Origin of the sequence: Bartonella capreoli (genome assembly GCF_902813205.1) — a bacterium.
Taxonomy (GTDB): domain Bacteria; phylum Pseudomonadota; class Alphaproteobacteria; order Rhizobiales; family Rhizobiaceae; genus Bartonella; species Bartonella schoenbuchensis.
In genome coordinates this window covers 115343-159261 of the sequence record NZ_CADDZX010000004.1, presented here as the reverse complement: position 1 = coordinate 159261, position 43919 = coordinate 115343, and the positions used below count along the sequence as shown (strand labels likewise).

At 35.5% G+C, this 43919-nt stretch carries 36 protein-coding genes, 3 tRNA genes and 3 pseudogenes (1 of these 42 cut by a window edge); 25 read left to right on the top strand and 17 right to left on the bottom strand.

What is annotated here, in order from left to right:
• Positions 1–167: 167 nt before the first annotated feature.
• Positions 168–242: transfer RNA gene (locus tag J7R05_RS05090), tRNA-Val, on the bottom strand.
• 107 nt (positions 243–349) lie between these two features.
• On the bottom strand, positions 350–712 hold the full coding sequence (gene cpdR, locus J7R05_RS05085) for a cell cycle two-component system response regulator CpdR (RefSeq protein ID WP_208431661.1): 363 nt from the start codon (positions 710–712) through the stop codon (positions 350–352).
• 783 nt (positions 713–1495) lie between these two features.
• Here cpdR and J7R05_RS05080 point away from each other — a divergent pair.
• Positions 1496–1996, top strand: a complete 501-nt coding sequence (locus tag J7R05_RS05080; protein ID WP_208541444.1) for an Hsp20 family protein — start codon at positions 1496–1498, stop codon at positions 1994–1996.
• 409 nt (positions 1997–2405) lie between these two features.
• On the opposite strand, the gene J7R05_RS05075 is transcribed toward J7R05_RS05080, so the two are convergent.
• Positions 2406–2482: transfer RNA gene (locus tag J7R05_RS05075), tRNA-Pro, on the bottom strand.
• A gap of 293 nt (positions 2483–2775) precedes the next feature.
• Between J7R05_RS05075 and J7R05_RS05070 the strand changes: the two genes are divergently transcribed.
• Entirely contained in the window at positions 2776–3150 is a 375-nt protein-coding gene (locus J7R05_RS05070) for an iron-sulfur cluster assembly accessory protein (RefSeq protein WP_010703675.1), read from the top strand.
• A gap of 37 nt (positions 3151–3187) precedes the next feature.
• On the opposite strand, the gene mazG is transcribed toward J7R05_RS05070, so the two are convergent.
• From mazG to J7R05_RS05030, 8 genes are all read right to left on the bottom strand, one after another.
• Positions 3188–4009 carry a nucleoside triphosphate pyrophosphohydrolase gene (mazG, locus tag J7R05_RS05065; RefSeq protein WP_208541443.1) on the bottom strand — a complete coding sequence of 274 codons (822 nt, stop codon included), beginning with the start codon at positions 4007–4009 and terminating at the stop codon, positions 3188–3190.
• A gap of 33 nt (positions 4010–4042) precedes the next feature.
• Positions 4043–4975 (bottom strand): lipid A biosynthesis lauroyl acyltransferase, encoded by a 933-nt coding sequence (locus J7R05_RS05060; protein WP_425490159.1) that lies wholly within the window; start codon positions 4973–4975, stop codon positions 4043–4045.
• Between the two features lie 3 nt (positions 4976–4978).
• Complete coding sequence (locus tag J7R05_RS05055; protein ID WP_208541451.1) at positions 4979–6007, bottom strand: zinc-binding dehydrogenase; 1029 nt, start codon at positions 6005–6007, stop codon at positions 4979–4981.
• Positions 6008–6074: 67 nt separating this feature from the next.
• Positions 6075–7352: a beta-ketoacyl-ACP synthase gene (locus J7R05_RS05050; protein ID WP_208541442.1), complete on the bottom strand. Its 1278-nt coding sequence runs from the start codon at positions 7350–7352 to the stop codon at positions 6075–6077.
• A gap of 11 nt (positions 7353–7363) precedes the next feature.
• Positions 7364–8539, bottom strand: a complete 1176-nt coding sequence (locus J7R05_RS05045; protein WP_208541441.1) for a beta-ketoacyl-ACP synthase — start codon at positions 8537–8539, stop codon at positions 7364–7366.
• An 11-nt stretch (positions 8540–8550) separates the two neighbouring features.
• The gene (locus J7R05_RS05040; protein WP_078689681.1) at positions 8551–8835 is read right to left on the bottom strand and encodes an acyl carrier protein; all 285 of its coding nucleotides are present in this window, start codon (positions 8833–8835) and stop codon (positions 8551–8553) included.
• 202 nt (positions 8836–9037) lie between these two features.
• Positions 9038–11371: an NADP-dependent malic enzyme gene (locus J7R05_RS05035; RefSeq protein ID WP_208541440.1), complete on the bottom strand. Its 2334-nt coding sequence runs from the start codon at positions 11369–11371 to the stop codon at positions 9038–9040.
• Between the two features lie 1051 nt (positions 11372–12422).
• Positions 12423–17117 carry a hypothetical protein gene (locus J7R05_RS05030; protein WP_208541439.1) on the bottom strand — a complete coding sequence of 1565 codons (4695 nt, stop codon included), beginning with the start codon at positions 17115–17117 and terminating at the stop codon, positions 12423–12425.
• A 1131-nt stretch (positions 17118–18248) separates the two neighbouring features.
• On the opposite strand from J7R05_RS05030, the gene hfq reads away from it, so the two are divergent.
• From hfq to J7R05_RS05010, 4 genes are all read left to right on the top strand, one after another.
• Positions 18249–18488 (top strand): RNA chaperone Hfq, encoded by a 240-nt coding sequence (gene hfq / locus J7R05_RS05025; RefSeq protein ID WP_007477688.1) that lies wholly within the window; start codon positions 18249–18251, stop codon positions 18486–18488.
• 55 nt (positions 18489–18543) lie between these two features.
• Positions 18544–19905, top strand: coding sequence for a GTPase HflX (gene hflX, locus J7R05_RS05020; RefSeq protein ID WP_208541438.1), 1362 nt, complete (start codon positions 18544–18546; stop codon positions 19903–19905).
• A gap of 136 nt (positions 19906–20041) precedes the next feature.
• Complete coding sequence (locus tag J7R05_RS05015) at positions 20042–21805, top strand: GumC domain-containing protein (protein ID WP_208541437.1); 1764 nt, start codon at positions 20042–20044, stop codon at positions 21803–21805.
• Between the two features lie 149 nt (positions 21806–21954).
• Positions 21955–23031, top strand: coding sequence for a COX15/CtaA family protein (locus J7R05_RS05010; protein ID WP_208541436.1), 1077 nt, complete (start codon positions 21955–21957; stop codon positions 23029–23031).
• A gap of 18 nt (positions 23032–23049) precedes the next feature.
• On the opposite strand, the gene argC is transcribed toward J7R05_RS05010, so the two are convergent.
• Positions 23050–23985 (bottom strand): N-acetyl-gamma-glutamyl-phosphate reductase, encoded by a 936-nt coding sequence (gene argC / locus J7R05_RS05005; RefSeq protein ID WP_208541435.1) that lies wholly within the window; start codon positions 23983–23985, stop codon positions 23050–23052.
• A gap of 318 nt (positions 23986–24303) precedes the next feature.
• Between argC and glyA the strand changes: the two genes are divergently transcribed.
• The 6 genes from glyA (at position 24304) to nusB (ending at position 28845) form a co-directional block, all read left to right on the top strand.
• Positions 24304–25617: a serine hydroxymethyltransferase gene (gene glyA / locus J7R05_RS05000; RefSeq protein WP_208541434.1), complete on the top strand. Its 1314-nt coding sequence runs from the start codon at positions 24304–24306 to the stop codon at positions 25615–25617.
• A gap of 12 nt (positions 25618–25629) precedes the next feature.
• On the top strand, positions 25630–26112 hold the full coding sequence (gene nrdR, locus J7R05_RS04995; protein WP_010703690.1) for a transcriptional regulator NrdR: 483 nt from the start codon (positions 25630–25632) through the stop codon (positions 26110–26112).
• Positions 26105–27229 carry a bifunctional diaminohydroxyphosphoribosylaminopyrimidine deaminase/5-amino-6-(5-phosphoribosylamino)uracil reductase RibD gene (gene ribD, locus J7R05_RS04990; protein WP_208541433.1) on the top strand — a complete coding sequence of 375 codons (1125 nt, stop codon included), beginning with the start codon at positions 26105–26107 and terminating at the stop codon, positions 27227–27229. Before nrdR ends, ribD begins: the two co-directional genes overlap by 8 nt.
• Positions 27211–27828, top strand: coding sequence for a riboflavin synthase (locus tag J7R05_RS04985; RefSeq protein ID WP_208541432.1), 618 nt, complete (start codon positions 27211–27213; stop codon positions 27826–27828). Before ribD ends, J7R05_RS04985 begins: the two co-directional genes overlap by 19 nt.
• An 85-nt stretch (positions 27829–27913) precedes the next feature.
• Positions 27914–28372 (top strand): 6,7-dimethyl-8-ribityllumazine synthase, encoded by a 459-nt coding sequence (locus tag J7R05_RS04980; RefSeq protein WP_078690303.1) that lies wholly within the window; start codon positions 27914–27916, stop codon positions 28370–28372.
• A gap of 2 nt (positions 28373–28374) precedes the next feature.
• On the top strand, positions 28375–28845 hold the full coding sequence (gene nusB / locus J7R05_RS04975) for a transcription antitermination factor NusB (protein ID WP_208541431.1): 471 nt from the start codon (positions 28375–28377) through the stop codon (positions 28843–28845).
• Between the two features lie 77 nt (positions 28846–28922).
• Here the strand turns inward: nusB and J7R05_RS04970 are convergent, their stop codons facing one another.
• A complete protein-coding gene (locus J7R05_RS04970) occupies positions 28923–29396 on the bottom strand; it encodes an outer membrane protein assembly factor BamE (RefSeq protein ID WP_208541430.1) in 474 nt (157 codons plus the stop codon).
• 215 nt (positions 29397–29611) lie between these two features.
• On the opposite strand from J7R05_RS04970, the gene J7R05_RS04965 reads away from it, so the two are divergent.
• The 5 genes from J7R05_RS04965 to J7R05_RS04945 all read left to right on the top strand — a co-directional run bounded on the left by J7R05_RS04965 (position 29612) and on the right by J7R05_RS04945 (position 33515).
• Complete coding sequence (locus tag J7R05_RS04965; RefSeq protein ID WP_208541429.1) at positions 29612–30169, top strand: YceD family protein; 558 nt, start codon at positions 29612–29614, stop codon at positions 30167–30169.
• Positions 30170–30304: 135 nt separating this feature from the next.
• On the top strand, positions 30305–31333 hold the full coding sequence (gene plsX, locus J7R05_RS04960) for a phosphate acyltransferase PlsX (protein ID WP_208541428.1): 1029 nt from the start codon (positions 30305–30307) through the stop codon (positions 31331–31333).
• A gap of 93 nt (positions 31334–31426) precedes the next feature.
• Positions 31427–32401, top strand: a complete 975-nt coding sequence (locus J7R05_RS04955; RefSeq protein WP_208541427.1) for a beta-ketoacyl-ACP synthase III — start codon at positions 31427–31429, stop codon at positions 32399–32401.
• 75 nt (positions 32402–32476) lie between these two features.
• The gene (locus J7R05_RS04950) at positions 32477–32788 is read left to right on the top strand and encodes an integration host factor subunit alpha (RefSeq protein ID WP_078689692.1); all 312 of its coding nucleotides are present in this window, start codon (positions 32477–32479) and stop codon (positions 32786–32788) included.
• Positions 32789–32996: 208 nt separating this feature from the next.
• Positions 32997–33515 carry a MerR family transcriptional regulator gene (locus J7R05_RS04945; protein WP_208541426.1) on the top strand — a complete coding sequence of 173 codons (519 nt, stop codon included), beginning with the start codon at positions 32997–32999 and terminating at the stop codon, positions 33513–33515.
• Positions 33516–33555: 40 nt separating this feature from the next.
• On the opposite strand, the gene thrS is transcribed toward J7R05_RS04945, so the two are convergent.
• From thrS to J7R05_RS04930, 3 genes are all read right to left on the bottom strand, one after another.
• On the bottom strand, positions 33556–35535 hold the full coding sequence (thrS, locus tag J7R05_RS04940) for a threonine--tRNA ligase (RefSeq protein ID WP_208541425.1): 1980 nt from the start codon (positions 35533–35535) through the stop codon (positions 33556–33558).
• A gap of 120 nt (positions 35536–35655) precedes the next feature.
• Positions 35656–36000 carry a membrane protein insertion efficiency factor YidD gene (yidD, locus tag J7R05_RS04935; protein ID WP_208541424.1) on the bottom strand — a complete coding sequence of 115 codons (345 nt, stop codon included), beginning with the start codon at positions 35998–36000 and terminating at the stop codon, positions 35656–35658.
• Entirely contained in the window at positions 35993–36430 is a 438-nt protein-coding gene (locus J7R05_RS04930; protein ID WP_208541423.1) for an iron-sulfur cluster assembly scaffold protein, read from the bottom strand. The genes yidD and J7R05_RS04930 overlap by 8 nt, the downstream gene beginning before the upstream one ends.
• Before the next feature lie 125 nt (positions 36431–36555).
• Between J7R05_RS04930 and folE the strand changes: the two genes are divergently transcribed.
• The 5 genes and pseudogenes from folE to J7R05_RS04905 all read left to right on the top strand — a co-directional run bounded on the left by folE (position 36556) and on the right by J7R05_RS04905 (position 40124).
• Positions 36556–37176: a GTP cyclohydrolase I FolE gene (gene folE, locus J7R05_RS04925; protein ID WP_208541422.1), complete on the top strand. Its 621-nt coding sequence runs from the start codon at positions 36556–36558 to the stop codon at positions 37174–37176.
• Between the two features lie 145 nt (positions 37177–37321).
• Positions 37322–37406 (top strand) — tRNA-Leu (locus tag J7R05_RS04920).
• 1000 nt (positions 37407–38406) lie between these two features.
• A pseudogene (locus tag J7R05_RS04915) lies at positions 38407–38719 on the top strand (hypothetical protein); the annotation flags it as partial.
• A 274-nt stretch (positions 38720–38993) separates the two neighbouring features.
• Positions 38994–39866, top strand: a pseudogene (locus J7R05_RS04910) (terminase gpA endonuclease subunit); the annotation flags it as partial.
• Positions 39867–39947: 81 nt separating this feature from the next.
• The gene (locus J7R05_RS04905) at positions 39948–40124 is read left to right on the top strand and encodes a hypothetical protein (protein ID WP_246468228.1); all 177 of its coding nucleotides are present in this window, start codon (positions 39948–39950) and stop codon (positions 40122–40124) included.
• 329 nt (positions 40125–40453) lie between these two features.
• Here J7R05_RS04905 and J7R05_RS04900 read toward each other — a convergent pair.
• Positions 40454–40651 (bottom strand): annotated as a pseudogene (locus J7R05_RS04900) (Arm DNA-binding domain-containing protein); the annotation flags it as partial.
• A gap of 374 nt (positions 40652–41025) precedes the next feature.
• Here J7R05_RS04900 and J7R05_RS04895 point away from each other — a divergent pair.
• The 3 genes from J7R05_RS04895 to J7R05_RS04885 form a co-directional block, all read left to right on the top strand.
• Positions 41026–42204: an alpha/beta hydrolase gene (locus J7R05_RS04895; protein ID WP_208541419.1), complete on the top strand. Its 1179-nt coding sequence runs from the start codon at positions 41026–41028 to the stop codon at positions 42202–42204.
• 148 nt (positions 42205–42352) lie between these two features.
• A complete protein-coding gene (locus J7R05_RS04890; protein WP_208541418.1) occupies positions 42353–42841 on the top strand; it encodes a hypothetical protein in 489 nt (162 codons plus the stop codon).
• A 212-nt stretch (positions 42842–43053) separates the two neighbouring features.
• On the top strand, positions 43054–43919 hold the 5' portion of the coding sequence (locus J7R05_RS04885; RefSeq protein ID WP_208541417.1) for a multidrug effflux MFS transporter. 334 nt of this gene lie beyond the right edge of the window; only the first 866 of its 1200 coding nucleotides appear in the window; the start codon lies at positions 43054–43056; its stop codon lies beyond the right edge, outside the window.

Here is a 43919-nt window from a genome sequence, read left to right as displayed (position 1 = left end):
GAACGGAAAACGTTCTTGTGGGTGGAGACCTATTAACAATAAATCAGCATGATCTTAATGCAGTTTGGAAAGACAAATTGCAAAATCCTATTCCCTAACCTGATTTTTTCATCCCCAACCTTAAAAATAGCAATAAAATCAATAGGTTACATGGACAAAAAAAGAACTGGTGGGCGTGACAGGGATTGAACCTGTGACCCCTACGATGTCAACGTAGTGCTCTCCCGCTGAGCTACACGCCCATTCAATAATGGTGTATACGCGCATACTGCATATAGAATTATAAACGTCAATGTCTGATTTAATTTTTTATTTGGTTAAATGCAGATAATTTACAGAAAATGTTCTGTTAAGCAGCTATAAGTATTTTTTCAACTTCGCTAACTAATTCACGTAAATGAAACGGTTTAGAGAGCACTTTAGCATCGGGAATGGTATCACTATTTGAATTTAAAGCAACTGCTGCAAAACCTGTAATGAACATAACTCGTAAATCAGGATCAATTTCAGTGGCACGTCGTGCTAACTCAATTCCATCCATTTCTGGCATCACAATATCAGTGAGTAGAAGAGAAAATGGCTCTTCTTGTAGACGTTTATATGCACTAGCACCATTATCAAAGTCGATGACTTCATAACCTGCACGTTCTAGTGCTTTTACTAGAAAGCGACGCATATCATTATCATCTTCCGCGAGCAAGATTCGTTTCATGATTATGTCCAATTGCTCCATTTATCAGTTTTTCGCTATACTGGTGTATACGATATAAAGTATTTATAAAAAAGCGGTAAAATGTTTTATAATTAGAATGAATAGCAAAATGGTTAACTCTTTCATATTTGTCAAGGATACATAATGTTGTTCTTAGTTAAAATATATATGACATTGGAAGAAGATCAGGCATTTTGTATATTTTGAGTTTTCTTAGTTGCGTGTTTTGTTTTTAAATTTTTCTCATTTTGGGCATATTTAGTTTTAAAGTTTTACAGATATATTGGTTTTAGAGATCGTTAATACTAATAAATCAGAGAGTTAGTATATTAATTTTCTACTTTAAAACGTCATATATAAAAACAATATTTGAGCTGTCAGTATTACCTGTTTTTAGTAATGTGAATTGTAAGATATGTAAGTTTAATCCCAATTTTTCCTCACCGAATTTTAATTATTCAAAGAGAAAAAAATAGGAGAAGATAGGTAAAAACTTTTTTACTGAAATTCTTAAATCAATGCAAAAAGCTATATTTTCCTTATCACATAGCGTTAAAACCAAGAAAGAACTTAATATTAAATTGTGATAGTGAGGAAGAAATAAGAAACAGTTATCCTTATTTTTGCTCTCTTTTATGAATTAAAATACAAAAGAGTTGAAATGGAAAAGATTGATTACCAAATAAATATTACAATCGCCATGATGGGATTGTTGGTTTGTAAGAATGTCTGCCATTTGGAGACTTTATAAATTAATTATAGTCGCTCTAAAGGAGGGCAATTATGCGTCAAGTAGATTTTTCACCATTCTATCGTTCAACAGTAGGTTTTGATCATCTTTTAAACTGGTTTGATTCCAGAACACAACCGGATGATGTTTCTTCTTATCCACCATATAATATTGAGCGTTTAAGTGAGGACTCTTATCGGATTTCTATGGCTGTTGCTGGTTTTTCTTTAAATGAAATCGATATTGAAACGCATTGCAACCAGTTAACTATTAAAGGTGAGAAAATACCTGAAAATAATAATGAAGGGCGAGAATTCCTTTATCGAGGAATTGCTTCGCGTGCTTTTGAAAGGCGTTTTCATTTAGCTGATCATGTTAAGGTCATAGGAGCAGAATTAAGAGATGGTCTTCTTCATATCCAGCTTAAAAGAGAGATGCCGGCTGAATTAAAACCCAAGAAGATAGTTGTACAACAAGCGTCGCCATCTGTTGCTAAAAGTAGCAATGGTCATAATATACATAAAGCGAGTTTAGAAATTGAAACAACGGAATAGATTATAATTTTTAAAGATACTCAAAAACGCGAGGCAAAAGTTTCGCGTTTTTTATTTTCTGCTGGTAAAAAAGTTATTTAATTAAAAGTGTTTGTTGCGTAAATAATGATTGTGAATAATAGCATTATTTACAATAATACAAGATAATAGAGATGGATTAAATGTAGCTAAAGGCAGGATGATTTCTGTAGATCAATTAGTAACTGTGATAAATATTATAACTTACTTCCTAATAGCTATTTATATGAGCAACGATTTTTTGATAGTTCAATAGAATGTTTGATAAGGCAGCAAGATATTAGATTAGAGTAAGCGCGTTTATTATATATACTAAAGTAGGTATCAAAACGATTATTCTGATTTGAAAAAATGTATATTTCTTACTTTTTATAAGTAGAGCAATAAAAAATGGTCGGAGCGGCGGGATTCGAACCCACGACCCCTTGACCCCCAGTCAAGTGCGCTACCAGGCTGCGCTACGCTCCGAACTGTCCAAAACGACTAAACGACTGTCTCTTTAAAGGCAAGAGAAAAAATAAACAGAGTAAAATCTAATGAAACGCCTTTTTTCTGCTTTGAGAAAAAGCTTAAAAAAGTAAAAATGAGATTTTGGTACTTCATCTCGGAGTAGATTTGAAATAAGAAAACAAAGCTCAAGTTTACAGAAATGGTTAAACGTTCCAATTTGTGTCTTGTTATTTTGTTTTAATGTATCAAAAAATGAAATTATTGTAGATAAAGTCATTGAAAATACTTGTTTGGTAAGGGAAAAGTGAACGATGGGTCGTTCGGTAATAAGTTTAACAGAAGCTGCAATAGATCGCATTAAAGATATTATGAAAACAAAAAATGCATGTGGTATTCTTATTGGCATCAAAAAAGGTGGCTGTGCGGGAATGGAATATACAATTACTCTCGCAAAAGAAGAAATGCACGATGCAGATGTTGTTGAAATTGATGGTGCTCGCGTTTTTATTGCGCGCGATGCAATATTGTTTTTATTAGGAACACAGGTAGATTATGAAGTAACCACACTTCGTTCTGGTTTTATATTCAACAATCCCAATCAAATTTCAGCATGTGGGTGCGGTGAATCAGTAGAGATTCGTCCTGCTTCACAAAATAAATTGAATGAAATATATGAAACTCATTGAGTTTTTAGTAAAGTAGGGGGGCCGTTAATTTATTTTCTTATTGTGTATTTTTAGCTTCATTCCAAAGAGCTTCCATTTCTTTTAAAGATACATCAATCAATTTTTTTGACTGATTTGATAGACTTTCTTCAATATAGGTGAAGCGATTTCTAAATTTTATATTTGTTTTTTTTAATGCCTTTTGGGGATCAATATTCAAATGGCGTGCAAGATTAAGTATGGCAAAATAAAGATCACCAAATTCAGCTTCTATTTCTAAAGCTTTATCAGCGTTAATTGCTTCTTTAAGTTCATTGATTTCTTCTTTTATTTTTTTGAAGACTTTATCTTTCTCATACCAATCAAAGCCTACTTTAGCAGCCGTATTTTGTAAAGCGAGTGCTTCTCGATCTGCTGGTTGAGTTTGCTTTACTTGTGCAAGATAGCCTGTTGGTGTATCGTCTGGTAAACCTGCCTCTTTGAGCCGTTGTTTCCGTTCAGCTTTTTCTATTTTTTTAATATGTTCCCATGTATCCTCTGGGAAATCTAAGTTTCTTTGTTCTGCATTTCCAAAAACATGAGGATGGCGGCGAATTATTTTTGCAGTAATAGCATAAACAACATCACCAAAAGAAAAGCTACCTTCCTCCTTAGCAATCGCAGCATAATAGACTATCTGTAAGAGAAGATCGCCCAATTCATCACAAAGATCTATTCGGTTACCTCGCTCAATGGCATCAATAACTTCATAAACTTCTTCGATCGTATAAGGTATGATAGATTCAAAAGTTTGTTTTATATCCCAAGCACAACCACTATCACGATTTCGTAACATCGTAATAATTGTAATAAGGTCATTAATATCTTTTGATGCTAACACTGCTGTCTCTTTTGTGAGGATGATATGGGCACATTATTCACCCCAGCGTCTATGAAACCACATCCATTGTCCGGGATATTCACGCACCCAAGTTTCAACAATATCATTTAATTTTTGCACAGAGGCATTTATGTCAATTTCATTTTTGTCATCAAGTGGAAGTTCCATACGCTCATATAACTCCAAACGATAACGGCCTCCAGCTAATCGGATACAACGTGCTGGATAAATATCACAATTGTATTGCCGGGCAAGTTTTATAATTAAGGGATTAGTTTTAAGTGGCCGATTAAAAAATGTACTAGGAATGCCTCGGCGAAATTTTTGATCAACAAGCATACCAACATTTTCATTTTTTGCTAATTTTTCTGCTAATGCCCAAGTTACATGTGCTGCAGATGGTAAAAGATGCCCCATAGAATTTTGTCGAGCTTTCAAAACTCGATCTGCAATGTAAGGGTTGTTGGGTGGTCTAAATAACACTGTAACATTAAGATCAAAGCTTTGTGCACATATAGGAAGAAGCTCAAAGTTTCCGGTATGCGCTGTGAAAAAAATATGAGGCTTTTTTTCATTTTTTAATCGTTGAAATATTTCAGCGCCACTAACTTCAATTAAACCAGGTTGGATAGCATTGGGATCAAAATCAAAAATTTTATCAAGAAAGATATATTCGACAAGAAGTCGCCCCATATTTTCCCACATCTCTAGTGCAATTGCATGTAATTCTTGTTCCGTTTTTTCTGGATATGCAGCTCTAAGATTTGCAAGTGCAATTTGATGGCGAGATACAAGAGGACCAAATGTCTTTGCTAACCAGGAAATAAAAGAAAATCCAATGTTAATAGGGAGATGTCGTAAAATAGCTAGAAAAGCAATAAGCAAATGTGCCCACAGCCAATTTACAGAATTTTTAATAATGATTTTAATGCGATACATTAAAATTTTTATAAAATACTTTATCATGATTTAGTCAATTTTTAGGATAATTTTACCAAAAACATCACGGCTTTCCATTCGTTTTAAAGCTGTGTCTATCTTATCAAAGTCGACAATCGTATCAATAATAGGGGACACAATCCCTTGTGCCATTTTCTGCATAGCATTTGCCATATTTTCCATACGACAGCCAAATGAACCGAATATTTTAAGTTGTTGCTGAAATAGTTGCATTAAATTCATAGGTGCTGAAACACCAGAAGTTGAACCACAAGTTACTAAACGAGCTCCCCGTTTCATACATAGTATAGAGCCTGTCCATGTATCGGCACCCACGTGTTCAAAAACAACATCAACGCCTTTTTTTTGAGTTAATTTGCGGACCACACCTTCAAAACGATCTTTACGATAATTGATCACATAATCCGCTCCAAGGGATTGTGCTTTTGCAATTTTATTGTCTGAACCAACAGTGGTAATGACCGTGCACCCCATAGCTTTTGCAATCTGGATAGCTGCTGAACCAATACCAGAACCACCAGCTTGTATTAAAATTGTTTCTCCAGCTTGTAGTTTCGCGTTATCAAAAAGCATATGCTCTACAGTACCAAAGGTAATCGGAGCAACAGCTGCTTTTATTGCGTCACACTCTAGTGGAGCTGGCACCAATAAACGTGCTGGTAGATTAACAAGTTCACAAGCAAAGCCATCAAGATGAAAACCATAAACACCTTTTACATCACTGCAAAGATTATCACGTCCTTCACGGCAGGGTTTACACACGCCACAGGTTTGTGCACCATAAATTGAAACAATTTGCCCAAGTTGTAGATTTTCAACACCATCTCCCAGTTGAACAACCTCACCAGAAGCTTCTGCGCCTATAATGAGCGGCATTTTTCTTTTAGCAAAGGCCATACCACGCCATCCCCATACATCAATATGATTAAGGGCAACGGCCTTTATACGGACTGTTACTTCATCGGGGCTAGGCGGTGGTGGTGGGGCAATATTAGTGATCTCAAGTTGACGCTCATTGAGTAGTTGCAGTGCACGCATCATTATTCTCTGTTAATATTAATATATTGCTTAAGATTGGTGTTTTCGAAATTTAATCATTAAAGGATTACCCTTTATATGCCGTAATAACAAGACTAGTATTTTGACCGCCAAAGCCAAATGAATTAGATAAAACTGCATTGACGCAAGCTTTACGGCTATAATTAGGAACGACATCCAAAGGGATAGTAGGATCTGGATCATCATAATTGATTGTAGGGGGGAGTATTCCCGATTGGATAGTTAAAAGTGAAAAGACAGCTTCTATAGTGCCAGCAGCAGTTAAAGTGTGTCCAATCATTGATTTATTGGAAGAAACAGGAATATGTTCTAAAATATCTCCAAATACTGTTGATAATGCTAGATATTCCATCTTTTCATTTTCAGGTGTGGAAGTTCCATGTGCATTGATATAATCAATTTCGTTAATTGTTATTTGTGCATCAGCTAAGGCTTTACGGACTGCTTCAGTTGCTGGGGATGCATCGGGTTTTGAACGAGTACGGTGAAAATCATCTGCTGTTTCTCCACAACCTGCTAAAATCCCTAGAACTTTTGCTTTACGATTTAAAGCACTCTCAAGAGATTCAAGAATAAGAGCACCCGATCCTTCTGCCATGACAAAGCCGTTTCGGTCACGGCTAAATGGTTTTGATGCCTTTTCTGCAGGATCATTATGGGTTGAAAGAGCAGATAATAAAGAAAAACGAATAAGTGATTCCGCTGAAACTGAACCATCTGTAGCGATAATGAGTGCGCGATCTGTTTCTCCTCGTCGAATAGATTCCACACCTAGTTGAATTGCTGTTGCACCAGATGCACAAGCGGTTGAAAGTGTAACAGGAAGTCCTTTTGTTCCAAATGTTTTTTGAAGTTTTTCTGCAATTGCTCCAAATTGCGTTGTCTCAAAAAGTGCATACTGGGGTTTACGGCTACAGACTTCAAGAAGATGCGCATAAGAAGGTTCATCATTAGATGTCTCTTCTTGATCAAGAGCAAAACGAGCTTTCCACTCAAGTTCAACAGGGGGAGCTGCTAAGAATAATGGTCCATTAAAATTTGTTTTATCAAGATTGGCTTGCTCTAAAGCTTCTTCTGCTGCAAGATGTGCTAGTTTTTCAGAAAGAGCTGAAGCTCCAATTGTACTTTCTTCAAGAAAATCGACAGTTCCCGCAATAACTGTATTTAACCCTTCAACGGGAAAGCGCGTTATTTTATGAATACCACTAACGCCATTGATTAATTTTTGCCAGTTTTCTTGTTTGCCTTGCCCCAGTGATGTTACAACTCCTGCTCCAGTTATTGCTATAAGTGGACGTCCGAAATGATCGTTATATTCCGTCATAGAAATTCCTTTTAAACAGCAGCTAAGTGCACTATACCTTCAGCTCTTTTTATACCAACTGTAGTGGCTAATGCTTCACGTACTTCTCCAGAAAATGGTTTTTCATGAGCACTCAGTGTTGGAAAGCTAAGTTTTTTCTCAACAGCAATTGCAGCTAATGCGAGCGCTAAAGGAAACTGTGCTTCTCGTAAGTAGCCAAATAATGTTGTCATACCGCGGTAAGGTATATTAGCAGAATCAAGTACACTTTGTTCCGCTTTTGTTGCTTCATGAGAACCTGAAGCACCTGAAATTGTAAAAGCAGATTTAGCCTTTATTGTTTTTAACATTGTAGCAATTGTGTCTTTAAGTGGAATTTTTGTCCTATTTGTTTGATCTGTGATGATTTGGCTGATTTCAGCATAAACACGGGCATTTCGTTTTTTTGCTTGTTCGCCGTTTTCAAGCACTAGAAAAATACCTGCAGAACCGGTTATTATTTCACTACCAAGGGAGTTTTTACGCTCCCAAACTGGGGACCACCCATCGCGTGCTAAAAGGCCTCCAAGTTCATGAGTTAACAACATATCATAGCTTTGAGCATTATAGGAGCTGCCTACTAAAACATGTGTGCTCTGTCCTGCTCGAATTCGGGCAACAGCTACTTGCACAGCAGAAAGCCCACTACCTTCTTCCCCCATAAATGTACGAGAAGAACCCGTTACTTTATGAACAATTGAAATATTACCGGCTAAAAGATTGGATAGTTGTGCTAAAAATAAAGTTGGGCGAAGTTCAGTTGAAAGGACAGAATTAAGCATAGAAGCGTGATTATCTGTTGTGCGTGCTTTAGCGAGAATTTGTGTATCAACAGCAATATCACGTTCGCCTCCACTGGCTGCAACAATCATATCCATTGTTGATGTTAACTGTTCATTGTTTTTTATTCCCGCATCCTCAAGAGCAAGGCCAGCTGCATAGGTACCAAGACGCTGCCATGTTTCCATTTGTCGTTGGTCACTACGTTTTGGAATTTGTAAATTCCAATCGACTTCAGTTAATTTATGGACAGTGTAGGGTGAAAAACTCGTACAATCTAGATTTGGCGTAACTGTAGGGTCGTTCAATTTTTTCCAATGGCAATCAACCCCTTCACCTAAGGAGCTTATCAGTCCTATACCAGTAATGAATACAGATTGATTCTGCATGATACAAGAAATCAATTAGCCTGTTTTAAGGCAATGAGTTCATCAATTTTTGCACAAAGGTTTTTAAGAACAAAATATTCTTCGGTTGCAACTGAACCTTCATTAATTTCTTGAGTCCACTGTTCTAATGGAATTTTAATTCCAAAAGCTTTATCAAGAGCAAAAACGATATCAAGAAAATCCAGACTGTCGATTCCTAAATCATCAATTGTATGACTTTCAGGCGTAATCATGCTGCGATCGATTTCGCTGATTTCCGCAATAACATCAGCAACTTTATCAAAAGTAGAGGGCAATGTGTAATTCCTTATTATAGATTGATAGCTTCATAAAATATTTAAATATAATTCTATCTAGCTTTTTTTACCTAAAAAAAAAAGACTTAATCCAAAATGCAACTGTCTTTTCAATATGAAAAGTGAATTTGCAATGGATTAAGCCCTTACTTTTTGATTGTTTATAAGAAGAAACACTAAATTTTATCGTAAAACACGAGGATTATTTATTTTTATTTGCCTTACTATGAGATTTTTTTCTATTTGCGGCAAGCACTGCCAGTGCTGTCATATTGACAACTCCTCGTGAAGTTACTGAAGGTGTGAGAATATGTACAGGACGTGCGGCCCCAATTAAAATAGGGCCCACATGGAGTGAATCTGTTAGGTTTTTTACAATATTAAGTGTGATATTGGCCGCATCAAGTGTTGGAAAAACAAGCAAATTAGCTTCACCCTTAAGACGTGAATCAGGAAACACACGATCACGAAAAATTTGAGAAAGTGCTGAATCACCATGCATTTCCCCATCTGATTCCAAATCTGGGTATAACTGTGCCAAGATTTCAGCTGCACGGCGCATTTTACGTGCACTTTCTGTATTTTTGGAACCAAAATTTGAATGCGATAATAACGCTACTTTTGGTGTTATACCAAAAGCTTCAACTTCTTGTGCTGCTAAAACTGTCATTTCCACTATCTCTTCAGCAGAGGGATTTTCATTAACGTAAGTATCCGTTAGGAAAAGAGTACTATGTGGAGAGATAAGTAAACTGACAGAAGAAAAACGACTAACATTAGAATCAAGTCCAATAATTTGCTCGATTAATTGAAGATTACGTTCAAAACGCCCTTCTAAACCGCAAATCATTGCATCAGCTTCTTCACGCATAACTGCAAGGGCAGCAATAGCTGTTGTTGATGTTCTTACAATTGTTTTTGCAACTTCAGGTGATACACCACATCTACCTGTATAACGAAGCAATAAATTAACATAATCACGAAAACGTGGGTCATCTTCTGGATTTGTGAGTTCAAAGTCTACACCGGGACGAATTCTTAAGCCAAAGCGTTCTAATCTAGATTCCACTACATGTGGACGGCCAATGAGAAGAGGAATTGCAGTTTGTTCTTCGAGAACAATTTGTGCTGCACGAAGTACACGTTCATCTTCACCATTGGCATAAATTACACGTTTGCGTTTTGCTGTTTTTACAGTAGCAAAAACAGGTTTCATTGTTAAACCAGAGCGGTACACAAAGCGATTAAGGCTGTCGTGATAAGCAGCAATATCTTCAATTGGTCGAATTGCTACACCGGTTTCCATTGCTGCTTTAGCAACAGCAGGTGCAATACGCAGTATTAAGCGTGGATCAAAAGGGAAGGGGATAAGATAATCTGGACCAAAATTAGATGTTTCTTTTGAATAAGCACGTGCTGCAATATCTGAAGATTCTTCACGGGCAAGGGCAGCAATAGCGTGAACTGCTGCTACTTTCATTTCTTCATTAATTGCAGTGGCACCAACATCTAATGCACCACGGAAAATATAAGGAAAACAAAGGACGTTATTAACTTGATTAGGATAATCAGAACGCCCTGTGCAGATCATGGCGTCTGGTCGCACGGCACGTGCTTCTTCTGGCATGATTTCCGGTGTTGGATTAGCGAGTGCTAAAATTAAAGGCTTTGGGGCCATTTTTTTGAGATATTCGGGTTTTAAAACACCACCTGCTGAAACACCTAAAAAAATGTCTGCATTATCAATAATCTCGGATAAAGTTCGTGCATCAGTTTTTTGCGCATAATTGATTTTCCAACGATCCATAAGTGTTTTGCGGCCTTCATAAACAACGCCGTCTAAATCACTAAGCCAAATATTTTCAACTTTTGCTCCAAGATGCACTAAAAGATTAAGACAAGCTAAAGCGGCAGCACCTGCACCTGAGGTAACTATTTTTACGTCTTCAATTTTTTTACCAGCAAGATGTAATCCATTTAATACGGCAGCAGAAACAATAATGGCAGTTCCGTGTTGGTCATCATGGAAGACTGGAATATTCATTTTAGCACGAAGTTGCTCTTCGATTTCAAAGCATTCAGGAGCTTTGATATCTTCAAGATTGATACCACTAAACGTCGGTTCCAATGCAGATACGATTTCTACCATTTGTGCAATATCAGGTGCATCAAGTTCGATATCAAAAACATCAATATTTGCAAACTTTTTGAATAAAACAGCTTTTCCTTCCATGACAGGTTTAGAAGCAAGCGGGCCAATGTTTCCTAATCCTAAAACAGCTGTTCCATTTGATATAACAGCCACTAAATTGGAACGAGAAGTATATTGAGCTGCTAGGTTTGGATCTTTATGAATTGCAAGACATGGTGCAGCAACACCCGGGGAATAGGCAAGCGCTAAATCACGTTGATTACCAAGCGGTTTTGTTGCTTGTATTTTTAGTTTTCCAGGCTTTGGATATTGGTGGTAAAAAAGCGCTGCACTATCAAGTTCAGTTTGATGTGAACTGACATTGTTATTTGATTTTGTAGACATTTTTGTGATATCCAAGTAATATATGTTTATAGGGACATTGCTATTTATAATAAGATTAATGCCCGCTAAAAGATTTTGATATTTTCTAAATATAAAAAGGCATAAATGTGCGCAAATTCTTCTGAATTTTCAAACTAATACACCAGATTAATTTATTTGCATTAATTAATAATTTCATTGACATTAGCATTATTATTTTTGCCTCCTTAACAAATTTTACAGCAATTGATCAGTTTGAAAAGGTCCTAATAAGATAGCGTTAGTGGTTACATTACAGGTAGTTATATTTTTGTAATACTTACAAGAAATGATGCAAGCCTAATGTGATACTGGAAAAAAGATCTAAATTTATGATTGATGTATAGAGGGATGCGAAGATAATACGAATACGCTTAACTATTTGTAATATAACATAATTTAGCATTACTTTTATAATTCTTATGAGAACAATTGCATTTTGGATGAGGTTTGTCATAAGTTTTTCATATTTTAAATTTTCCAATTCGTAATATGCGGGATTGTCATTATTAACTAACAAGGATTCAAAGTAAATGTATTTGGAGTGGATATGCTTTGTTTGTCTTTGTCTATATGTTTGCAATAGTATGCGTCATTTCTAATTAAATTGGCAATAGTTTATGTTGTTATTTTAAGGTATGTTGTGGCGTTCATTTATAACCAATGTACTTTCTTATTCCAGTGCATGTACACATACTTTTTTTGTTTCCTACTTAAGCATAAACGATGGTTCGTGATTTCTTTAATCCTAATCCCGTGAAGTTGAAGTATATTTCTTTTATAAGCGAGTAACGAGATTTTGAATCAACCTTTATACTTTTTACTTACTCAGTATGCTTTAAAAAGAGTATTGGCAAGTTGAATGATGAAAGAACTTCTAGCTTATAATTGACGCAATGCAAAAGTTAGATACCTTTTTTACGGTTAAAACTTATTAATATTACTCATAATATTGTAATAAATTCGTCATGATGATTAATTAATGCAACTAAAAAAAGGGAAAAAATTTACTCTTTTTCCCTTTTTTATTATTTTATTGAATTCGTCCGCTTGCATGGGCAAGTATAGTATAAACTTTTCCGGTATCTGAAATTAAATATTGTCGTGCTGTACGGGTGTTTCCAGAACTACGGGATACATCACGTAATAGTTTTTCAAAATCTGCAATGTATTGATTGACTGAGTCTTTAAAATTAATATCACTTATATATTTTTGCTTAATCATTTCAAATATCATTCTCCCATTCGAAGTATAAAGCTGCTCAGTTATGATATTTTTTTGTCCACGCCGATAATGATTCCATAACTCGACAATGGCATTGTGATTAATAGCTTTTAAAATACTCGTTGCTAATGAATTAAGAGATCCATTCGCAGAATGAGATTTTGTTTGTACCGATGAGGAAATTGGACTGTTATTGGTACTTTCAGGCTGTGTTTTTTCACACGAAGCTCCTGCCAACAGATCTGATACCCATCTGTTTTGATTTGGTTTGCTTTGTTCTTGCGACCAAATAGGCTTTGGTGGCACTATCTTCTTTGTAGTTTCAGAAGAAGTACTATTGACCCTACTTGATGTTAATGATGTAGGTGCGGCTAACATCATTTGCTCTTTTTCGCTATTTTTGTCGTCGTTTTGTATAACATTTGCCAAGTCTTTTAACGCTGTAATTTGTTCATTCAGAGTGTAACGGACTGTTTGTATTGTTTCTTTTGTTTGCGCTGGCAGTTTTTGAATATTCTCATTAATATCATTATTAACTTTTAAAAGCTCTAAACGAATTTCATCAGCTGATTTGCGTATGTCTTCTGCAGCTCCTGAAAAACGCACTGAAACTTCATTAGTAAGTTGATTGAATGTCTGTTCCAGTAATTGTGTAGAATTACGTGCATTTTCATCAGTGCGTTTAAATGCTAAACTGAGAACATCTTCATAATGTCTGATAAGTTGATTAATCTCATTAGACTTTGAAACAAGAGTATTGCTCAATGTAGATAGCGCATTTCGCTTTTCTTCCAGTGTCACACCCAGTGTGTTTTCTGATTGTTCAAGCATATGAATGGCGTCAGAAAGTGTTTGAGCGTGTTCACCGAAATTTGTTGTTATATGACTAATTTTATCAAATGTATTTTGCATAAACCCTTGCAGAGCTTCCATATTATTATTGAGTGCTTGACCTGAAGTCGATAAATGCTCTACTGCTTGGTTAGTGTTTTGGAAGAAATTATTTGTTGTTTCATTAAACTGAGTATCAATATTTTGAACTGTTGAGATCAAAATGTTACTATTTTCGTGGATACTATAAATTGATTGATTTAATTGCTCAAGGATTGCCGAGACATTATTGATAAGGTCTTCCTTCATAGTAGCTATGGTTTGAATAGTTTCAGAATTTGTCTGTACAAAAGTATTCATCCATGCTTCATTTTGTGCATAAATTCTTTGTTCAGCATCTTGCGTTGAAAGAGCAAGTTGTTCACTGATATGCTGTGTTAAATTACCAAATGATTCAGTTGTATTTTGTGCAGTTTGATTTAAATAATCTGTTAATTCTGTTAAGTGTTCAACATATCCTGAAACTTGAGAAGTTGTTTGATTATTTACTTCTTCTAAACGATTACCTACATCAGACAACCGATATCCTAAATTATTTTCGAGCTCCTGCATGGATTGATAAAGAACGTTGGAGCGCTCATTAAGTAATTGTTCAATGGCTGTTGTTGAAGAATGAATTGCTTCATTAAACAATGTTTGTGCATTATTACTTGCTATTGTAAAGGCTTCTGCAGTATAAGCTGTCTGCTCTTCTAAAACAGAGAGAATTTTTTCACTGGTATTGTGAATTGTTTGTTCAACGTTTGAGACAATACGATTACCAGATTCAAAAATAATATTTTCCGCTTTTGCAGTAACATCACTAACAGATGAAACAAGTTGGTTACCAGCAGAAAGAATAGAGTTTTCTGATTTTTCTACTTGATCAGCCATTATTAATGCCGCTTGCTGAGAAGCGTTGAAAAGCTTTTCTTGTGCTTTATTTGTTTCATTATCTAATGATGAAAACATTTGTTCACCGGTAGAGGTAAGGATATCAGACGCTTCCATGAGCTTGTTATGTAAACTACCTGTGACCGTATTAACGGAATTCTCTAATGTACCGCATATATTATCTACGCTTGTTTCCAGCGCTTGTTGGACTGCTTGGGCATGTTCATTATTGAGGGCAATAGATGTTTTTAAGGTGTCAGAGCGTTCCTCAAATACAGATGTTTGTTCTTTAATAGTTTCACATATTTGGCCCATTTTTTCAGATAATTTTTCTTCTAATGTAGTTACACGTTCAAAGATTTGACCTGCTCTATTTTCTAGGTTTTCATCAAACGATTCTATACGATTTTCGAAGGTTTCAAACAATGTCTCATTAGATTGAGAGAGAGTATCCTTTAAAGTTTCAGTATGACTTTCAAGATTTTTAATGTGGTTTTGGACAGCTTCGGTGATTGTTTTATTGTTATTATCAATAACATTTTCAACCAAGTCCATTTGCTGTTTTAAGGCTGTATCAATGTGTATATCACTTTTTGCAATGATATTGTGGATTGTTTCCATACGTTGCTCGATCGTGCGAGTTTGATCTGCAAGAACTTCGTTAAGAGAAAAACTGTTGGCAGCTAAAGAATCACGCAAAGCTTCAGCACGGATATCAATATTTTTAGCTTGCATTTCTAAGGCATCTTGAGTTGTTTGGCAGCTTTGCGTAATAGTTTCTTGCAGTTTTTCTGTGCAGTAAGCTATAGCAGAAAGATGATTTTCTGCCCGCTGATCAATGATTTGAATATTATCGGTTAAAGTTTTTTCAATAGATGAAACATTTTGGGTTAACTCATTAATTTGATTTCTCAATGTATCAGCAATTTTATCCTTTTCGCTGGTGAGCATATTTTCCATTATATCTCTTTGATCAGCAATTTGTAATTTAAAATCTTGTGAACGTTCCTTTATAATATCAACAATTGCATCATCAACATTTCGGATTTCTTCTCTCAAAAGTTTTTTGCTTTCGTCAATTGCAGAAAGAACATTATCATGACCGTTTGTAAATACATTGGCAATATCAGCAGTTCTTTCTTGAAGATTTGCATTAATTTGCAAGGTGTGAGCTTCCAAAAATCCACCAAGTTTTTCAACGTTATCTTCTAAGGTTTGACTACGAGAAATAAAGGATTCAATAATAGAATCACCATGCTCTTTAAGAGATAAATCAGCATTTGCTAAACGGTTTTCAAAAGCTTCAAGTGCTTGTGCGGTGATATTATCGAATGTAGAAGAGATTTTATAAGCCTGTTCGTCAAGCTGTATGATTTTTTCATCCAAATTCTGCAATGATTGATTATGGCGATCAACAATTACTGTATCGACAGTTTTAAATTTTTCATCAATACTGGAGAGGGTTTGATCTGTTGCAGCTTGTATGTTCTCCGCAATTTTAGCGATATGCATTTCAGCTTTAGCAGTTGTTTCATTAAAGGTTTTTTCTAATTGCTTTTCATTATTATCAAAGCGTTCTGAAAAACCATCAAAGTTCTTTCCTAATTCATCGAAAAACTCTGTGTTCTTTTGCTGAATGTGTACTGTCGTTTCATTAAATTTTTCAACGAGCTGTTTTGTTATACCATCTCCTGCATAGGAAAGTTTCGTAACAAGATCTTCACCCTGTTTTTCTAAAGTTTGAGAAAGAGTTTGCGTAAGTTTGTCAATATTGGTTGAAATTTTAGACGCAACCAAATCAAATTCATCACTCAGCTGTTCTTGTGTTCCTTTAATTGTTGACTGTACGCGGCTGGCATGATCCAAAATTGCCATGCGTTCATTATTTAATTCTTCTATTAATTTGTGAATCCGTGATTCATTTTCTGCGTAAGCCTGTTCAAGGTTATGAACTTCACTTTGTATAATAGCTTCAAGTTCAACAGCACGCCCAAGAGTACGCTCAATTCCTTCATTCATTGCAGCTACTTCTTTACGAATGGTCTCTCCTATAGCGATAGCTTGCTTTTCAGATATGTGCTGCGGTTCGTTAAGTTGTTGTGCTGCATGTGTTATAAGAACAGCAATATTGCGTAGTTCAGTTGAACGTTTTGTCAGCTGAGCAAAACCCCAAGACATGAGAATAGGAATCATGGTCCCTGCAGTTACAACGAGCCCAGTAGGTGATGTAATAAAGGCAGTAATGTTTGCTAAAGAATTTAATCCAGCAGGAGCTAATTTATGGGCAATAAGAGCACCTCCTGTTGCCCACAAAGCACTAAGTGCTGTTGTGCTCCAATAAATCCGAGAGATAGAATTTTGCTTTAATGGCCCCAAATTTAAAGGCTCTATTATGTCATCATTAGCGGGGAGGGGCTTTGTAGCTAATAACGTGTCACGCACAGTTCCACCGGAAAGCTCACCTGTAGGTTTTTGTCCAAAAAGTTGTTCAGCAACAGATTCATCAATAACAACATCATCATGAACATTAGAGGTAAGAGTAGAAGCACTGTTTTCAGAAAGAAGTTCTTCTTCTGCTGTTGCAATTTTTTGAATCAAATCATCCTCATAAATAGGATTTGAAGGATCATTTAATGATACTGCTTCAATTATAGAATCATCAAGGTTAAAGTCTATTGCTTTGTCGAGAGCTTCTTCAAATTCGACTTCAAATGCTTGTAATTTGGTTCTACGTGCCATACTTGCCTCATACTTTTACAGATGGAAAAGAAATACGCCCCTTTCCAGTTACTTCTAATATATTAGCTGTTAATTATTTAGAAAGGAATATGTATGAGGTAAAAGTTTTACAACTTATCAAGATAGGGTTAACGCGAATTTTGTTGCTTATTCAAAAATGCTGAAAAATTCATAAAAAACAATACAGTACAAAATTATGTCTGAGATAAAATTTATTGATTGTTCATTCTAATAACCAGTATTTATAAGCTTAATATGTTTGATGGAACAATTGAATAAGCATTTCAGTTACATATGATGCTTTGAAGATTTTTGCATAATATGCCAGTTCTTGTAGGCGCATGATCACTCATGCTTAAATTGATGAAAAATAATTATACTATAAAAAAATTTAAACAAAATAATTAATTATATAACAAATAGTTGAATATGTGTTTTTTTAACACCATGCTAAAATTATTTCATAAATGAGCAGGTAGTGAGCTGCGTTGAACAATAAAACATATACTTTTAATAGCGATAAGTTAGGTAATATATTTAAGAAACAGATGAAAAATTAATGGGATAAATATTAGACCAAAACATTGCATTTTTTAGCTGTTTTATCCATTCCAATATATCATGTGTAATAATCTATGTTGAGTTTGTCATGTTATTTGGAATATTTTTCTATGTTATTATAGGTTTTGTCGCTATGATTGCAAATTTGCTAATAGTGACAAAAGTGAATTTGTGATCTAATCCTCTGCAAGAAGGCGCCTCTTTGTTATGCCTTTAAATTATAGTATATTAGTTGATATTCGGTATTTTGTATTGAATGGACACTAAAGCCTAGTCAATAGATATATGACAAATATCATTATGTGGAAAATGTTATATATTTTGATGGTTTTTGTACAAAAAATTGTTTTTAGGCATAGCAGTCAGTAAAAAACGGAAGTTTAAAAATTTTTATATTTGATTTCTGATCTTATTAATTGTGCTGTTCATTACTTACACGTAATAGATTATTTTTTTCAATATTAAGCGGAATTTTTCCGGATTTTTAATGCTGATACATTGACAATTTGTTATTTTTTAGTCGATATGAAACAGTGGATATTTTTACGATTCGCAGCAAAGGTGTAAAATATGGTAGAACGATCACAACACCTGCAAGATGTATTTTTAAATACAGTTCGTAAGCAAAAAATTTCTCTTACAATTTTTCTTGTGAATGGTGTTAAGTTGACAGGTGTTGTAACGTCATTTGATAATTTTTGTGTTCTTTTGCGCCGTGATGGGCATGCGCAATTGGTTTATAAACACGCTATTTCGACGATTATGCCGGGTCAATCTGTACAAATGTTTGAAGGTGAGGGGTCTGAATAGATAGGGCTGTTATCTTTAATCTTTTGCTCTTTTTTTTCTATTACCTTGAATTGTTATGATGGATACAAATAAGAGATCTGGGAAATTGATTTCACAGGTTGCAGAGCAGATACGCGCTGTTATTTTTTTACCGTTTTTTCCCGTAAACAAGAATGAAAAAGTTTTAAGTGAGCACTCAATAGATTCTCGGATAAAAGAAGCATTGGGATTGGCGCGCGCTATTGAGTTAGGTATTGTCCATTATGAAACTATTAATATTAGCACACCGCACCCTTCGACTTTGTTTGGGATGGGCAAAGTGAATGCATTTGCTGATTATATAAGTGAGCATCATATTGCACTTGCAATTGTGGATCATGTTCTCACACCAGTGCAGCAACGTAATTTGGAAAAATTATGGAGTTGTAAGGTTATTGATAGAACGGCTTTGATTCTTGAAATTTTTGGTCGTCGTGCACGAACAAAAGAGGGAAAATTACAAGTCGAATTGGCACATTTATCTTATCAAAAAAGCAGGCTTGTCCGAAGTTGGACACACTTGGAAAGACAACGCGGTGGTAGTGGTTTTTTGGGAGGGCCTGGTGAAACTCAAATTGAAGCAGATAGACGCCTTCTGCAAGATAAAATCACGCGTATTCGTCGTGAATTAGAAAATGTTGTTAAAACACGTGCTCTTCATCGAGCTAAAAGAAAAAAGACGTCTCATCCTGTTGTTGCTTTAGTAGGATATACTAATGCGGGGAAATCAACACTTTTTAACCGCTTAAGTGATGCAGGTGTATTAACAAAGGATATGTTGTTTGCAACACTTGATCCAACTTTACGCAAAGTTATTCTCCCTCATGGGCAAACTATTTTTTTATCTGATACTGTAGGTTTTATCTCTAATTTACCAACACATTTGATTGCGGCTTTTAGAGCAACTCTCGAGGAGGTAATTGAAGCTGATTTAATTATCCACGTAAAAGATATATCAGATCCTGATCATCGTGCTCAGGCTCAAGATGTATTAGAAATACTTTCAAGTTTAGGTGTTGATATTGGTAATACAGATCATATCGTGGAAGTTTGGAATAAAGCTGATATGTTGGATGAGCATACATTGAATGTTTTGCAAACAAGTGCAAGAACATTGTTAAATCCTGCATTAATGATATCAGCACTCACTGGGGAGGGATTAAATCAATTGTTAATAACAATTGAAAGGCGGCTTTCTGGAGAAATGCAGAGAGTTAAATTGGTTTTAAAGCCTGATGAAATGCAGCTTATTGATTGGTTTTATAAAAATTCTGGTAAGATAGAACAGGAAAGTCATGATGATGGTTCTGTTACTATCCGAGCACTTCTTACTTGTGAAGCAAAGAAACGGTTAAATCATCTTAAAAAAACATGTATAAACACTTCTTTTAAGCTATGACCTCAGCGAAACTTCTTTTATCTTTACGTTTTTCTAATCCAAAATAACATATTTAAATAATATAGCTTTGAGTTAAGAGGATAGTTACTCCTTTCTCTTAAATAGAAAACGTGAAATATTTGTTGGTTGAAATAAGATGAATTTTGAGCGTGATAAAAGGTTGTTAATGCGCATAATATCGCAAAACGCTTTAATTGTTTTTTTGTCGGCAATGTTATGCGTATTTTTGATTTGGTTATATTATTTTGTTCAGCCACGGTCCTACCAAGCGACCTTAACATTTACGTTGTCTGATTCTGTTGGAATCCCATTACCAAGTGATGAACAAGATAGTATTGTTGCATTACTATTTGCCCAACCTATCTTTTTTAATAATTCAAATACACAAAGATTTTTTCCTTATGATGTACATAAGAAAAAGCTGCATGAAAATATTCGGTTTTTTCGTGATGATGATCTGATCAAGCTTTCTTTTGAAGCAAAAACTGCTGAAGATGCTCAAAAAGGGTTAGAAAGTTGGTTTTCTGCTTTTTCAGATACAGTCATTAAACGAAATCAAAAATTATTGTCGATAGAAAAAAAAGCTGATCAACAATATGACAATACTGCAATATTAAATATACTTCAGACATTTCGCTCATCTACTAATTCTTCCATTCATCATGAAGCGAAACAGGCTGAACTTAATAACCTTTATGCAAAATTAACGGATGCAACTTTAAGGCGTATTCATTTAACAATTTTAAATTCGACCATTAAAATGGTGCGTAAAAATGGTCAGTCTTTATTGTCTTTGTCATTTATTGCAAACAATCCAGCTATTGTTGCATTAGAAGCTAAAATTAATCTTTTGGAAACACAGAAAGCTCATATGGCTGCCCAATTAGGTTGGGAACATCCTCAAATCAAAGCGATGATTGCGGAATCAAAAGCACTTTCTACCCAGTTAGAAGATAAAATTTTGCAGATTACTAATCAAATTCATTCAGATGAGATTGTCGCAAAAAATTTTGAAATACAGCTAAGAGAAAAAATTAGAATTTTTGTAAAGGATCAATCTCAGTCTTTCAATCAAATGTTAAATGAACTGGAAAATAAAGTAAAAGTAGTAATAGATGAGCAAAATAAAGAGATGAACCTTCATACTCCTTTATTACAAAATGCAAAGATTCGCATAATTGTTCCAATAGCAGTGGCTCCTGTTTCTGTTATGGCTCTTTATGGCAAAAGTGTTCTTGTGAGTATATTAGCAAGTTTGATAGCTTTTTTAGTGGGGTTATTATTATTTCAAATATATTCTGGAACAAGAAAAACTCAATCGGCAGAAGATTTAGAAAGCAGTAGAAATGCTTTATTGCCTAAAGTGATAGAAAATTCTGAAACTTTTATGACAATAGAAGGATTATCGGTTTTTTTAAAATTACGTTCTTCGATGGTTGTTTCAATAATTGGGGCACAGGCTGCTCGGATGGCGGCAAAATTATCTCTTCATCTTGTAAAAGAGAAAAAAACAGTTTTGCTGGTAGATATTTCTGGTCAACAAATAGAAAAAATAATTGGTCCACATCGAGGATTGAGTGATGTATTAACTGGCGATGCGCAGTTACAAGATGTTATTTATCGCGATTACGATACGGGAGTTGATATTCTTCCACAAGGGTTGGCGAGTGCTGTTCGTGCTCAGGATTTTTCAAATGATATTCCCCGTTTATTAGAAGAATTTAAAAAAAATTATGATTTAATCATTTTAGAAATAACTAGCGAGCCCAAATACGGGTCTGAGCAAATTGTGCAATCGACAGATTATTATATTTGTAATGCTGCTCTTGATAAATATAACTGGATAGTGCAGATGATATCCAGATTTCCAAAAACTGTTTGTCGTGTGAATTCGTATTGAACATTGACAAAACAGGCATGGTAATCACGTATTGTGGCAAAAGTACTTTCTTTTTGCAGAGCATTGGTGAATCTTATAAAAACAATTGAGATTTAATTTTTAGATTTAAGAAATATTTGCAGTTGAAGACAAACTAAAGGAAACCCAAAATGGCAATAGAGAAATTGAATGATGTAGCTTTGACATCGCTGCAAAAACAAAATCGAAAACAGATTCAAATGTGGCTTTATGCCATTTTATTGCTTTGTTTGGCAATTGTTTTAGTGGGAGGAGCTACCCGTTTGACGGGGTCAGGATTATCTATAACTGAATGGAAGCCAATTCATGGTGTAATTCCACCTATAGGTATAGATCAGTGGCAGGAAGAATTTTTGAAATATCAACAGATAGCGCAATATAAGTTGCTTAATCGTGATATGACATTAAGTGCATTTAAGGTTATTTTCTGGTGGGAGTGGGGGCATCGTGTTCTTGGTCGTCTTGTTGGTTTTGTAGCTTTATTGGGCTTGATTTGGTTTTGGATTACCAAACGTATTGAAAGAGGTATTTTGTGCCAACTTATTGTTGTGCCAATTCTTATCGCTGTTCAAGGTGTTATTGGTTGGTGGATGGTAGCATCAGGGCTTGGTCAAAGCAATCTGACAAGTGTCAGTCAATATCGTTTGGCAATTCATCTCATGGCAGCATGTTTTGTTATTGTTTTTGTCACTTATTTGTCTCGAGGTCTTACAGAATGTACAGAAAAACCAGCAACGCAGGCTGTTCAGCGTTTTGCAGGTTGGCTTGTTTTTCTTGTTTTAATTGAGATTTATTTTGGTGCTTTGGTTGCAGGCCTTCATGCAGGTAAAGTCTATAATACATGGCCATTGATGGATGGGCAGATTATTCCTGACGGTTTACTGAATTATGATCCAATTTGGATTAATTTATTTGAAAATCCTTTGACAGTTCAATTTGTTCACCGTTGTTTTGCTTACTTTTTATTTATTATAGCGCTTGTTCATGCTTTCTATGTACGAAAAAACATTCCACATTCAGCGCATGCTCGTCGTGCGTTTTTTTTATGCATTGCCATAGTTATTCAAGCGCTTTTTGGCATTGTTACCTTATTAAATGAAGTCCCCCTAGGTTGGGGAGTTCTTCATCAAGGTGTTGCGTTAGTTATATTGTATTTTTCAGTTGTACATTGGCGAGCAACAAAGGGAGCATATCGCGTTATTGAATAAAGATCTGCAATCAGAAAATTAGTTATTTGCAAGCATTAAATCGAGATTTTGGATAGCAGCTGCGGATGCACCTTTCCCAAGGTTATCTAATATGGCACATAAGTTGAAAATACCTTCATTGTCATTGCCAAAGACAAAAAGTTTCATACCGTCTTTATGCGCTAAACATTCTGGATTTAATTTAGTAAGTGTTTCAGTTTCTTCTTGCGATGCGATTGAGATAATATCTTGACCATTATAGTGAGCATTGAGAATTTCACGCAGATTGGAGCAGTTAGCTGATTTTGCGAATAGATGGCGATGGAGTGGGAGATTTACAATCATTCCTTGGGGAAAACAGCCAACACTTGGTATAAAAATAGGTGTTTGGCTGATCTGCCCATGAAATTTAATCTCTGGTACATGTTTGTGTTTGAGATTAAGACCATAAGTAAAGTAATTTTCTCGAAGAGTATCTTCTCGAGAGTGATTTTCCATTTGTGCAATTAATTGTTTACCTCCACCCGTGTAACCAGATATAGCGTTAATTGATACTGGGTAATGAGCGTTTAGTAAGCCTACTTCACGTAATGGTCGAATTAAACTAATTGCACCGGTTGGATAACATCCGGGGTTGGAAACGTAACGTGCTTCTTGGATACGCTTTTTTTGTCCTGTTGTCATTTCAGGAAAACCGTAAACCCAGTCTGGTGCAATACGGTGTGCTGTTGAACTATCAATAATTCTAATTTTTTTATTGTTTTTGAGCAATTCTACTGTTTGGCGTGCAGCATCATCTGGAAGACATAAAATAGCAATGTCTGTTTGGTTAAGATATTCTTGGCGCACATCAATTTTATGCCGATCTGCATAAGGAATAGAGAGCAATTCTAAATCATAGCGCTCTGTTAATCGCTTTTGTATTTGCAATCCAGTTGTTCCATGCTCACCATCAATAAAGATTTTTGTTACCATTATATTTTACCTTAAACTGATGTTTTCTGTCATATTAAGCTTGTAATATCGTATTCAGCCTAAATAATTGAGTACTTTGAGACTATAGTCTGTCTTGCTTGCATGGAAGATGTTGTAATAAAGAGAATTTTTAAAAAGCTCGACACTTATTTTGCATTATTTATTTTTGTGTGGCTAGAATTTTATTGCTTAAATAGTAAAAGAATAAGATAGATATTATAGTGTTTGCAGTTTTTGAATTAAAATGATTCAAAAATATTTTGTCTGTGATACGTACTATGTTACTTTTTATTTTGTTTTAACGTTAGGGCATGCTTTATGACTAAGAAAGCAAGTGATCTACAAAAGTGCTTTTTTAACAGTAATTTACAAACTGTTGATTCTACAGTTTTTGATGCAATCAGTGGTGAGCTTAAACGCCAACATCATGAGATTGAGCTGATTGCATCAGAAAATATTGTTTCAAGAGCAGTTCTTGAAGCTCAGGGATCAGTTTTAACCAATAAATATGCAGAAGGCTATCCAGGAAAGCGTTACTATGGTGGTTGTCATTTTGTAGATTTAATTGAGGAATTGGCAATTGAACGAGCAAAAAAACTTTTTGATACTTCTTTTGCAAATGTTCAACCCAATTCTGGTAGCCAAATGAATCAAGCTGTATTTTTGGCTTTGCTTCAGCCTGGTGACACATTTATGGGATTAGATTTAAATTCTGGCGGTCATCTTACGCATGGCTCTCCTGTTAATATGTCAGGAAAATGGTTTAATGTTGTTTCTTATGGTGTGCGTCAAGAAGATCAGCTTCTTGATATGGAGAGTATTGAACGCCTTGCAAAAAAGCATAAGCCAAAGCTTATTTTAGCAGGAGGAACAGCTTATTCACGCATATGGGATTGGAAACGGTTCCGTGAAATTGCTGATGAGATTGGGGCTTATTTAATGGTTGATATGGCTCATATTGCAGGCTTAATTGCTGGTGGTGTTCATCCTTCACCTGTGCCATATGCTCATGTTGTTACCACTACAACGCATAAATCACTCCGTGGTCCCCGTGGTGGTATGATATTAACTAATGATGAAACCTTAGCTAAGAAGATTGATTCAGCTGTTTTTCCTGGTTTGCAAGGTGGTCCTTTAATGCATGTGATTGCTGCTAAGGCAGTTGCATTGGGAGAGGCTTTGCAGCCTGCTTTTAAAGATTATATTACCAATGTGGTTTCTAACGCTAAAACTTTAGTAAAACGCTTGCAGAACAGTGGTTTTGATATTGTTTCCGGTGGTACAGACAATCATTTATTGTTGGTTGACTTGCGTTCTAAAAATTTAACAGGAAAAAGTGCAGAATTGGCTTTAGGACGTGCTGGTATTATCTGTAATAAAAATAGTATTCCTTTTGATCCCCAAAAACCATTTGTAACCTCAGGTATTCGTTTGGGTACACCTGCGGCAACAACACGTGGTTTTTCAGAAAATGAATTTATCCAAATTGGTGACTTCATTTCAGAAGTTCTTGATGGTCTTAAAACAGCACAAAGCGTTGAAGATAATGCTTCTATTGAAAACGCTGTTAAGAAAAAGGTAAGAGATATGACAGATAATTTTCCTCTTTATTCTCATTTGAGCACTTGTTGAGGCACGAAAAAGATGCGCTGCCCTTACTGTCAATATGAAGATACACAAGTCAAGGATTCACGTCCTGCAGAAGAGGGCGCGGTAATTCGTCGTCGACGTGTATGTTCTGTTTGTGGTGGTCGTTTTACGACCTTTGAGCGTATTCAGTTACGTGAATTGTCAGTTTTCAAGAAAAGTGGTCGGCGTGAACCGTTTGACCGTGATAAATTAATGAGATCAGTTAATGTGGCAGTGCGTAAGCGTAATATTGACCCTGATCATATTGAACAAGCAATTTCAGGTATTGTACGCCAGCTTGAAAATTTAGGGGAACCCGAGATTGCCTCAGAAAAAATTGGGCATCTTGTAATGGAATGGTTGAAGAGCATTGATGACATTGCTTATATTCGTTTTGCTTCCGTGTATCGCGACTTTCGTAATGCAACTGATTTTCATGATATTATAAACGAACTTTCAAAAGATGTGGCGGATGTAAAATCTTATTTTGATGAGTAAAGAAGCACAAGATAACCGCTTTATGGCTGCAGCCATTCGTTTAGCACAACGTCACATTGGACTTACCGGACAAAACCCATCTGTTGGCGCACTAATTGTCCGAGATGATAATGGAAAGGCATCCATTGTCGGCTATGGTATAACAGCTATCCATGGAAGACCACACGCTGAAGTGCAAGCCTTATTAATGGCAGGCCCATTATCCCATGGTGCTACTGCTTACGTTACTTTAGAGCCTTGTTCACATTATGGTGAGACTTCACCTTGTGTAAATGCGCTTATTGATTCAGGTATTTCTCGGGTTGTTATTGCACTTACTGATCCAGATGAACGGGTTTGTGGTCGTGGTATTACTCTTTTACGTGCAGCTGGCATTGAAGTGCTTGAGGGAGTTCTGGCTAGGGAGGCTTTTGAAACGTTAAGTTCTTATTTATGCATAAAAAAACTGCAGCGGTGTGAAGTAACTTTAAAAATGGCAATTTCTGCAGATAATGGTATAGGAATAAAAAAGAAGGGGAGGGTAGAAATTAGCGGGGCGCAAGCTCATACATATACTCATATTCTGCGTGCTCAAAATGATGCTATTATGGTTGGTATTGGTACTATATTAGCAGATAACCCGCAATTAAGTTGCCGTTTGCCTGGGCTTGAAATGCGCTCTCCTGTACGTATTATTTTAGACGCAAATTTACGTATTCCATTTGATGCAAAGGTTATACAAACAGCGACAAAAATCCCTACATGGATTATTTGTAATGCAACTTTTGCAGAAAAAAGTAAAAAAATAGCACTAGAACAGTGTGGTGTATGTATATTTCCAATAGAAATGAGCGCTCATTTGATGCGGCCTTTTGCTATTTTACAGCTGCTTTGTCAGCGTGGAATCAATAGTATTTTGCTTGAGGGAGGAGCAAAGACAGGAGAAATTTTTTTAAATGCTGGTTGTGTGGATCAGTTGATATGTTTTCATGCACCAGTTATTTTAGGTGCAGATCGTATTGATGCTCCCCATTTTGCAACTTATCTTTCAGAATTTAATGAAATTGAGACGAAAATATTAGGAAATGATCGTTTGTGCAAATGGAGGCGCAAAACATTATGTTTACAGGGATTGTAACAGATATCGGTTGTGTTGAAGACATTCAGTCTTTAAAACAAGGAATACGCTTAAGTATTTCTACACATTATGATGTAGAGACTATAGAAATTGGCGCATCAATTGCGTGTTCAGGTATTTGTCTAACCGTTATTGAACGTGAGCTAAAACAAGTGAATGCTAATTGCTTTGTTGTAGAAGCATGGAAAGAAGCATTGTGTTTGACTAATATTGCTCAATGGACAAAAGGGACTTTTGTTAATTTGGAGCGTTCATTGCGGCTTGGTGATGAGATAGGTGGGCATTTGGTTTCTGGTCACGTTGATGGTTTGGCTGAGATCGTTGATCAAAAAAATGAAGGTGATGCAATTCGTTTTTATTTAAAAGCTTCAATGCGGTTAGCGCCTTTTATTGCAGAAAAAGGTTCTATTGCGCTTAACGGTACATCTCTAACCGTTAATTGTATTGAAAATAATATTTTTGATGTTCTTATTATTCGCCATACGCTTGAAATGACAACATGGGGGCAGGCTAAAGTGGGGGACCAAGTGAATTTAGAAGTTGATCAGCTTGCTCGTTATGTTGCCAGGCTTTCTAATTTTAAAATGAAAGATAAGTAAACTGAAAAAATTTTTGTATTGTTTTTGAAGTTTGATGGTTATGTAATCTTTGAGTCCTTTATTGATTTTAAATGGGGGTTTTGTTGTGACAAAAAAAATACATAAAAAGTTGCATTTATTAATTGTTGAAGCACGCTTTTACGATAAAATTTCAAATGAACTTCTTGCAGGTGCGGTGAATGTTTTACAAAAAGCTGAAGTAAGTTATGATGTTGTAACAGTTCCAGGGGCACTAGAAATACCTGGTGCAATAGCTTTTGCTGAAAAAAACAATAAAATACCCTATGATGGTTATGTAGCGCTTGGTTGTGTTATTCGGGGTGATACATACCATTTTGAAATTGTTGCTGATAATTCTTGTCGAGCATTAATGGATTTAACTCTTCATAGGCAATTGGCTATTGGAAATGGTATTTTGACTGTTGAGGATGAAGAACAAGCATGGGCACGTGCTAAACAGAGTGAAAAGAATAAAGGTGGTTTTGCTGCTGAAGCTGCTTTATGTATGATTGCTCTAAAGAAGAAATTTGGAGATAATCATTAAATATGGCTGATATAAAAAGCAAACATTCTTCGCATTTGGCTAATAAACGCGGAGTAGCAAGGCTTGCTGCAGTGCAGGCGCTATATCAAATGGATATAGTTGGCATTGGTGTTAGGGAAATAGCAGCTGAATATAAAGCTTATCGTTTAGGAAAAGATATTGATGGTGATCAATATCTTGATGCTGATTTTCAGTGGTTTCGAGCTGTTATAGCTGGTGTTGTACAAGATCAAAAGCAACTTGATCCTATGCTTCAGCAAAAACTTTCTGAAGAATGGTCACTTTCACGTCTTGATTCGATTTTACGTGCAATTTTGCGTGCAGGTTTATGGGAGCTAATGAATCACAAGAACATACCCACTGCCGTTATTGTAAGTGAATATGTTGATGTAGCAAAAGCGTTTTTTGAAGGTGATGAGCCAAGACTTGTCAATGCAATTCTTGATAGAATAGCAAAAGAAATTCGCCTGTAAGGATAATAAAATAAAATCCTAGTATTATTAGAATTTTATAAACGTCAGTCCAGTTAAAACTACAGGAAGGTAATTGATTAACGTGAACTATTGGCAAGACCTTTAACGGCTTGGATTAAAAAAGACTGATCACTACCACCTGTTGGTGTTGTTTGAGTGATAAAATCAAATATTTGACCATCTTGTAGACCATAATTGGCTATCCTTGCGACCTGACCATTTCTATTGAAATAAATAGCCAAGACTTTACGATCAATAATTTTAGTTTTCATAAACCGCATTTTACGATACCGAGTCTGTGAAATGTAGTAAAAAACTTCGTTATCATATTTTGTTTTTAGTGAGGGAGTTCCTAGAGCTAAAAGAACTTGCTCCTGACTTGATCCAACAGAAACAGAATCGAGAGCATTTTGATCAAGAACATAACCTTCTTTATAGGTTTGACTTGAAGTTAAAGAATGCATTGGACTGCATCCAGCAAACGCTGCTATACTTGCTATAAATAGGCTAATCAATAATTTATGTTTGATTAAATTTACCAAGTAAGGCATCTGAATGATATCTCCATTTACACGTAAGCATAGGTGAGAAAGTGACCCGCGATTTTTCAACTTTTAGCTTAATTTGCTATAATCTGCAATAGCTTACAGTGAGTTTCTTCTGTTATAAAATCAGTAATTTTATAGAAAACTGCTTTAAAAGTTATAAAATATGTTGATTAAACGAAGTTACAATATACTACATTTTTTTTATTTTGGAGTTATCAATGAGTGTTAAAAATGTTTCTCAAATGATGTTTGCTCTGACTTATCCTGTGTCAGTACGCTCATTGTCTGCTAAGGGGGTAAAAATTCGTATTTGCGCAGATCAACAAGAATGCGCACATTTAGCCAAGAATCATGATTTACTTGAAGTGAAATCTTGTGAAGGAGAGTTTCATGTTTTACCGTGGAAAAAGCGTGGGGTATATGTAAAAGGTTTACTGAAAGCACATATAGTACAATCATGCGTCATTACACTGGAGCCATTGGAAAATATTCTTCATGAGAATATTGAGATTACGTTTGTTCCTGAAGATTCAAATTTGGTTAAACCAAAAGTATCAAAGGATACAAGGGAATTGCTTTTAGATGCAGATGGACCAGATATACCAGAAGTTTTTTATGGCGATAAAATTGACATAGGTGCAATTATGGAAGAATTTTTTGAACTATCGATTAATCATTATCCACGCAAAGAAGATGAGAATATGAGTTTAGTCAAAAATTCAGAAGAAATTAAACAAAAAACATCACCGTTTTCTGTTTTGAAAGAATGGAAATGATTATAAAGTATGTAAAAAACACCTGCTATATGGTTAAAGAGACAGTATTTCTGTAAGCTTGTTGTAGTGATAATTTTTGTGATTTGTTAAATAACGAAAAATTTCGGTGTGAATTTAAATATAGGATGTGCAAGTGTGATTAGAATTTCTGTAGATGTCATGGGTGGCGATTATGGCCCAGAGGTTACTATTGAGGGGGCAGCAGTTGCGCAAAAACATTTGCCAAATGTTCATTTTTTGTTTTATGGGATAGAAAAGGTTGTTAAGCCAATTTTAAAAAAATATCCTCATTTGGTTGCAGCATCGCAATTTTACAACACAGAAAGTTATACACGTATGGATGAGAAGCCAAGTCAAGCGCTTCGCATTGGACGCGGTAAATCATCAATGTGGCATGCAATTGAAGCTGTAAAAAATGGCGAGGCTGATGCTTGTGTTTCTGCTGGCAATACTGGTGCACTTATGGCAATGTCTCATTTTTGTTTAAAAATGATGGCAGAATCTAACCGTCCTGGAATTGCTGGTATTTGGCCAACTCTTCGTGGGGAGAGTATTGTGCTGGATATTGGTGCAACAATTGGTGCATCTGCTGATCAATTAGTTGATTTAGCGGTTATGGGTGCCGGTATGTTTCGTACTTTATATAATGTTGAAAAACCAAGCGTTGGACTTTTGAATGTAGGTGTTGAAGAGGTAAAGGGCTTGGATGAAATCAAAAAAGCTGGAATAATATTGCGTGAAGTGCAATTAGAAGGGTTAGAATATAAGGGATTTATTGAAGGCAATGACATTGGAAAAGGGGTAGTCGATGTGGTTGTCACTGAGGGGTTTTCCGGTAATATTGCTTTAAAAGTTGCAGAAGGAACTGCACGGCAAATAGCTGGGCTTTTAAATATTGTTATGCGCCGTTCTATTTTTTCACGCCTTGGATACGTTTTGTCTCGAGGTGCTTTCCGTCAACTGAAACAGAGAATAGACCCTGATCGGATTAATGGTGGTGTGCTTTTAGGTTTAAATGGTATTGTTATCAAAAGTCATGGTGGTGTTAGTGCTGGCGGTTTTGCTTCTGCTATTCGCATTGGTTATGAAATGGTAAATAATGAACTTTTGAAAAAAATAGTTGAAGATTTAAGACACTTTCATGAAAATAAAATAACACTTTGAAAATGGTGAAGGTAGAGCTGTCAATTAATATGCAAACAATATGATCGGTATTCGTAGTAGAGATAAAAAATTCTAAGAGAGGGTGAGGACTGTATGATTCGATCAGTTATATGTGGTGTGGGAAGTGCTTTACCAAAAAGAAGTCTATCGAATGATGAGATTACCAAATTTGTTGAGACATCTGATTCGTGGATTGTTCAACGTACAGGAATTCGCCAACGTTACATTGCTGATACAAATGAGACGACTGTTTCTTTAGGGGTAGCAGCTGCACAAGCTGCACTTGAAAATTCAGGCATGACAATAGAAGATATTGATTGTATTATTTTAGCTACTTCAACACCTAACCATACTTTTCCTGCTTCTGCCGTTGAAATTCAGCATGCTTTGGGAATGAAGCATGGTTTTGCTTTTGATATTCAAGCTGTTTGTTCTGGTTTTATTTTTGCATTGACAACAGGAGATGTATATTTACGTTGCGGAGCAGCAAAAAGAATCTTAGTAATTGGATCTGAGACATTTTCTCGGCTTTTAGATTGGCAAGATCGTACGACATGTGTTTTATTTGGTGATGGTGCAGGTGCAGCTATTTTGGAAGCGCAAGAAGTTGAAGGTAATGTTATTGTTGATAGTGGTATATTGTCTGCAAAATTGCGCTCTAATGGTGCATATGTAGATAAATTATATGTTGATGGTGGTCCTTCAACTACACAAACAACAGGTTATTTACGCATGAGAGGACGAGAGGTTTTTAAACATGCAGTTGGTATGATAACCGATGTGATTGATGATTGTTTTGCAGCTGTTAATATGAATTCTTCTCAGTTAGATTGGTTTGTACCTCATCAGGCTAATAGACGCATTATTGAAGCGTCGGCTAAAAAGCTAGGGATCACATTAGATAAAGTTGTGATGACCGTTGATCAACATGGTAATACGTCTGCGGCATCAGTGCCATTAGCTTTAACAACTGCTGTTCAAGATGGAAGAATTAAAAAAGGAGATCTCATTATGTTAGAAGCTATGGGGGGGGGATTTACCTGGGGAGCAATTCTTGTTCGTTGGTAGATTATAGCGGCTTGACCATATTTGAATAAAACGTATAAATCGTTTTGTAACTTTAAATTTTAATAGGTGGTTATGATGACAGGTAAGACAGTAACGCGTGCAGATTTGGCTAGTGCGGTTTGTAGGAAAGTGGGCTTGTCATATACTGAATCGTCAGCTTTGGTTGAGTTGATTTTGGATGAGATTTGCAATTCACTTGTAAAGGATGAAGTGGTTAAATTATCTTCTTTTGCGACTTTTCAAGTCCGTAGTAAAAGTGAACGAATTGGGCGCAATCCCAAAACAGGTATTGAAGCACCTATTCCACCACGGCGTGTGGTAACATTTAAAGCTGCGAATATACTGAAAAAAAGAATTTTAGATGCTCATCGTGCAAAGCAGAAGTAAATCCGTGCAAATAAGCGATATTTTAAATATCTGAGGTTTGATAAAGAATTTAATATGGGTAATTTTTTCTGTTTAAGTAACAGATTTTGTATTAAAATATAATTGAGGATAATCTCTATTTTTGGTCAATCTTAGCAAGAAATTTGAACTTATTCAGTTATTATAAAATCATTAGTACAATATTTAAATTTAAATAAGGTATTGCAAAATGGACAAGAGCCCTGATGCTTTTCGGACAATTAGCGAAGTAGCAGAATTACTAGGGCTACCACAGCACGTGTTAAGATTTTGGGAAACACGTTTTGTTCAGATTAAGCCACTAAAGCGTGGTGGTGGAAGGCGTTATTATCGTCCTGTTGATGTTGATTTGCTCAATGGTATTAAACAATTACTTTATGGCAAAGGTTATACTATAAAGGGTGTGCAACGCCTTTTAAAAGAAAATGGCACTTCTTTTGTTATTGCGCTTGGTAATAGCGATCTTGATGACATGAATGTTATAATAGAAAAAGAATGTGCAAAACAAACATCTGAATCTACCAAAATTAATGAATCCACTAAAACTAAGTCAAAAAAGGCAGCATTTGGACTTTTAGGTTTTATGAAGGGTGAAGAAGAATCTGTTGGTGCTGTTAAAAGCCATCAAGACAAGACTGATAAAGCATTATTACAGGAAACACTCTTCGAATTGATTGAATGTAAACGCATGCTTGATAGAGCACGATAAGCGCTCAACAATTCTAGATTTAATATTGTAATTGCTTTTATTATTGAATGTTTATTAAACGGCGTAAATCTGGGGGGGTTGCTTCATTTGAGAGTTGTTTCATCACTTCTTCTATAGATAAAACAGTCTGATCTGTGCTTCCTAAACGGCGCATACTCACACTATTTGTTTCAGATTCACGTTTACCGCATACAAGGATTACAGGGACTTTTTGTAAAGAATGTTCACGTATTTTATAATTAATTTTTTCATTACGAAGATCTGCTGTGACTGAAAGGCCAATAGCTTTGAGTTTTTTCGTTATTTTTTCTGCATATTCATTTGCTTCAGATGTGATTGGAGCAACAACAACCTGTTGAGGGGCAAGCCAAAGCGGCATATGTCCAGAAAAATTTTCAATTAATATGCCAAGAAAACGCTCCATTGACCCCAAAATAGCTCTATGAATCATAACAGGCTGACGTTTTTCTGAATCTTTATCAATATAGAATGCTCCAAAACGCTCAGGTAGATTGAAGTCTACTTGTGTTGTTCCACATTGCCATTCGCGACCAATAGCATCTTTCAATGTATATTCAAATTTTGGTCCATAAAATGCACCTTCACCTGGAAGAATGCTTGTTTTAATACGTCCTTCTGATTTTTTCTCAATAGTTTTAAGAACAGATAACATTATATTTTCACAATGGTCCCATAATTCGTCAGAACCGACACGTTTTTCTGGACGCGTTGAAAATTTAAGACTAATTTCTTCAAAACCAAAATCTGCATAAGTTGATAGAATTAAATCATTAATATTAAGACATTCATCAGCTAATTGTTCATCTGTACAAAAAATATGTGCATCATCTTGTGTAAAGCTACGAACGCGCATAAGACCATGTAGAGAACCTGAAGGTTCATAACGATGAACGATACCAAACTCAGCAAGTCTAATAGGTAAATCTCTGTAAGACTTTAAACCGTGTTTAAAAATTTGCACATGACCAGGGCAATTCATGGGTTTGAGAGCGTAAATACATTGATCATCCCAATCATCAGCAGCTGGGGTTGTTTGAAACATATTTTCCTTATACCATCCCCAATGCCCCGATATTTCCCAAAGTGATTTATCAAGAACTTGTGGTGCGTTAACTTCGTCATATTTATGATCATCAAGACGACGGCGCATATAGCTAATTAAATTTTGGAACATTTTCCAACCTTTTGGATGCCAGAAAATCATTCCTGGGCTTTCTTCTTGGAAATGAAATAAATCCATTTCACGTCCTAGGCGGCGATGATCGCGTTTTTCTGCTTCTTCTAGCGTATGGAGATAGGCTTTTAGGTCATTTTCGTTAGCAAATGCTGTACCATAAATTCTCGTTAACATAGGATTATTGGCATCCCCACGCCAATAAGCTCCTGCGACTTTCATTAATTTGAAGGCATTGCCAATTTGGCCAGTAGATTGCATATGTGGACCACGACAAAGATCAAACCAATCTCCTTGATAATAAACTTTTACGTCTTGATCTTCAGGGATAGCATCAATAATCTCAACCTTATACAATTCGTTTTTTTCAGAAAAAATTTTCTTAGCTTTTTCACGAGACCAAATTTCTTTTCTGAAAGGTTTATTTCGTTGAATAATTTCACGCATTTTTTTTTCAATAATGGTGAGATCATCTAACGTAAAAGGTTGTTTACGTGCAAAATCATAATAAAAACCATTTTCAATAACGGGGCCAATTGTAACTTGTGTTTCAGGAAACAGTTCCTGCACTGCTTCAGCTAAAACATGAGCACAATCATGGCGTATCAATTCAAGTGCACGTGGATCGTCGCGAGTGATAATTTCCACTTGTCCAGATTGTTCTAATGGATCTGAAAGGTCTCGGATGATTCCGTTAAGGCTATAGGCAACTGCTTTTTTTGCGAGTGATTTAGAAATAGACTCGGCCAATTCTAAACCTGTCATTTCAGAGGGGTAATCACGTTTTGAACCATCAGGAAAAGAAAGAAAAATAAGGTCAGACATAAAACACCCCTTTAATCCAATTCCGCCAACGATTGCGGATGGTTTCGTGAAAACTTAACAATAGTCAGATAGAGTTAGTAGATTAATTTTCTATCAATATGCATTAAAAAAGAAAAGCAATTATTTATCATGTTTAGCAGAAATTTTCCAATAACGCCAAGGTTTATAAGAGTAATCAAGAGAAGTTGGTACAGGATCAAAGCCATATGTTCCAAATGGGCCACAACGTATGATACGAAAAAAGCCCATCCATGCACCAGCCCACAAACCATAGCGTGCAATCGCTTCATAGGCATATTCTGAACAAGTTGGAATATGGCGACATTGATTTCCAATCAAACTGGAAAGTGTTATTTGATAAAGACGTATCAACGTAGTACCAAGTAATCGTCCGGGTGTTTTTCGCCAAGGACCTGTATAATTGCGAGTTTGTATTTTTTTTTGTTTGGGCTGTAATTTAACCATTTATTTTTTCTTCAATTTGTTTAATACAATCTACCACTGCATCAAAGGTAAGCATTGTTGAAGCATGGCGTTCTTTATAATCCTTAATGGGTTGCAAACAGGAAAATGCTTCAAATGGAGCTGGAGGAGGAGGGCCATTTTCTGTTAACATATAAAGGATAGTTTCACGTAATGCTTTAAGATCTTGCATTTTTTTGCCAATAATATGATGCGCTAAAATAGAAGATGAAGCCTGTCCAAGTGCACATGCATATACTTCATGGGCAAAATCTATAACAATATCATTGTCTACTTTTAAATCCACAAGAACTGTTGATCCGCAAAGACGTGCATGTTTTTTTGACGTTGCATCAGGATTATTAAGACGCCCAATTCTACTTATATGGGCAGCATATTCAAGAATTTTATCGCTATAAATGTTGTCCATCATGAGCTGTTTCTTGGAATTTTAAGAGTTTTCACTATTCAAGCTTTTAATTCACTTGCGTAAAGATTATTATAAAATAAATAATGTGTATTAAATTATTTTATACATAATAAGCTGGAGTTTTTTAAATGCATAGTCCTACGAAAGGAATCGCTAAAGATCTTTCTCTATCTGAGAAAAAGCGTCCTAGTTTTAAAGAAGTGGAAGCAGCGGTTCGTACGTTGTTGTTATGGGTAGGGGAAAATCCAGATCGAGAAGGGCTTTTAAATACTCCCAAACGTGTTGCTAAAGTGTATAGTGAACTTTTTTCTGGTTATGATGAATCAGTTGAGGAGATTTTAGGAACAGTTTTTGAAGAGGTTTCAGGTTATAATGAGCCGATAATTATGAAGGATATTAGTTTTTATTCACATTGTGAGCATCATGTTCTTCCAATTGTTGGTAAAGCTCATATCGCCTACCTTCCCGATACAAAAATTGTTGGTCTTTCAAAAATTGCACGTGTCATAGATATTTTTTCTCGCCGTTTGCAAACACAAGAAGCCATGACAGCTCAAGTGGCTCATGCTCTAAAAACACATTTAAAACCCCGCGGTGTTGCAGTGGTCATTGAAGCTGAACATATGTGCATGGCTATGAGAGGGATACGAAAGCAAGGAGCTACAACAATTACAACAAGTTTTCATGGCTCTTATAAAGAAGATCAAGTTGCGCAGGCTAATTTAATGATGGTACTTCGCCAGTTATAATAAAGTGCGGAGTTTGGCAGTTTGTGTCTAAAATATACTGTGGTAGTTGAGTAAAATAAGTTATAAAAACACGAAAATGGGCTTGTATCGCGCTTTATGATTTGTTAAATCCCCAAAAGTGTAATGTATTTGGCCTCTACCATGTGCGGTCGTGGCGGAATTGGTAGACGCGCAGCGTTGAGGTCGCTGTGGGGCAACCCGTGGAAGTTCGAGTCTTCTCGACCGCACCATTTTTTTATTTAACATGTTGAAATATATAGACTTTTACTTAATTAAATAATTTCAGTCTATCTTTTAATTCACCCTTTAAAGTTTATACAATTTTACTTAGATTGTTGTTATTTACAGCGTATTGTCTTTAACAGAAATGCCAAAGGCTTCTTTTTTCCATCTTACTGTTCTACGTAGCCTTATATGATTTGGGGAATACTTCTTTCATCGCCCAATTGCGAATCCTTGTTATTGATATGCTGAAAGCTGTGCACATTCACGTGTCGCGACATATTTATCGCTATCATTAATATCTTTTCATTTTTTCTATTACATAAATGGGTAAGGGCGCTTAAGAGTATGAAAGCGAAAGAGTCTTCTATAGGTTATACAGCTTGTGTCAAGATTTGTATTTTTTGTTTTATTTCCTTTAAAAATGTTACGACAGCTTTATTGATGGATATACTCTAGTCTTATTCATTTTCATTATTATGCGGAATTCGTTGAATTTCTAAATGAATATGAATTAATTTACCTTTGAGTAGGGGATCATAACTGAAAAATTACACCATTTTGCTTCATGCAAACCATTTGGAACTGCATTTGAAAATATACTCAGGCTTGATTTACAATGATTGCTTATGTCATGTCTAAACCAAAGGTTTCAAGTTCTATTGAACACCATGCACGTGAGAGGCTAACCAAAAATATACAGAGCCAAATTGCTCGGCAATAATATATGGTCAATCAAAAGGTCCCACGCTCTTAAACTATACCAATTGTATACAAACAATATGATGATTTTAGTGTTTCAAACCAAACTATCGGAAGAAAAGTTTTTAAAAGGTACTTTCCAGTGGGGTGAGTGTGTTGCAGGGCAATAAAGCACGACATATCGCTAGAAACTTTTAAAATGACTGTACATTGTACACATAATTTATTGGGAAATAACAATTATCATACGCTATCTTCCTTCCATGGCGAGGTGGCTTTTAAGCCATAACATTCAATCACGAAAAAATGAATAAAAAGAATAGAAAAGGACTATCGGCTCGAGCGTTTGCAAAGAAGATGGGTGTTTATCCTAATGCGGTTGTTGCTCGTTTCAAGATGGGGAAGTTTAATGAAAGCGCTTTATGATGACGGTTCTATCAATGAAGAATTAGCAACAGCTCTATGGAATGAGAATCCCACCAAACAAGCCTATGTTTTAGGCGAAGATGAAAAACCTCGCACAAAGACAAAGTAGGATTCTATAGAAGGAGTTAATGAATACAAAATAAAACTTGAGAGAATGCAAGTAGTACTTAAAAGTGAGAAAATTGATCTTGAATAATTACGAGAGACAATTGTTGATCGTGAAGAAATAAAAAAAAGATAAAAATACATTGTTTTACAATAGTTTATGCATGTGTATTCCCCATCATTTTTGTATATATATGCTATAAGTTGGGTGTGATCCTATTAGAAAGAATAAATCACAAGGAGAAAAAGAATGAATTGTGAGGAAAAAAATGACTGATACATTTGAAAAGCGTAAACTAGATACCACCTACACAGTTTCACAATGGGCGGATGAAAACCATTATTTGACTATAGAAACCAGTGGTGAACCATTGGAAGATAAATCAGGAGAAGTCATTGATCCGGGTAGCTTGTATGCGCAACGTGAAGATTATCCTCTTGCCCCTGCCCAAGTAGTCCTCCTCACAGCGGGCATTAATGTACAAGATGATTGCTTAGAAATTGAAGTTGTAGGTTGGGGACGTGATGAAGAAAGTTGGAACATTGATTATCAAGTTTTGCCGGATGATCCCTGTTTTCAAGAGGTTTGGGATCAGTTGGATGAATATTTTAAAAAACGATGGCCACATCCTGGTTTCAAAGATGGGATACGAATAGCAGCAGCTTGTATTGATGTAGCGGGTCACAATATACAACCCGTTTACAATTATGTACGTTCTCGTGAAAGAAAGTGTATCTGGGGCATTAAGGGGCGCACAGGATCACGCCCTGTGTGGCCACATCGCCCCAGTAAAAACAACGAAGGACAGATTAATTTATATACCGTTGGTGTTGATTCAGCAAAAGATATTATCACAAATCGCTTTCGAAAATCAGGTTCTAAAGCGTCAGAATATGGTGCAACGCACTTTCATAAAAACCTTGATCGAGAATATTTTGAGCAGCTCACTGCTGAAAAGAGAGTTACTAAATATTTAAACGGTCATGAGCGGATAGAATGGCACAAAAGTAATACAGCAAAAAACGGAGCTCTCAATTGTAGGGTTTATGCTTACGCTGCTTTACAGGGTCTGATTTTAGCAGGACTCAATCTCAATAAAGAAGTTGATATCTTAGAAGATCGCTTGAAAAATCTTCAATCTTCACAGTACCTAAAAAGACTGAAACCAGAACCTCAAAAGCAACAAACCGCAATAAAAAGAAACCCTTATGTGGAACGAGGTTGGGGATGGTAATCTATGTATGAAAGTCAAACCAAATGAACTGGAAATACGAAAGACTTGCAAAACTTAAAAAGCAACGAAAACAACTGAAAAATGCGCTTTATTCAGGTGCTCAATCTGTGCGCTATGGCGATCAAGAAAGTCAATCATCGTTCTGGTGAAGATATACGCAAAGCCCTTACAATGCTGGCTGAGGAAATAGCAATTCTTGAAGGATACGAGTTTTCATATGTTTACTATCTTGAAATATCACGAGGTTATTTATGGTAGGTTTTCTGCAGTTTTAGTAATCATATAACTTACCTTTTGAAGCAGTAAACCGTAGCCGTCGATTAAAGAAGGTTTGATCCCGCAAAAAACACATCAATAAAGCCATTGAAGAATGTGGTGATACTATTGTTTCTCGTTTAAAATAACTTTATAACAATGACCTCTTTTATAGCTCAGCGAATTTTAGTACTGATGTGAGATGGGATCAAGCCTTATCTTAAAATTGAATGGATTTAGGAAGAAAAAGCTTCTTGATCTTTGGCGGTAATGGATAAATGAGGCTGATTACAATGAAAATACTAGTTTTTATACTCTTCAAAAAACAATCACTTACGTGCTTCTTTTAAAGAAATTTTTGTAACAGAACCAAGCCCCATTTCACGGCGTTTGTTGCGGTATGTATAACGAAAAAACCAAGCGCGTGTATTGTCTTTTCGAACATTTAACCACAAACCTGCTCCGTCACAATGCTTACCCTGAGGAGACGTCTTTATAAACGATGCTGATAACCTATGAATTGCCCTCACTTAATCCTCTTTCTTGACTACTTTTTAGTCCATTTTTAATTTTTGATATGAGTTTTTTTCTTTAACAATTAATTTTCTTATTGAATCATAAAACGTTATATACAACAGCACGTCTTTGCACCATTTTATATAATTGAATTCATATTGTTAAAGCCTACTTTGCCCTCTCGCAGTATTATTTATATTCTTTATTATTACTATTTGTATTTTCTTTTATTATTGTGGAAGTGTGGATGAACACAAAAATTCCTTCTTTATCTATTTTTATTATAATACATTTCTAATAGTAATTCTATTTAAGTTCGTGAAGAGTCATTTTTTTACTATAAACTTAAAGTGTGAAATCTTTTTTAATAAGGTTGGGTGGTGTTGTAATGAAAATATTTTTAAAATGCGTAATATTTTTTATTTGCACCACTTTGCTCATAGCGTGTGCCAATCAGCGTGCTGTTCTTTGGCATGGGATAAATGCAACACCATCTATGATTGCTACGCAACGAGAGGTTGAAGGTGGATTAATTTCTCCGAAAGCTATCGTTCCAGTGTATGTTGCAACAAGTCGCAGGGCCCAAGACAATTATTCTCAACCTTATGGGGCAGAGCGATCAAATAGAGTGTATTACAATCGCGTTGATGTAGGAATTCCTCAACAGCATATGAAGGGTATCGTTGAAAAAAACGCGTATAAACCCAGTCTTGATAGATATTTTACAGCAGTGGCTTTGCAACAATATGACAATAAAGAACGGTTTAAACGGCAATTAAATCTTGCGTTAGCCAAAAAGCCAAAAGGAAAAAAAGAAATTTTTCTTTTTATTCATGGTTATAATAATAATTTTGCAGATGGCACATTCCGCACAGCTCAATTTTCTTATGATTATTCTTTAGATGCAGTTGCTGTACATTATTCGTGGCCTTCTGCTGGATCCATGCCTTTTTATATTTATGATCGTGATAGTGCTAATTTTGCACGTGACGGGTTAATAGAACTCTTAACAGTTATCAGCGAAACATCAGCTGATCAAATTTCGGTTATTGCGCATTCTATGGGCAATTTCGTTATCATGGAAGCATTTAGAACTTTAGCTTTGCAAAAAAAGTATAAACCAATTTACCGTATTACAAGTTTCTTAATGGCGGCACCAGATATTGATCTTGATGTATTTGAACGCCAACTTCATGATATAAAAAAACTACCTCATCCAACAGCTATTTTAGTATCTCGTAAAGATAAGGCTCTCGCTTTATCAAGGCGTCTTACGGGTGGGCATGCTCGCGTAGGGGATGGTTCAAGTATTGAAATATTGCGCAAAAATAAAATAGCAGTTTTAGATTTTTCTAATGTTGATGGTGGGGCGCATAGTGTATTTGCATCTTCTCCAACATTAATGGCTCTTTCTAGGGAAGGGTCTTTGGCTTCAGCGATTATGCAGGGTACGGAATTATCACCTGGTCAAGAGATTTTTGCTGATAGTGGTCATATTTTGAAGAAAACAACAGATTTTATTCTTTCTGCACCTATACATCTTTTGTCTCCTTTAACTCATTATTAGATGTGAGGCTTGGAAAGCATAATGTCTAATATAAATGAATTAAGGGCAATATTTTGCAAGTATTTTAGCACTTTTTTTAGAATAGTCTTATAAGGTAAAAGTGAATAGTGGGATAATTTTGTAAAACCAGTCATTAGGTGAGTTTGTGATGGTTACAGAAAAGCACTATGTTAACACATCTACATTAGTTGATTATTTATCCTATTCTGCAGTTAAGCTACTAGATGTTTATGCTATGCTTTTGAAGGTAAAAAAAGATAGCAAGGGAAAAAGCCCAGATTTATTGCGTCAAATTGATGTTACTAAAAAGCAGCTAGATGAGATGAGTTATGCTCTTATTTTGGAATATCGCAAGCGTCAAGAACATGAGCGTTTTTTAAAACAAGTTTTAATATCAATTTCTGATCAACTATTTTCATTGAATAATAATTTTAAAGAAACGAGTCGTTTTTTATTTCAGGAAATTAGAACACTTCAATCTCAGATGCAGTGTTTCTGTGAAGGTAGAGAGAAACAATCTCTATTAAATAATCAAGAATCTTCCCGTTCTACGTCAAAGATTGATGAAGTCATTAAGCGATTACAAAAAGCACGAGAAAAGCTTTCTTTTGAAAATCCACATCTCTTTGAAGAGTAAGATTGCATAAAATTAGAATTAAAATGCTTTCTAGATTGAGATTTCTACTTTGTGATGAAGTTTCAAATTTTTCGGTTACCAAAAAAATACTGATTACAAATAAAACTGTTCTTTATAAAAATAAATACAATTAAAAATAATATTATATTACACTACAAATTATCTTTTTTATCAAACAATTTGGATTTTAACTTATAAAGTGCGTTTTTTTTATGAATTATAAACCTACATTACTATTTATTATACTTATTATATGTTTATCAGTAGGTGGTTTGATTTCTACAGATATCTTTTTGCCTGCACTTGGAGAGATGCGTTATCATTACCAGGTTACTGAATCTCAAATTCAAAGTACAATAGCAATTTTTTTGTTGGCGTTAGCTTCTGGGCAACTAATCTATGGGCCTCTTAGCGATAATTTTGGGCGTAAAAAGACACTTTTATTTGGTTTGTTTTTATGGCTGTTTGCAACACTTGGTATAATTTATACAGATACTCTCCAGGCTTTACTTGTATTGCGTTTTTTGCAAGGTCTTGGAGCTTGTGCAGGGATTGTTTTGAGCCGCGCTATTGTCAATGATTTGTTAAATAAACAAGAAGCAGGAAAACTTTATCTAGTTATTTTTCCGTTTGTGGGGGCATCGCCAGCACTAGCACCGTTCATTGGGGGAATATTATTACAGACTTTTCATTGGCAGGCTACTTTTATCTTTTTAAGTCTTTTTATACTCTTAACTATTGTGTTATGTTGCTTTGTGCTGACAGAAACTTTACCGCCTATAAAACGTCAATCTTTTACTACTGTAGGACTCATTAAGAACAGTTTCGGGGTTCTAAAAAATAAACAGTTTCTCTTTTATGCACTTATTCCGTGTTTTGCTTACGCAATTTATTTTGCTTATATCGTAGAATCACCTTTTTTACTAACAACTTTAGGTTTGTCGTCCGCCTACATTGGTTATAGTTACATTGGTGTTTCTCTAACTTATATCTTGGGTAATTTAGTGGCGAGAAGGTTTCTCAAGAGAGAGGCTATGGAACAAACTATACGGCGTGGATATATTATTTTTGTCATAGG

Coding starts and splice junctions, on each gene's coding strand:
- J7R05_RS05060 (WP_425490159.1), bottom strand. CDS start 4,975: ATGATAAAGTATTTTATAAAAATTTTAATGTATCGCATTAAAATCATT.
- J7R05_RS05050 (WP_208541442.1), bottom strand. CDS start 7,352: ATGACGGAATATAACGATCATTTCGGACGTCCACTTATAGCAATAACT.
- J7R05_RS04985 (WP_208541432.1), top strand. CDS start 27,211: ATGTTTACAGGGATTGTAACAGATATCGGTTGTGTTGAAGACATTCAG.
- J7R05_RS05080 (WP_208541444.1), top strand. CDS start 1,496: ATGCGTCAAGTAGATTTTTCACCATTCTATCGTTCAACAGTAGGTTTT.
- J7R05_RS04965 (WP_208541429.1), top strand. CDS start 29,612: ATGAGTGTTAAAAATGTTTCTCAAATGATGTTTGCTCTGACTTATCCT.
- J7R05_RS05070 (WP_010703675.1), top strand. CDS start 2,776: ATGGGTCGTTCGGTAATAAGTTTAACAGAAGCTGCAATAGATCGCATT.
- argC (WP_208541435.1), bottom strand. CDS start 23,985: ATGGTAACAAAAATCTTTATTGATGGTGAGCATGGAACAACTGGATTG.
- cpdR (WP_208431661.1), bottom strand. CDS start 712: ATGAAACGAATCTTGCTCGCGGAAGATGATAATGATATGCGTCGCTTT.
- J7R05_RS05015 (WP_208541437.1), top strand. CDS start 20,042: ATGAATTTTGAGCGTGATAAAAGGTTGTTAATGCGCATAATATCGCAA.
- nrdR (WP_010703690.1), top strand. CDS start 25,630: ATGCGCTGCCCTTACTGTCAATATGAAGATACACAAGTCAAGGATTCA.
- J7R05_RS05045 (WP_208541441.1), bottom strand. CDS start 8,539: ATGCAGAATCAATCTGTATTCATTACTGGTATAGGACTGATAAGCTCC.
- J7R05_RS05055 (WP_208541451.1), bottom strand. CDS start 6,007: ATGCGTGCACTGCAACTACTCAATGAGCGTCAACTTGAGATCACTAAT.
- J7R05_RS04955 (WP_208541427.1), top strand. CDS start 31,427: ATGATTCGATCAGTTATATGTGGTGTGGGAAGTGCTTTACCAAAAAGA.
- glyA (WP_208541434.1), top strand. CDS start 24,304: ATGACTAAGAAAGCAAGTGATCTACAAAAGTGCTTTTTTAACAGTAAT.
- folE (WP_208541422.1), top strand. CDS start 36,556: ATGCATAGTCCTACGAAAGGAATCGCTAAAGATCTTTCTCTATCTGAG.
- J7R05_RS04950 (WP_078689692.1), top strand. CDS start 32,477: ATGACAGGTAAGACAGTAACGCGTGCAGATTTGGCTAGTGCGGTTTGT.
- J7R05_RS05010 (WP_208541436.1), top strand. CDS start 21,955: ATGGCAATAGAGAAATTGAATGATGTAGCTTTGACATCGCTGCAAAAA.
- J7R05_RS04930 (WP_208541423.1), bottom strand. CDS start 36,430: ATGATGGACAACATTTATAGCGATAAAATTCTTGAATATGCTGCCCAT.
- J7R05_RS04895 (WP_208541419.1), top strand. CDS start 41,026: ATGAAAATATTTTTAAAATGCGTAATATTTTTTATTTGCACCACTTTG.
- thrS (WP_208541425.1), bottom strand. CDS start 35,535: ATGTCTGACCTTATTTTTCTTTCTTTTCCTGATGGTTCAAAACGTGAT.
- ribD (WP_208541433.1), top strand. CDS start 26,105: ATGAGTAAAGAAGCACAAGATAACCGCTTTATGGCTGCAGCCATTCGT.
- hfq (WP_007477688.1), top strand. CDS start 18,249: ATGGTAGAACGATCACAACACCTGCAAGATGTATTTTTAAATACAGTT.
- hflX (WP_208541438.1), top strand. CDS start 18,544: ATGATGGATACAAATAAGAGATCTGGGAAATTGATTTCACAGGTTGCA.
- J7R05_RS05030 (WP_208541439.1), bottom strand. CDS start 17,117: ATGGCACGTAGAACCAAATTACAAGCATTTGAAGTCGAATTTGAAGAA.
- J7R05_RS04890 (WP_208541418.1), top strand. CDS start 42,353: ATGGTTACAGAAAAGCACTATGTTAACACATCTACATTAGTTGATTAT.
- nusB (WP_208541431.1), top strand. CDS start 28,375: ATGGCTGATATAAAAAGCAAACATTCTTCGCATTTGGCTAATAAACGC.
- J7R05_RS04970 (WP_208541430.1), bottom strand. CDS start 29,396: ATGCCTTACTTGGTAAATTTAATCAAACATAAATTATTGATTAGCCTA.
- J7R05_RS05035 (WP_208541440.1), bottom strand. CDS start 11,371: ATGTCTACAAAATCAAATAACAATGTCAGTTCACATCAAACTGAACTT.
- yidD (WP_208541424.1), bottom strand. CDS start 36,000: ATGGTTAAATTACAGCCCAAACAAAAAAAAATACAAACTCGCAATTAT.
- J7R05_RS04905 (WP_246468228.1), top strand. CDS start 39,948: ATGCGCTTTATTCAGGTGCTCAATCTGTGCGCTATGGCGATCAAGAAA.
- J7R05_RS04945 (WP_208541426.1), top strand. CDS start 32,997: ATGGACAAGAGCCCTGATGCTTTTCGGACAATTAGCGAAGTAGCAGAA.